The organism is Nitrosomonas eutropha (assembly GCF_003201195.1).
GTDB lineage: Bacteria > Pseudomonadota > Gammaproteobacteria > Burkholderiales > Nitrosomonadaceae > Nitrosomonas > Nitrosomonas eutropha.
Map to the genome: position 1 here is coordinate 57,672 of NZ_QICQ01000005.1, position 47,119 is coordinate 104,790.

A 47,119-nucleotide genomic window follows, 5' to 3' on the forward strand; every position below is an offset into this window, starting at 1 on the left:
GCCAAAATTAGCCGGAAACGGAGGTTTAAAGCGTGGCTGTCCCTTTTTACCTTCTATCGATTCTAATAGCGCGGTTTCTTCTCCACATATATAGGCGCCATATCCATGATGATTGTAGAGCTGAAAAACGAACCCAGAATCCAGAATATTCTCCCCGAGAAATCCTGCCGCATTGGCTTCCTCGACAGCCTCCTCCATTCGTTCGTAAACATCCCAGATTTCACCGTGCACATAGTTATATCCGGTGCGGATACCCATCGCATAGGCAGCAATCAACATACCTTCAATAAGGACATGTGGATTGTAACGCATGATATCGCGATCCTTGAAAGTGCCCGGCTCTCCTTCATCAGAGTTACAGACAAGATATTTCTCACCTGTATACTGTTTTGGCATAAAACTCCACTTCAAGCCAGTAGGAAAACCAGCACCACCGCGCCCACGTAGTGCGGATTTCTTCACTTCCTCAATCACAACTTCCGGAGGAATTTTTTGCGAAAGAATTTTTTTTAACGCAACATATCCGTCACGTTTTAAATAACTTTTTAACCGCCAATTATTTGGATCTGCAGAATCGACACCCGCCATGATGACTTGAGTAGGTTGAGTCATCTCTTTAATTCCTCAAGCAATTTGTCTATTTGATCCTCAGTCATAAAGCTGCACATACGCTTGTTATTAACCAGAAGTACTGGCGCATCTCCACAAGCTCCCATACACTCGCCTTCCTTGAGGGTAAACAATCCATCCACAGTTGTTTCATTGAACCCTATGTCAAGTTTCTTCTTAAGATAATCTACAGTCTGATTACTACCTGATAACGCACAAGGCAAATTGGTACAAACAGTCAATTTGTATTTTCCAATCGGCTTCAGGTTATACATATTGTAAAAAGTAGCAACTTCATAGACGGCAATTGCAGGCATCTCTAAATAGTTTGCAATAAAATCCATTGTTTCAGTTGCCAACCAGCCTTTTTCATCTTGAGCAATGGCCAGCGCAGACATGACAGCCGACTGCTTTTTATCCGTGGGATATTTGGCAATTTCCCGATCAATCTTTTTTAGAGCTTCCATGCTTAACATCAGCGAACTCATCTATCTATTTCACCAAACACTATATCCTGGGTACCAATAATTGCCACAAGATCAGCAATCATATGCCCTCGAGCCATCTCATCCATTGCAGCTAAATGTGCGAACCCGGGTGCACGTATTTTTAGTCGATAAGGCATATTAGCGCCATCCGAAATAATATAAATACCGAACTCACCTTTTGGATGCTCCACAGCAGCGTAGACCTCCCCTCTCGGAACATGCATACCTTCTGTAAATAATTTGAAATGATGAATCATTTCTTCCATATTTTGTTTCATGGACAGCCGTGGAGGTGGTGCAACTTTGAAGTTACTGGTAATAACAGGACCGGGATTTTTTCTCATCCAATCAATACACTGCTTAATTATGTAATTAGATTGACGCATTTCTTCAATGCGTACCAAATAACGATCATAGCAATCACCATTGACACCAACCGGTATATCAAAATCTACCTGGTCATAAACTTCATAAGGTTGCTTTTTGCGTAAGTCCCACGCCACTCCAGATCCACGCAACATCGGCCCACTAAATCCCAAAGCTTTAGCGCGATCAGGTGAAACCACGCCAATATCAACTAAGCGTTGCTTCCAGATTCTATTGTCTGTCAGCAATGTCTCGTAATCATCCACGTAACCTGGAAATCGATGAGTAAAATCCTCAATAAAATCCAACAAAGAGCCCTGCCGATTCTCATTACGCGCTGTCGTTGTCTTCTCATCGTGTATTGCTGATGATCGATACTGCGGCATACTATCCGGCAGATCCCGATAAACTCCTCCTGGCCGATAATAGGCAGCATGTAACCGAGCGCCTGATACTGCCTCATAGCAGTCCATCAAATCTTCTCTTTCTCGAAAGGTGTATAGAAAAACAGTCATTGCCCCAACATCCAGTGCATGGGCGCCTAACCATAGCAAGTGATTGAGAATACGCGTTATTTCATCAAACATAACACGAATATATTGCGCTCTTATGGGCACATCTATCTGCAATAGCTTTTCAATCGCCATTACATACGCATGCTCATTGACCATCATGGACACATAATCCAGCCGATCCATATAGGGCACAGATTGTATATAGGTCTTATTCTCCGCGAGCTTCTCCGTCGCCCTATGAAGTAATCCGATATGCGGATCAGCACGCCGAATAACCTCACCATCCAGCTCCATCACCAAGCGCAAAACCCCATGCGCTGCGGGATGTTGCGGCCCAAAATTCATAGTGTAATTACGAATATCAGCCATTTCACAAACACCCTTCCCAAAAACTTCGTGAGGATCGCTGATTAATCATAGAGCGTGTCATGTTTCTTCCTTACCGTATTGTTCTTCGCGAATGATATATGGCGTAATTTCACGAGGCTCAATAGTAATAGGCTGATATATCACTCGTTTTTGCTCTGGATCATATTGCATTTCCATATGCCCCGACAATGGAAAATCTTTACGAAATGGATTTCCTATAAAACCATAATCTGTAAGAATTCTTCTTAAATCTGGATGATTATTAAAAACAATCCCGAACAGATCAAATGCCTCTCGTTCATACCAATTAGCTGAAGGCCATATATGTATCACTGAATCAAGCATGGGAAATTCATTATCGTCTACAAATACACGTATCCGCAGTCTGTGATTATGCTTAACGGAAAGCAAGTGATACACCACGGCAAAGCGCTTGTCACCCCGCTTATATCCAGCATGCGTATTTGTCGTATATTCGCTATAATCTACGCCACATAAATCAACTAACGTATCAAACGCCAAATCAGTATGGTTTCTTAATGTTTCAGCAATACCCAGCAAATCTCGGGAATGAATTAAAATAGTTAGCTCACCTAACGCATGACTCATATCAACCTGCTGATCACTCAGTACTTGCTGTAAATTTGTTGCAAGTTTATCTACGCGACTATCTGTCATTTTTATTCTCTAACGCGCGATTGTGTTAGTACGCCAGATTTTATTCTGCAGCTGAATAATCCCATAAAGCAAAGCTTCTGCAGTAGGAGGACAACCCGGCACATAAATATCGACAGGCACTATCCGATCGCACCCTCGGACAACCGAATAGGAATAATGATAATACCCACCACCATTTGCACAGGATCCCATGGAAATTACCCAACGAGGTTCGGCCATTTGATCGTAAACCTTGCGCAAAGCTGGTGCCATTTTATTACATAGCGTACCCGCAACGATCATGACATCTGACTGACGGGGACTCGGACGAAAAACAATTCCAAACCGATCCAAGTCATAGCGAGATGCACCGGTTTGCATCATCTCAACTGCGCAACAAGCCAGCCCAAATGTCATAGGCCACATTGATCCTGTGCGTCCCCAATTAATCAAGGAATCAAGGTTTGTGGTAACAAATCCTTTGTCTAATGCACCCTCAATACCCATTATTTAATCCCATTCCAAAGCACCCTTAGCCCACTCGTAAATAAAGCCGACGACGAGCAATCCAAGAAATACTAGCATCGCAATAAAACCAAACAATCCCACTTCTTTCAGCGCTACTGCCCAAGGAAATAAGAAAGCTATTTCTAAATCAAATAAAATAAACAGGATTGCAATTAAATAGTAGCGCACATCAAATTTCATGCGCGCATCCTCAAATGCACCAAACCCACACTCATAGGTCGACAATTTTTCGGCATCCGGCTTGTTTGGCGCAAGCAACCAACCCGCCACCAAACATAATGTGCCAACTAGCAGACCCACCAAAATAAACAATAAAATAGGGAAATAATTCCCAAGCATGGTATCCAGCATCTCCAATTCCTTACTAAACCATGGAAATAAAATTGATTTTCGCTTAATTCCTATTTGTAAATATGCTCGCCTGGTGCCGACGGCGAGAATCGAACTCGCACAGCTTTCGCCACCGCCCCCTCAAGACGGCGTGTCTACCAATTCCACCACGTCGGCGAATAAACTTATTCTATTATTTCCAATGCCTCTATACTGGAAATACAAGGTTATTCCGGAATTTCACCAGCTCTTGATGTGGAGCCACTTTCGTTTTCCGCACCTGAACTTTCAACATTTCCGGTCGAATCAGCCGCCTTATCCGACTTTATCTCCAGTTTTTGCATGACACTTCCTTCGTCTTTATCACCACTTGAGTAATAAGTTAGCGTCAGGCTGGTAACAAAAAAAACTGTAGCTGCCAATGCAGTCATCCTGCTTAAAAAATTAGCAGATCCACTAGCACCAAATAAACTCCCGGAAGAACCGCCTCCAAACGCCGCCCCCATATCTGCGCCCTTCCCCTGTTGCAACAGAACCAAAACAACAACAACTACTGCTGCAATGATATGTACTGACCAAATAAGTGTTTCCACAATATACTTTATCCCCGTTCAACTTTGCGCTGCGAAACAAATCGAAATAAACTCTGCAGCAACTAACGAAGCTCCCCCAATCAACCCTCCGTCAATGTCAGGCATCGCAAATAATTCAGACGCATTATTTGCTTTCACACTTCCGCCATAAACTATCTGGATATCTGCTGCAATTTCGCTGTTATGAGCAGCTATTCGATTCCTTACAAATGCATGAACATCCTGCGCCTGCTGGGGAGTAGCAGTTTCTCCTGTACCAATTGCCCATACCGGCTCATATGCAATAACTGATTGCTTTATCGCATTAACACCTACCAGACCAATCACCGCATCAAGCTGCCTAGCTATCACTTGTTCGGTCTCATTTGCCTCACGCTGCGCCAGCGTTTCGCCGACACAGAGTATTGGTACTAGCGATTGCTCCTGGGCGGAGTGAAATTTCTCCGCAACCATCTGATTATCTTCACCGTATAGCGTCCGCCGCTCCGAGTGGCCCACAATTACATAACGACAACCAAAATCGGTCAGCATACCTGCCGATACCTCTCCGGTATAAGCACCTTGATGATGCTGGCTGATATTCTGCCCCCCCCATGCCACATGCGTACCCTTCAACACTGACTGCGCTTGCGCCAAGTAGGGATAAGGCACACATACCGCGCAGGACGCATTCTGCAATGATGGGATACCCAAAACAATTGCGGCAAGCAATTCTTGATTCTGAACCAAATTACCATACATTTTCCAGTTTCCCGCCACAAACCCCGCACGCGTCATCCCGTCCCTCAGCTTTAAATCCATAAACCCAAGGATGCTACCTGCGAAACCGGATCGCGTCAATGCCCGAGTTTCTCAACTAAATGGGGGATTATTAAGATCGGATCAGTCCTGATTTGCTGCACCTTAAGGTAAAATATATTAAACTACAAAAGTTACTTATATGTAATTTTCTCCCCCCGCTCAACTCTAAGGCCGACATGAAAAAACTTGTTCTCCTACGTCATGGAGAAAGCACCTGGAATCAGGAAAATCGCTTTACAGGATGGACCGATGTTGATTTGACACCCAAAGGGTTCAAAGAAGCTAGAAATGCCGGAAGACTACTTCGCGAAAATGGCTTTACCTTCGACATTGCGCATACATCGCTACTCAAACGAGCCATCCGCACGCTGTGGATCGCACTGGATGAAATGGATCAGATGTGGACTCCGATCGAACTTAACTGGCGGCTCAATGAACGTCATTATGGCGCATTGCAAGGCTTGAACAAAGCAGAAACAGCCAAGGAGTATGGTGATGAACAGGTACTCATATGGCGACGCAGTTATGACACTCGCCCTCCTTCCATTACAACCGATGATAAGCGCTACCCTGGTTTTGACATGCGTTATCGCGGCCTTCCCTCCGGTGATATTCCGGTTACTGAAAGTCTCAAGGATACCGTGGCAAGATTTCTTCCCTATTGGAATCAGTCAATTGCCCCACAAATTAAGGCAGAAAAAAAAGTGATTATCACCGCTCACGGGAATTCGCTACGCGCTCTGATTAAACATCTCGACAATATCTCAGATCAAGATATTTTGAACTGCAATATACCGACAGGAATTCCTCTGGTTTATGAGTTGGATAACAACCTGAAACCACTAACGAACTACTACTTGGGTAATGACAGTGTAATTGGGGAAGCAATATCAGCTGTCGCGAATCAGGATAAAGCCGGAGCTTAATGTTTGCTGGTTTCATTGCAGATTTCACATTAGCGCCACATTACTTCCCGGGGATAGGGAAGATATTATCCAGGACTGTTTGTCTTCTGCTTTTAGTAAATATATTTTCATCTCCTCTGCTGTATGCGATTCCTCAAACCAATTTGGATAATCAAAAACAGCTGCATGATCTGCGCACTCGTATCGACGTCCTGCAAAAAGACCTGACTGATAAAAAATCTTCCAAGATCAGAGCAGCTGATGCACTTCGTGATTCCGAACGATCAATAAGCGATCTGCACAACAAACTTTCCCAGCTTACGCGCCAGCAAAAAAACGCACAAGACAAGCTTGCCCGCTTACAAAAAAAATCAGCACAGCTCCGGGATAAAGCCAACGCCGGACAAACGCAGTTTGGAAAGCTAATTTATTATCAGCACCTGACAAAACATAGGGAATATTTACAATTATTATTCAAGCAACAAGATCCAGGCAAAGCTACTCGTAACTTTTACTACTATAGATACATAGCACAGGCTCGCTCCAAAAATATCGATAATTTACGTAACCAGTTGGCTGATCTGGATACACTGGCTCATGCAAGCCGCATTCAAAATCAATCTCTTGAACAAATCCGGAACGAGCAGCTCCATCAAAAGCAACAACTCGAACTGGAGAAAAATCGACGATCAGAAATCCTCGCATCACTCTCCAATGAGGTTTCTCGTCAGCAAAAAAAAATTGACGAACTGAAACAAGATGAACAGCGTCTTTCCAAGCTGATTGAGAAACTCAATAAACAGCTTGCTCGTAAAAAAAGCACTCCCACAAAATCAAACAACAAAAACAATAAATCTGCATTGCGTAATAATAAATTACCTGATGCCATTGAACAAAAGGGTTCTTTTGCTGCACTAAAAGGAAAGTTGCGACTACCCGTCCGGGGGGAGCTAACTAACCGCTTCGGCAGCCCGCGCGAAAATGGTGGTATAAAATGGCAAGGATTGTTTATTCGTTCTTCAGGAGGCAATGAAGTCAAGGCCATTGCAAGTGGGGAAGTTATATTTTCCGACTGGTTACGAGGGTTTGGAAATTTAATGATTTTGGATCATGGCAACCATTACATGAGCCTATACGGCAACAACGAAGCGATTTACAAACGGGTGGGCAATAAAGTTAAAAGTGGTGATACGATAGCAATAGTCGGCAACAGTGGTGGAAATGCTGAATCAGGCTTGTATTTCGAACTCAGATATCAAGGCAAGCCTTTTGATCCACTGGGCTGGGTAAAAATAGAATAGCTTCAAAAAGCTGATAGTAAATATTTTAATAAGTACATATAAATTCTTCCGAAAAGATAAAGGGCAGAGCAAATACACCACATGCGTAATTTTATGAATAAAATCAGTTTAGTCTTTGTCGGCATCATTGCCGGGGTCATGGTCAGTTTGAACTTCTCCGCCATTGCTGATAAGGAAATCAAGCAAGAATTGCAAACACTCCCGATTGAGGAGTTGCGCACATTTTCACAAGTCTTCGGGCGTATCAAGAGTGACTACGTTGAGCCTGTTGAAGACAAGAAACTGATCACCGAGGCGATTAATGGAATGCTGGTCGGACTGGATCCGCACTCGGCTTTCCTGGACAGTGAAGAGTACAAAGAACTGCAAATCGGGACGCAAGGGGAATTTGGCGGATTAGGCATACAGGTAACAATGGAAGATGGGCTGGTCAAAGTCATTTCCCCGATTGAAGATACACCCGCATACCGTGCGGGCATCAAAACCGGTGATCTCATCATAAAAATTGATGATACAGCTGTTAAAGGCATGACACTCAACGACGCCATTAAACGGATGCGCGGGAAACCAGATACTTCGATTGCACTCACCATTATTCGTGAAGGGGAAGCTGAACCCCTCATATTCACGCTTGTTCGAGATGTGATCAAAATTGAGAGTGTCAAATCCAAACTCATTGAACCGGGTTACGCCTATGTACGCATTACCCAGTTCCAGGAGCGTACGGGAGAAAATCTGGCTGAAGCCATTACCAAGCTTTACAGTGAAAGCAAGGTTCCCATGAAAGGCATGGTGCTGGATTTAAGAAATGACCCAGGTGGTTTACTGAATAGTGCGGTAGCAGTCTCAGCTGCTTTCCTGCCAAGTAATGCACTGGTAGTTTATACAGAGGGACGTACCAATGACGCCAAAATGCAACTTCGTGCAAACCCCGAATATTATCTCCGCAGTACTGGTCGCGATTTTCTAGCAGGTTTGCCGCAGAGTATCAAGACCATACCAATGATAACGTTGGTTAATGGTGGCTCTGCTTCCGCATCGGAAATCGTTGCAGGTGCGTTGCAGGATTATAAACGCTCCATCATCATGGGCTCCCAAACCTTTGGCAAGGGATCGGTACAAACCATCTTGCCTCTTAGCAATAACACTGCCATTAAGCTAACAACAGCGCGCTATTACACGCCTAATGGTCAGTCGATACAGGCTAAAGGTATCACGCCGGATATATTGGATGAAGATACTGATAACAACTCTCGTCTGTTAAGAGAAGTTGATCTCAACCGCCATTTAAACAATAATCAAGAAGAAAGTACCGGTAAGAAATCAACCCTCAAGAAAAAAGGTACTGAATCTTCCAAAGAATCAAAGAATAAGACAAACAAGAAACCAATAAATCATGAGCCTATGGAATTCGGATCCAGTGATGACCAGCTGTTGACCAAAGCAATTAATCACCTGAAATCCATGTCTCAAAAATCCAAACACAAAACAGCCAAGGCAACGAAAGGCTAATTCATTCCGAACAAGGTGGCGGAGCAACGTGGATGATCAACAACTGTTACGTTACAGCCGCCACATTTTGTTACCGGAAATTGATTTTTCCGGTCAAACAAAACTAATACAATCCAGTGTTTTCATTCTTGGGGCTGGTGGATTAGGCTCTCCTTCTGCTCTCTATCTTGCCGCCAGCGGGATTGGAAGACTTGTTATTTGTGACCATGATCGGGTTGATCTGACTAATCTGCAACGCCAGATCCTGCACGACACGGCTTCGGTTGGTGAGCTTAAAACTGATTCCGCTAGAAATACACTGCAGCGCATCAATCCAGAAATAGAAATTATCCCCCTGGCACGACATGCCACTGTTGATTTATTAAACAGGGAAATTAGTGGTGTCGATGTCGTAATTGATGCCAGTGATAATTTCTCGGCACGCCACATACTCAACCAAGCCTGCCTGGATCATCGTAAACCCTTGATATCAGGCGCAGCTGTCCGGTTCACCGGGCAAGTTGCCGCATTCGATCTGCGTCAGAGTGATAGCCCCTGTTACCATTGCCTATTTCCTGACTCGGGAGATAGTGATGATCCCGGATGCGCCGTAATGGGTGTATTTTCCCCACTAACAGGCATTATCGGCTGTATTCAGGCTGCCGAAGCTATCAAGGTTTTACTGGAAATCGGTGAAACACTCCATGGCCGCCTACTTCTCCTGGACGGGTTAGCCATGCGCTTGCGCTCATTCAAACTGAAAAAAGATCCACAATGTCCTGCATGTGGCTCAGCTTCAGCGAAAAAATAGCTAATATTTAATAAATAATATCAACCAGATGTTTGGAACCGTGACATGGCAAGGCGCGCATAGAGATCACTGGACTTCATCAATTCCGCATGCGTCCCCAACGCTTCCAGATGACCATGATGGATAAGAGCAATGCGATCAGCAGTAACAACTGTACTTAGACGATGTGCAATAACAAGAGTGGTCCGATCTGCACTTAATCTGGTAATCGCCTGCTGCACCCAGCTCTCACTCTGACTATCCAATGCGCTGGTTGCCTCGTCCAGTAATAAAATTGGAGCATCCACCAGAATAGCCCGCGCAATGGCCAATCGCTGTTTCTGACCACCAGACAACCCCAAGCCAGTATCGCCCAGATTGGTTTGGTAACCCTGTGGTAATGACAGAATAAAATCATGTATGAAGGCTGCCTTGGTAGCTGCTTCAATCTCGGCATTTGTAGCATTTGGATGTGCGTAACGTAAATTCTGTTCGATGCTGCCGTGAAACAATGCTGGATTCTGGGACACTAATGCAAAGCTGCGTCTGAGATCAGACAAATCCAGATCACGGATATCTATGCCTTCTAATTTGATACTACCCGACTGTATATCGTAAAAACGCAGTAGCAAGTCAAACAAAGTTGACTTACCTGCACCTGAGAGGCCAACCAGTGCCAACGTTTCACCTAACCGCACAGTCAGTGAAAAATCATTGATGACCTGTATTTCCGGCCTTGACGGATAAGCAAAACATATCTGCTGGAACACAATATTGCCTGTCACCACTGGCAACTGACAAGGATTAGCGGGTGAATAGATTTGGCAGGGCTCCTCCAGCAACTCCATGGTGCGCTCTGCGGCTCCCGCAGCACGCTGTAAATCACCCAGCACCTCCGAAACCGATCCTGCTGCCGAGCCAACGATAATACTGTAAAAAATGAATGCTGCCAGCTCCCCGCCGCTGATTTTGTCTTCAATTACATCCATACCACCGATCCAAAGCATCACACCGATTGCACCGAATACCAGAACAATCACCACTGCGATCAACCAGGCGCGCTGTAATGTCCGTTGACGAGCAATGAGAAATGCATCCTCCACATATTGATTAAAATGTATCTTATCCACTGCTTGATGGTTGTATGCCTGTACCGTCTTAATTTGCCCGAGCATTTCTCCAACATAAGCACCAACAGTCGCCACCTTGTCCTGGCTCTGGCGCGACAGTAAACGCACACGGCGACCAAATAGCAAAATAGGTATGATGACCAGCGGAATACTGAGCATAACGATTATGGTCAGTTTGACATTAGTGATAAATAGCAAGATCACACCGCCAATCAACATAATCAGGTTACGTAATGCAACGGAAATAGAAGAACCTACTACAGATTGCAACAAAGTCATATCTGCAGTCAGACGAGACTGAATTTCAAGGCTGCGATTAGTTTCAAAAAACCCCGGATGTAAATCAATCAGATGCGCGAACACTTTACGTCGTATATCTGCGATTACCCGTTCACCCAGCCAAGTCACCCAGTAGTAACGAGTAAACGTACCTATTGCAAGCAGCACTACGAGCATCAGGAAGATTAAAACATACTGAGCCAGCAATTCAGGAGATTGCGTGGCAAACCCCCGATCCACCAGTAGCCGTATGCCTTGCCCGATCGAAAGTGTAATCCCGGCAGTCAGAAATAATGCCAGCAGACTGAAACCCATCGATGATTTATAGGGCTTAAGGAAAGCAGCAGTTTTCAAAACAGCCTGCCAACGATTGCTCATCGTGAATAAATCCTGGTGGTAAATCTCAGATCGTGCAGATAAAGAAGTCAGAAATGGAAATTATGATTTTTTATGATCAAAGGTATAATTGCAGAACCCTTAATTAATTATAACAGCAAGATAAATGGAGCATCTGAAGGTAGAAAAAATCAACGTGTTGTTTGTCTGCATGGGAAATATTTGTCGATCCCCTACTGCGGATGCAGTTTTCAAGCATCATGTCAGATCTGCCGGGTTGGAACACCTCATCCATGTTGATTCTGCTGGGACACACGCTTACCACATTGGCGAACCACCGGATCGGCGTTCACAACAGGCTGCCCTAAAACGCGGCTATGGCATGCAAGGTTTGCGCGCCAGAAGAGTCACACCAGAAGATTTTTCACGCTTCCGATATATCCTGGCAATGGATCATCACAACCTGGAAGAACTGCAGCAAGATTGTCCGTCACAATATGTTGACCGGTTAGGACTGTTCTTACAATACGGCAATCAATGGAGTACTCACCAGGAAGTGCCTGACCCTTACTACGGGGGCAGTCATGGATTCGAAAGAGTGCTGGACCTGGTGGAAAATGCGAGTCAGGGGCTATTAAGGCATATTTTTGAGAAAGAACTCACCAGATAACACTTTTCCCCGGTAATTGCTATAACCTAAATTAGGATAATGCAAAAATGATTTCTCTAAAAAGGATCAAAAAACAGATTTTCGATTTTACTGTAAAAGATATTCTTAAAACACCGCCTGTAAATTGTAACCCAACCAGCAACTTAGTTATACTGAGTCAAAGTTACCACCGTGATCTCTTTATGTTTTTAATCGCAGCAAAATCGTTCGCTTATTTTGTACGGCCGAAAAGTTTTATAGTGATTGACGATGGGTTTACAAGATCAGATAAAGAAATCATATCTCATCATTTGGGTGCAGCTGAGTTCATATCGACTCATAATATTTCAACTGAGGGTTGTCCAACAGGAGGGACATGGGAAAGGTTAGTGAGCATTATAAACCGCTGCACTGATGATTATATCGTTCAACTCGATTCAGATACTGTAACCCGCGATTATCCTGATGAAGTTGCGGTTTGTGTCAGAGAAAATAGATGCTTTACGCTCTCCACTCTTCAAGGACGTACGGTGGCACCTGTACAAGAGACAGCAACTTTTGCCGACAACATTGATAGCAGCCATGTGCAAATCTTGGCGGAGCGTGCCATGAGAAAGCTCCCGAGTGCCGAGAGTTTACGCTATGTCCGGGGATGCTCTGGTTTTGCCGGATTCGGAAGAAATTCAGTAATGATTGAGGATTTGAAACAATTCTCAAAGTCGATGGAGCAACTACTTGGTGGACTGGATACATGGAAACAGTGGGGAAGTGAACAAGTTGCATCGAATTTTCTGATCGCTAACTCCGATCAAGCTCTTATGCTACCTTTCGAACACTATCCCTACTGGAAGCCTGGGATCAATATTGCTCACGCAAAACTTATCCATTTCATCGGGGATAATAGATTTTCCGGAGGCGAGTACATAAGACAAGCGAAACAAGCTATACAAAATTTAGGAAGAAAGTAAAATCAAGGCTTATGACTTACCTTTTCACACTGCCATGTCTTAGAAGTTACCCATTTTTTAGTCATTACTACCAATACCATAAGATTATAAGGCAGGTCAAAATAGCCTAGGCTTAAAAAAGCCCCCCCCACTGCATACCCAACTAGACTGACTTGCGCCATAGCTCCCAGTTGAGCAGCCCACAAAGTATGCGGTTCATTATGTGCATTTTTTCTTAACCATCCAGCATCGCGATAGGTGGTTATCCACAAAAGAAGAAAAAGAAACAGTCCTATAAAACCATGATTACCTAAAATCTCAAAATATATGCTATGCGCAGCTCGTACAATCGCTTCATATTTTCCATAAAGTAAAAAATAATCCGGATACTGATAGCTCATTCCAGCGCCAAAAAAATGATGTTTAGCTACTTCCCATGCTACTCCCCATGCATTTATCCGCCCCATAGCTGATGCATCTGTCTGATATTCTGAGATAGTATCCATCCGTCCCCACCATTCTTCCGGGAGCATTGGAATCATTACAATCGCAATGAGGAAGATAAATACCGCAACTTCTCCTTTTTTTGGGCTACGCCACCAAAACACACATCCCATGGCAACAATAGCCACTAAAGCGCCCCTAGAATACGATCCCAAAGCAGCAACAGCACACAGTAACATCACCACACTAAGCGTATGACGCCACATTTTTCGTGTAACCTGAAGTTGCAAAAAATATACCAAAGGGATAATCATGATCAAAGCTAAAGCAAACTCATTATTACCCGCAATAAAAGAATCAGGAGGACCCCATACACGGTAATTCCCTAATGTTATAAGTGTAAAGAACCCCCCCTTAGCACCTAATACTGCCAGTGATCCAATCAGAACCCAGGCAAACGCCATGATGTGCTCTTTGGTTTGGAGCACGGCCAGAGTGACAAATATCATCAGATAGATCTTTGCAGATCGATTCCAAGTCCAATACTCCTCTGAAATATCACGACTCATAAGCCAGGATATAGTCATCCACACGACAAAGAGAGCTAAAATGGTGACAGGCAAACCTATAAAAGGCGATCGTCGTTCTTTAGTAAACGCTAGGCCGAGTAACGCCACCCCTGCAGAAAATGCTGCAACAGGAGCAGAGGCAAGGAATCCCCAAGCAAAACGATGAGGATTCATGGTACTGATCCAAGTCCACAACAACACGCCAATCCATGCTCGGCGCAGTGCATACAAACCTGCAACAAGGATAATGATACCTAAGACAATATCTCGCAAAGACAAGGTGGAAATCTGCTGTTATCGGTTAGTTATAACCTTAGGGTGGGGAAGAAGAATGGTCACCAGAAAAACAAGAAAGCTAAAAATGGAAATAACTCCAAGGACACCAGACATCAAAAGTTTAGGATCTTCAAGCCATCTTGGACGATAAACTAAAGAAGCATCATCCGTATACCACATCAAAAATTTGCCAATAGATCGCGTCAAAAAATTCTTCTCCCAATTTATGGTAACTGGATAGGAATAATGTATACCATCAGCCCCTCCTCGATAGAATGCTACCTTATCCCTAGAACCACGTTTCAAAATAAGCTCATCAAGTCTTGCCTGAAGAATGCTGGAATTATCGCGCAAATCTTTAATTCCATAGTAATGCCCGTTTGATGAAGGAAAAGAAATGTTATAAACAGGATCAACGGCTATAGCACCATCAGCAGCTTGAGCTTCCACAACGGTGTGTCCAAATGGGCAACCATCACACGGGGCCAACATTACCAATGTTGCAGAAATTTTCATCTCGTCCAAGATCGCTGCTAATAATCTGGATTTATCGGAACAATCTCCTCCCTTCTGTAATATCTGGATAGGAGTCGGGCCAAGTGACGGCAAAAGAAAATAGTCATTATTTTTAGCAAAACTTCCAGTATGGTAGATAAGATCGTTCAATTGCTCGATATCATAGCCAGTGACACTATTACCATGTACGATCGTTCTAGCAAAATCTAATAATTTTTTATTGTCAGAATGCCAGTCAAAAAAAATATATGTCCCTAAAATGCTAGAAAAAAAAGCAAACAATACTGCTGTTATTTTCGCTTTATATAACATTCAAACTCCATTCAATCATTAGCTTGTGCTTTACTATTTAGAAAAAACTTAAATTCTTACTACTCATCAGCCATGGTATCAAGCACAAACACAGGTTCAAATCTAATTTTGCATCGAGCGATCCATCCTGGAGGATTACCTGCTATCCCTCGTCAAATCTATTTGCTCTAAAAAAACTTGACTGACTGCTCCCAAAATTCCTAGTTAAAATCGAACAGGATAGAATAAAATCCTCATCTAAACGGGCTATTTAACAAAAAACTGTATTAATTTTAGAACGATAATATCTGCAGAAAGATGCCAGTCTTTATTAAAATGATTCTAGTGTAAGTTGTATAAGATAGGGTATATATCAATATCTTTAAATTTATTGAAATGGCACGATTGCCATACCTTGGCTGCAACCATCTTTACAGCAAGAGCTCTCTACAATTAGAAAACAATTGATGGGTATATTTTCTATTTTTACTTGTTCACTTTTTACTACTTCCCAATGACAATTTTTGCAGGGATTCTCGCCCGTCATAAAGACAAAACCATACCTAATTCGCTAATAAGTGAGCTTCGAACGGTAATATCACGTCATCCTGATGATAAAAATGCTGTAATAGAATTTACTGATAACGGGATTTATCTCGCAAAAGTTGATATCGATGTATTGAAACAGCCAGGAAGTTTTTCTAACAAGGAGCTGACTGCGTTTGCGGCGGGTGACCCCTTATATCAAACTAACCCTAGTATGATGCCAGGGCCACGTGCGGAAAGTCTGCAAAATCTGGCATTTGATCTGGCAGCCGGAAAACTGGATGCTCTTTATGCTTGTCGCGGAACCTACTGCGCGGTCATCTACGAACATGCAAACAGTAGACTTCACTTAGTAACAGACAAGCTTGGTGTCCGGCCTGTTTACTATTGGGTATTGCCCGATTTCATCATTTTCTCGACTGCATTACGAATTCTGGAAGCTTTATCCTTCCAGAAAAAATCGTTGAATCTTCAGGGAGTGGCAGAAATTGCGTGTTTTGGCTATCCGCTATCCGATCGTTCCCCTTATGAAAATATATTTACGCTCTATGCTGGCGAAACAATCAGTTTCTCAAATGAAACAATCAACCGGCAAAAGTACTGGGAATGGGATAAGTTACCCATCGAGAAAACTAGTGATAGTGACATAGGTACTTCTGCTAAACACCTTCATACAATATTCATTGATTCGGTCAAAATACGGCTGCAGGAACAAAAAACTGTCGCAGCATTTTTAAGTGGTGGTCTCGATTCTCGCGCCATCGTTGGCGCACTGAAAAGTCTTGATGTAGAGATAGTCACCTCCAATTTTGCCCCACTTGGTAGTCAGGATCAGGTATTTGGGCAACTTGCCGCTGAAATGTTGGGAACTCATCACACCCATCTGCAGATAGGCAAACAAGATGAGCGAGATTCATACCACAAGTTATCCGTAAACAAATGGATAAATTCAACGACTTACACGGACAAGAAGCTACCTAAGCCCCGTGTTATCTGGTCTGGTGATGGAGGTAGCGTAGGCCTTGGGCATGTATATCTAAATCTAGATATTATCCAAGCCTCACGAAAGAAGGATATGGGAAGGGCAAAGAAAGAATTTTTTACCTATAATAATTGCGGGATAAGCACTAAGCTTTTGAAACCGAAGATAGCCTCAACCCTAATTAATTTCCTCAATGATGGAATCCAATCTGAGCTGGACTCAATCCATTCAGGTGATCCTGGACGGATTTTTTACTTATTTCTGATGCTCAATGATCAGCGTCGACATATGTTTAATCATTTTGAGAACATAGATTTGGGACGGGTGGAATTTGAGCTCCCATTTTTTGATTCCAACTTTATTGCAGAAATCATCAAACTCCCGATAGATCCCTTTCTACGCCATGTTTTCTATATGGAATGGTTGAGCTATTTTCCTAAAGCAGCGCTGGAAGTACCATGGCAAGCATATCCAGGTCACATGCCTTGCCCACTGCCCCAACCAGAGGACCTTACATATCAATGGAATTCAAGTACTGAAGCAACCAGACAGAACAAACTGCATGCATTGAAATATGCAAAAGAGCTTAGTCGAGATTCGGTGTTCTCACACCAGTATTTGAACCTTTTTTACCTACGCCTATGGACAATTCTGATGCGGTTCAGACAAAGTGATCGCTCATATCTGCTCCAAACCCCAAGAATTTTATATCGATACTGGTCTAAAGTTGCACCAAATAATAAGAATCAAATTTAATAGCGCCAAACAAGAAAAGAGAGATTCTTGTACTCGTCACCACCGCACTTCATCTCTTTTACCAATAGGTACCGAACTTAAAAATCTTGATGAATGTTTATCCGCAGATTTTAAATTGAATTTAACTTCATCGGATCAATGGGAAATAGCCATCATATGACGACAGTGCGCGAGCAGGTATTGACAGGGCTCAAATGGACGGCGGGTGGAAAGCTAGGAGCACAGGTCATTACATGGGCAATCACGCTTGTTGTGATGCGCTTACTGACACCAGAAGACTACGGCCTGCTGGCCATGGCATCGGTATTTGTTGCTTTCATGTTGATGTTGTCCGAGGCTGGACTCGGCCCTGCACTGATTCAGAAACAGGATCTTGACGAAACTGCTTTACGCAGTGTATTTGCCATCGTCATCATCGCAAATATTAGTCTGCTGCTATTGCTTAATCTGTTGAGCCCTTTCATCGCAGCTTTTTTTGATGAAGAAAGATTAATACTGATTTTGCATGTTTTGTCACTTCAATTTTTATTGACTATCTTCGGTACACTTCCCAGCGTTCAGCTGTATCGCCAGCTGAAATTTAGAAGTTTGTCACTGATTAGCTTTTTAACGACAATCGTTGGGAGCATACTGACACTGATATTGGCATTCGCACAATTTGGTGTATGGGCGCTCGTTCTGGGAAATCTGTTCGCCGGCATACTCAGCGTAATCGCAATGAACGTAGTAGCTCCATTGCATTTTTTCCCAAAATTTTCTGTAGCCGGTATGCGTAATCTTCTGTCTTTTGGTGGAAATGTCACTTTATCGCGTTTACTTTGGTTTTTTTATACCCAGGCAGACATTGCCATTATCGGTAAATTGTTGGGCAAGGAAACGCTCGGGGTTTATTCTATTGCGATGCAGCTTGCTTCATTACCCGTACAGCGAATTTCCGCAATCATTAATCAGGTTGCATTTCCTGTCTTTTCCAGAATTCAGGATAATCGTGAACAATTTAGTAGTTTTATACTTAAAGCAGCCCGAATGCTTAGCCTGGTAGCTTTCCCCATACTATGGGGAATTTCCAGTATTGCTGATGAAATAGTCCAGCTGTTTCTTGGAGAAAAATGGCATAACGCAATATTGCCGCTGCAACTGCTAGCACTAATGATGCCTTTACGTATGATCGCAAATTTCCTGCCTTCTGCTGTTGATGCGCTGGGCAGGCCTGATGTCACCATGAGAAATGTACTCCTGGCCTCAATCGTTATGCCGATTGCTTTTCTGATTGGCTGCAACTGGGGGCTGGAGGGCGTTGCACTAAGCTGGGTTATTGCTTATCCATTAGTATTTTTTATCAATATCCAGCGTATGCTCCGGGTAATAGAGCTACGATTGTCTGATTTTTTTTATGCCATGATGCCAGCCATGGGCACCACCATTGGAATGTATCTGGCAGTGCGGGCAACAGCTACACTGCTCGCAAACAATATTGATCAATGGACAAAGCTATTGATCCTGATTACTACAGGCGTACTGATCTATACCAGTCTGACACTACTTTTCAATAAGCGCGGCTACCGTGAGGTTGTTGATCTGATTCGCAGATGACACTTCTCATCCAAACCTGATAACACAATAGCAATTCTCGATGACGTGGGCGCAATGAACAAATATCACATTCCTATATGGAATTAAAAGCAGATAGCGTTTTACCCAGTATTACTACTGCATCTTCCACAATTTGTTGTAACCGTTGCTGCTCTTCCTGGGAAAAATTTGTTAGCACTCTCCTTTTGGCGCTTCCGGTTTTTCCTGGCACTCCCACACCCAGTCTTAGCCTTTTAACTTGATCTGTGCCTAACGCTACAAGGCACGATCTGACACCCCAATGCCCGGCATCACCGCCATCTGATTTAATATAAATCTTCCCGAATTCAATATCTGTATCATCATGAACGATAATACACTGCTCAGGCAAACAGCCTGTTTTAGCTAGGTAACGTTGTAGCTTAGGGCCAGTTTCATTCATGTAAGCAGTAGCCTTGAACAGACTAACTGGCTTACTTTCAAGTTGAATCGAACAGATCTGACCTTCATCTGTTTCTTGCCATATGGCCCCATGATTTTCTGCAAGGCTATCCAGTACAAAATACCCTATATTATGTGGCGTATTCTTGTATTCAGCACCCGGATTACCCAGACCCACAATTATAGGGATCGCCACCCCTTCCTCTTTAGAAACAACTGCTATTGATTGAATTTTAGACTCTGTTCGAATATCTGAACCCAAGTCTGCAACAGAATCAGCACGATAAAGATAAACACAGCAATCACAAAAATGCTCAAGTCCACAACGTTCTTGCCAGCACTGAATTGGCTTATAGCGATCCAGTATCAGACGCTGCAAGTGATCAGATTTATTCGATCCTTTCAGCAAAACCAGATCACCCGGCCGTAGCGTCTTCTGCAAGAATGACGAAGCTTCCTTTAATGTCAAAAACCCCTGCAGGGCCGAATCATTCTCATCCTTCCTGGCGCGTAAAGCACGATGGGCATTATCCCCAACAAAAATGACCATATCAGCATGTTGCAGTACCTGTCTGGCAAATTGTTTGTATTTATCAGAACGATCACCCGAAAAATCCGAAATTGACCCGACGACTGCGATCTTCCTGACAGCAGTTGCTTCACTCAAAAAATCCAGCACCATTGGCAATGACCAGGCAGGCGCTTTCATATCATCGCGAATAAACGTCACGCCATCACCCATAACAACCGGCTGCATGCGACCCTCCACAGGAACAGCCAGAGCCAGCCGTGGAATCGCTTGGTCAAGCCTAATTCCCGCTGCTAGGGCCACACCCAACGCACATAATACTGATGTGGCAAGATAGGTACCATGCAACCCGGTTATTACTTCATGAGTAATACCTTCATATTTGATGGTAAGTGTAAGTGGTTGTGGATAGCTGGAAGTAGCGTTAAGCAAACGAAGGGTTGCCCCCTTACTTTTTCCCACCCAGATAACCTTAGCTTTGCAGCGTTCTCCTATTACTTTTACGCGCGGATCATCCATATTGAGAACTGCAGTGCCATTCTCTGACAGAGCCTCAATCAATTTTGCTTTTTCCCGGGCGATTCCATCAACACTCTCACCCTTGAAGGCTCTAAAGTGATCTTTTTCTATATTGGTTAAAACAGCGATTTCCGGTTTAACCAGCCACAAGGGAAGATCCAGTGCACCTGGCCTATTTCCTGACATCTCGATAATACTAAAACGATGTTTTGACTCAACTTCCAATACAAAATCTGCTGTTGCCTTAACCACATTAAGGGATTTGTAACTCTGTGCAACCGGATAAAAACCGGAAAGAATCAGGTAACAAAGATCCTTGGTGGTCGTTTTACCTGCGCTACCTGTGATCCCAATAAATGAAGTATGCCTCAGCCTTAACAAATGCAGCCATGCATTAAAATAGGCGCTCGCGACTCGATATTTCCACTTTACATCCCCGTACCGTTCCTTCAAGCTCATTCTGAGTAGCACCTTTATATCGATTCATTACTAAAATCAGGAATAACTTTCTAATTCAGAATAAATCTATGCGGCTGGTAATTCCGATAATGACTCCGGCTGCAGTTGCGGTATTGTTTTGATCACCATGTCTACCGCCTGATCCAGAATTTGTGGCAGCTGTTCCAGTTCTTTCTTGTTGAATTTAGCAAGCACCTGTTCTTTCGCTTTTGCAGTATTACCCGGAGAACGGACTCCACACCTTAATCGTGGAAGTGTATATATCCTTAACGATTTTAAGCAGGAACGCAGCCCGAGATGCCCGCCATCTCCTCCATCTGGTTTGAATTTTATCGTCCCAAATTCAATATCCATATCGTCATAAATAAGCAAACAATGTTCAGGTAAGCGCCCGGTTCTTGCGAGGTAATGTTTCAGCCTTAGCCCAGTTTTATTCATATAGGCATCTGATTTAAACAGAACAACTGAAACACCATTCAATATAATCCAAGCTGTCTGCCCTTCCTCTTCATTCTGCCAGATCCCGCCATAATCCACTGCAAGTTTGTCAAGTACACTATAACCAATATTATGCAAAGTGTTCTCAAACTCCTTGCCAGGATTACCCAGCCCAACAATGACTGGCGCCATCCGCCCAGTCTCTTTCACCGGTATGGAGACGGGTATTTCTACTTTATCAACCAGATTACCGGTTTGTTCATTTGTTGAATCACCTCGATATAGCTGAGAGCAATGATTACAAAAATGCTCAAGTCCACAACGTTCTTGCCAGCACTGAATTGGCTTGTAACGATCTAGTATAAGACGCTGCAAGTGATCGGATTTATTCGATCCTTTCAGCAAAACCAGATCACCCGGCCGTAGCGTCTTCTGCAAGAACGACGAAGCTTCCTTTAATGTCAAAAACCCCTGCAGGGTGGAATCATTTTCGTCCTTCCTGGCGCGTAAAGCACGATGGGCATTATCCCCAACAAAAATGACCATATCTGCATATTCTCTCAATTCTCTAGCGCATCTTTTATAGATCATCGTGCTATCACCAGAAAAATCGGATATGGAGCCTACTACTGCAATTTTTCTCAATGCATCAGCCTCTTTCAGGAATTTAAAAGGGGCCAGGAGCGACCAATAAGGTGCTTTCATATCATCGCGAATAAATGTTACGTCATCTTCACCTGTAACAATCTGCATACGTCCTGCTGTCGGAACAGCTTCTACCAGCTTATTAATTGCTTCTTCAATTGATAAACCTGCAGCAATTGCTACCCCAAGTGCTGAAAGTATGGATAATGCAAGCTGTGTCCCATATAAGTGGGTTGGGACCTCATACAACTTACCCTGATATGTGACTGTCAATTTAAGGGGCTCGGGCCAGCGTGATGTCACTTTACACAACCTGATGGTTGATTCTGGATTTTTCCCCACCCAGATAACCCTGGCTTTGCAGCGTTCTCCTATTGCTTTTACGCGCGGATCATCCATATTGAGAATCGCAGTGCCATTCTTTGATAAAGCTTCAATCAATTTTGCTTTTTCAACAGCAATACCATCCACCCCTTGCCCCTTAAAAGCTCTGTAATGATCTTTTTCTATGTTAGTCAGTACACCAATTTTTGGTCTAAACAACCTTAAAGGAAGATCAAGAGCGCCAGGTTTGAAAGCACCTAACTCCATAATACAGAACTTATGTTTTTTCTCTGTTGCTAGCATCGTTTCTGCTACGATGATGGGTGTGTTCAATGATTGGGGGGTAGTCATGACAGAGTATGAACCGGAAAGAATCAGATTGCATAGCTCTTTGGTAGTTGTTTTACCCGCACTGCCCGTTATACCAATAAACTGTGTCTGAGTAAGACTTAACCGGTGTAGCTTTGCCTGTGTAAACGCCAGCAACAAACGTTTACGCCAGGAAAACATGGCATAAAACTCTTTCACCCTTGCTCTCAGTCGGTGAAGCATTTTGATTACCTTATTTATTTAATAGACATGTATATTTCTAGCGTGCAACAGCATTAGGATTTATTGGTCATGGCAAATTTCATCAGAAAGTTGATACAAACACTTACAGCTATCAGACTCGAAACCAAACGCTACGAACATTCAACCATACATGTAATTATTAATTGGCTGACTGCATTTCGCAAAGATTTATTTTCAGCTCGAGAAATTCGATTATACGGACTTGCCAATCCTGAAGATGGCGAAAACCGCATCCAGCAGTATGTCTCCAAGGAAATGGCAGACCATTTTTACCGTAAATATAACCTCAAATCTGCAGTACCAAATATTGAGGACAAATTTGTTTTTATCACCTTATGCATACAACATCATCTGCCTATTCCCGCAACTTATGGCATCTTCAAACAAGGCATCGTAAAAAAACTGGATGGGCAATTTTTTCAAGGATTAAGCAACTTTCGGGATTTTATTCGAGAATTAAAGCCTGGAGCCTATCTACTTAAACCCAATAATGGAATGCTTGGGCTAGGCTTGTTCAGGCTGGAGATAAAAGATCAAAGCGATCTAAAATTTCAAGACGAACCTATTACTGCAGATGATCTCTATAAAAAATTATGTTCTATCGAAACCGTACTTCCTGCATCGAGTAAGGGAGATTCCGTTGATAGGGATTTCGAGGGATTACTATTTCAACAACGTCTAGCCAACCATCCAGAAATTACAAAACTAACCAGTTTTAGAATGCTGCAAACCATTAGAGTTTGCACGTACGTAACTGATGATCATCAGGTTGAGATTCTTTTCGCATTTATGAAACTAGCAGGGAAGGAAGGTTTAGCTGACGCCTTTAATCTTGGTAGAACCGGTAATATGCTGGCAAAAATTGATCCAGCCACAGGCAGGTTTTGCAAGGTTTACGCAATGGATCAGCAGCAAGGCTATCTTGTAGAAATCACTCGCCATGCTGTCACACAAGCAAATTTGCTAAGCTTTACTGCTCCTCATTGGCAAGCATGTTTGGCGCTAGCTGAGAAACTAGCTATAGCATTTTTACCATTACGGGCAGTTGGATGGGATATTGCTATTACGAATGAAGGTCCCGTTGCTCTTGAAGGTAATAACAACTGGGTACCTGTTGTACCCTTTGATATCAGTGCTAATAAACTTAAACAGTACAAACTGAAATCTTGACTGAAGCAAACTGGGTTTATCTTGCTAAAGGTTCATGCAACTTCGTAAGTAGCTGGCAGATACTTCGCATACTCCCTTCTTGAGGCTTCAACGGATCCCAAAAAATATTTCCTTCAATTAAATAAGGGCCATCGTCGGTTACCGCAACATCCCAACCTATGGTCCTTAATGGAGCAAACACTTTTTGAGCATCCAGCACAAGCGCGACACATTGTTCCCAGAAAGGGATTTTAAATTTAACCTTTTGTCCGTTAACATCCTCAACATGATCATGCCACACCAAGCCTCTTTTTGCATGGCTATATCTGACAGTCTTCTCGATGATTCCGTGCTGATCGATTAGACACAGACGCCCTTCATTGATTCCCCACGCAAAATTATCAATCAAACTTCCTTGTTTAGGAAACTTGATTTTTCGAATCATCAGCTGAGGTTGATTGTTTTCATCCAGATAAGTAATTAAACGCAAGCTTTGTAAAACAGTATTACCTGTGAGCCCTGCAAGTGCCTGATGACTGTACAATCTTTTTTGTAAGATATATTGGTCAGGATTTTTGCCAATGGCCTTTTTAAAGGTATCAGACAGAGGCAAATTAGGATTACTCGCAAGACAATGTTTCCCATCCACAAAATCCAGAGCAAACACACCTTCACCATGACAGCTACAAGCAGGCTTTACAATAATGTCAAATGGATAAAAAGACAATCCATTCAACAAATCACTTTCAGTTCCAATTTTTTGCCCATTCTCCCAATATGATTGACCATTCGGATCAAAAACCGCGACCAATTCAGGGACAGATAAATTATTCTTGGTGCAGTAGTGATGGAATGCAATTTTATCTTCTGTCAAATACCGATGAGAAGCTGGATTGATTTTTTCTTGAAAACGCAGAAAACATTCTTTACTAATCATCCCGTTACGCTCTTCATCGCTCCAGGCTGGGTTAAGTAAATCCTCCATAAATATCTCCACTGGCGAATACTGCCCTGATGTCGCCAGCTGGAAAAAACGAATATAGCTCACCATTTTAGGATAGTGATTAATACTGGCTACCTCATTGATCTGCCTGATAGCAGAATACAGCTTTTGTAATCGCATGATGATTCTCAGTGTCAACGTATTTTTGAATACAGATGTGGTAGCGGGTCAGTTATCGCTTGGATAAATCCAAGCACGCTACCAGCTGAGATATTTTTCCAGCCTGTGCGTGGCGATAATAACTGCTTCCACAAAGAACCAGCCAAACAGTAACGCCCTTCTCCTGCTTTCGCGGAAAGCTCTGGGATAGTTCCTGTTTTTGTATAGTGAATACCCATTTCAATAAAATTCAATCCCTGCCACATTGAAGCAGAAATGGTGTACCAGGCTCGAGGATTACATTCAATTACATATAATTTTCCGTCACGCGTATCAATACGCATATCAAAATGTGCCAATCCCTCGTAGTGGAAAGTTTTAACCAGCCGTGTAGCAATTGCATACATTTCTGGGTGTTGAGTAAATTCAAGTACTCCACCATCTAACCATGACTGAACAGTGTTGCACAATATTCGGTCATTCGCAGCCAAAATACTGATATCAATATCACGCCCTGGTATATATGTTTGTGCGATTAAAGGTAATCGTGCGTAACCTGTATCTCGCTCAATATACATACGTAAAGCTTGAAGATTATCCAGACGTACTACCCCATGACTAGATTCAGCTTCTAATGGCTTGATAATGAGTGGAAAACCTACTGGATCAAGAATACTCGTATCAAGTTGATCGATAGACTCCAATAGCACTGTCGGAGGAATGGGCAATCCATATTTTGTACAAGTTTGAGCAAAAGACCATTTGTTGTGCAAGGTATCCAGCGTTACCTGATCACCACAAGGAAAACATGGTAAATCTGGATAGACCTTCTTTGTTGCTGCTAAGAACGCTGCACTTGCCATGTCAGACGGGAGTATCACATCAAAATTTTCAGCTTCAACCCTCTCTCTTAGTAATTGCTGAGTTGTTGTAGATGGCACACCATCTTGCCAAAATTGAACCTCACTATGTCCATTCGCATAGCGAGAATATTTAAGCATTCGTGCGCCACGCGGCCCTGTTGTCTGAACAAAAGCATTCATGCCTTTCAAGCAATATAATACTTTCAACCCCAGTGGACCTGATTCACAGAGCAATAATACTTTCATAATATTTAAAACCGGTTTAATCAATAAAAATGATGTTAGCCTGGGTAAAATTCTCTGATTTTAATCTAGGCTCTGGACCGGAATAATTTCTTTATGGTCGCTTTTACACCCAATCCTTCCAGTACCCAGACAACGCCACGCGATAATTCATCGCTGCCAGCATGTAATGCCACCTTAATCAGGTTACGCCAAGTACGTCGAAAATAGTAAATATCCGCACAATGTTGTGCATTAGTTGCAAAAAATGCCTTATGTGCGCCCTCGCCCTCCGTGAAATCAAATATTTTCACGTGATTCGCTGCAAATAGACATTGCAAAGCATAGTACTGAAGTAAAGTTCCGGGCGACCAGCGTTGATATTCCGGGTCGTGGCCCACGTATTCGTAGAGCGCAATCTCGTCGTGTACTGGACAATAAATATAGGCAACCGGTTTTTTCTGAAAAAAAAGAATATAGCCGCGTACGTTATCTGCCGCGGCAAGCTCCAGCATGCTTTCCTGAAATTGCTGATCGGAAGGCAAACCACAATCAAGCAATCGTTCCTGGTAAGTTTTCAGTGAAACTTCCATTGCCAGCTTATGAAATTCGTGCACCTCTTCCGGTTTGCGATATTCTTTCCAGTCGATCTCCCCTCCTGAGAATTCAGAAAATTTTTTTATTTTCCGTAAGAGCGTATTTCTGGATTTGGCAGAAAATTTCTTCAGATAATTTTCAAAGCCACCATTGAGCACAACCCAGTATCGCTGATAGCTTGAAGGAATATACCGAATCGCTTGCGGCAATATGTTTAGCCTGGGTAAAGGTGATTCTATTGGGTGAGAGCGTATCATCACCACATCAATAGAGTTCCCAAAAAACTCTGGGAGCTCTGCTAGCACAACCGGATGAGTCGGCAGCTCAGTAAAGTGCCTTTTCAGTACACAGGCACTCAGTGGCCAGGTAAGAAGTCTGATTTCCCCCAATCGCACGGTAAAATTTATTGATTGTCTGGACCATTTCTCCATCAAAAAAACCTTGAATAGATCTGCTCGGTATAACGTCTGATCGTATGATGCGGACGGGAACGCAACATCTTTGGTAACTTTATTTCAGGAATTGTCGCTGGATCAAGCTCGGAAAATAGAGCAGTTCTGAACTTATCAGTATGGTTAGATAAAAATTCACATAAATGATTAAAGCGCTTGATATTCAATCTGTCTGACAAACTCAATCTGCCAGCACCTCTGCCTTTGATCAACTCAAAACTATGCAAGACAATCACAAATGAAAACCAGCCTTGCCGCCAGGCATCTAATAGGGCTGTTTCCATTTCCTTTGCAGAACATGCTGCCAGTTGAGCATGCCGTTGATGTCCAGGATAATCCTGAAAAAAGGTGATTGGCAGTTCCCATATGCCCTCAAGCCTGAGTGGCTGCAACAGCTGCCCATCCAGATCAATCTTGCAGTCTTCACCCAAATAGCAGGGGTTATAGCTGGAATCAAATAACAGCCCATTTTGCGCTGCAGCGCGTAACGTATCCCGATTAGCACCATAACTTCCGGCTCGGAAAGCATGCAGCTTCTTTACACCTGCTGCCTGGAGACTGCGCATTCCCTTTGCAATTAAAGCCACCTGCTCGTCCAAAGTGAATTGATGCATGTATTGCTTAAAACAGGCAGGAAGAGTCGGATCATGAATTTCACTGAGCCATTCGGTATGCAGGTGTAGCTGGACTTCCTGATGATTACGCTGAATCAAATCAACCACATCAGCAAGATGATTACTGCCAGCCCGATCAGCAAACAGTGGCTCCAGAAAATAAGTAGCTTTTAAGCCGTACCGGTTAAGCTGCTCAATTTGAAAAGGCAGCCCGAATTCACCTTCGGACGTTTTACCATAAAAGCATGCTGCAATTTCTTCATCAAACGTTGTTTTATCCGGTGATAAAGCCGTCACCGGCCAACCCTCGGAATAAGGCCATAACTCGGTATCAACTGTGAGGTAGACGTTCAGCATTGAGCTATTCTGCATCCCGGCCGGGAAATCTGTATTGCATTGAATTGATATCAGGCAACCTTTTGGCCTTGTTCGGTATATGACACATTTCCCACATTGAGGGTATTGCGCAAGAAAGCCTCAAACATCAGCAATGTCCAGATAGGAGCACTATAATCCCGTCTGCCGGATTGATGCTGATCCAACATCTTTTTGATGAAGACCATATCAAAAATCCCTGTGCTCGCCAGCGTATTACCAAGCAGTGCAGCACGCACACGTTCACGCAATGGGCCGCGAAACCAGCTGGCCAACGGCACGGCAAATCCCATCTTGTTCCGATAAAGCACTTCATGCGGCAAATACGGTTCCAGCGACTTTTTCAGAATGTACTTTCCTTCCTGTTGGCGTAATTTCATAGAGGCAGGCAATCCTGAAACCCATTCGACCAGTTCATGATCCAGCAGCGGGACGCGCACCTCCAGTGAATGCGCCATACTGGCACGATCCACTTTAGTCAGGATATCGCCTACAAGATAGGTTTTCATATCCAGATACTGAATCAGCGACAAGGGATCTTGCGTCGGGCTTTTGTCCGCATAACTACGCAGTACCTCAACTGCCTGATAACCCCGCAGACTATGGTGAAAATCCCGAGTAAACAATTGCCTACGCAGTTTATTATCCAGAATGGATACGCTGTGAAAATAGCCTTCCACAGAATCGCGCGCAAGCGATTCAAACGTGGTTTTGGCACGCAAAAACTTCGGTGCCCAGTCCGCTTTGGGATAAATATTACCCAACAGACCAAACAAGGGTTTTCGCAATCCTAATGGTAATTTAGAACGCAACCGCTCTTCTATCATGTGCCAGCGATAGCGGCGATAACCGGCAAAATTCTCATCACCTCCATCGCCTGAAAGGGCTACCGTCACCTGTTTTCTAGCCAGCTCACACACACGATAAGTCGGGATGGCGGAACTATCGGCAAACGGTTCATCGTACAGCGTAGCCAACCGGTCAATGAGATCAAAATCATCCTGTTTGACCTGCTCGGTAAAATGGTGGGTCTGGTAGCGATCCGCAACCAGCCGAGCATAATCTGATTCATCAAAAGCAGGATCAGCAAAAGAAATCGAACAGGTATTAACAGGCTCCTTCATCAGGCCGCCCATCATCGCCACGACAGCACTGGAATCCACTCCGCCGGAAAGAAATGCGCCCAGCGGCACTTCGCTCATCAGGTGACTATCTACTGCATTTCGTAACCGGACAATCAGCTCTTCTGCCGCTTCTTGCTCACTCAATGCGCCATGTGATGCAAACGGTATATCCCAGTATTCACGAGGCAAGGCTGACTGCTGCCCTTGACGCAATAATAATGAATATCCGGGACTCAGCTTAAACGTGTTTTTAAAAATGGTTTTCGGCTCGGGGATATAACCGTAGGCAAAATAATCTTCTATCGCCTGATGATCCAATGTTTTGTCACAATCCGGGTGAACCAGCAATGCTTTGAGCTCCGAGGCAAACAGAAACAATCCGTTATCCAGCAAGGTATAGTAAAACGGTTTGATGCCCAGCCGATCACGTGCCATAAATAGCGTTTGCTGATTACGATCCCATACGCCAAAGGCAAACATCCCGCTAAAGCGTTCAACACAGCGTTCACCCCACTCCTCCCAGGCGTGCACGATTACCTCGGTATCGCAATGCGTACGAAATTGATGTCCCAAAGCTGTCAACTCACTGACCAGCTTCTGAAAATTATAGATTTCGCCATTGAATATGACGACCACACTGCCATCTTCATTGAATAAGGGTTGTTGGCCACTGGATATATCCATGATCGACAATCGACGATGTCCTAATCCAACACCAGGCTCAACATGCATTTCCCCCTCATCCGGCCCACGGTGTGTCAGTGTCTGATTCATACAATGAAGCAGATTACGATCAATCCCACTCCCGCCGCGCGTATCAAATACCCCCGTTATGCCGCACATATTCCTATCCAGTCAGTTGATCTTTTTGATCTTTCCAATCTTTAATCGTGAGCAGCATTATGACCCAATACCTGGTCATACACTGCAAGATAGCCATTCGTCATGGCATGCATACTGAATTGCTGCTCAATAATCTCACGTGCACGTCGCCCGTGCCTGTGCGCCATCGCATCATCCTGATAATATTTATCAATTACTTGAGCCAGAGCGGCAGGATCCCCTGAGGAGACCAGGCAACCAGTTTCTCCCTCCAAAACCAGTTCGGCATTACCACCTACCCGGGTCGCTACGACTGGCAAGCCGCTTGCCATGGCTTCCAATATGGTATTGGAAACACCTTCTGCCAGCGAAGGGAGCACAAACAGATCCATCGCCTGCATCAATTGAGGGATATCCGAACGCTCGCCCGGAAGCCAGGCAAGCTGTTCAACTCCGGCTGAGCGCAGTATGGCTTCACATTGTGGTTTCGCAATGCCATCTCCTATGATCACAAGGCGCAACGGCCTGCCTGTTACAGGTATTTTTTCACGCAATAATAAGAAAGCCTTCACTAGAGACGGGAAATCCTTAACTTCCACCATCCTGCCAACACTACCCACAACAAACGGTCCTCCATCAAAAAAACCGGAAGGAAACGCTTCAATTGGTAGGGTGGTGCTATCGGGATGGAAACGTAAATGTTCCACGCCGTTATAAATCTGGTGTACTCGTGCTGGCGACACATTTACCGTATCAATTAGCCAACGCTCCAAATCCTTGCTGACAGCAATAAAATAATGAACAAACGGGCGGATTATCTTGCGTAACAGATTGTATTTCCGATTCTTGCCATCAAGATCAAAGATATCGCGCCCATGTTCTCCGTGTATTCGCGCCTTCACACCTGCTACGGCTGCCACCACCTGAGCCTCCATCGCTGCAAGATTGCGCGTATGTACAATATCCGGATTGAGTCGCCTAAATATCCGGTAAAGTTCTCCATAGATACTAAAATCATTACCCTCGCGCTTGTTCAGCGCAATGATCTCGACATCATTCCGATTAAGCCGCTTGTGAAATTCTGAAAATCCTTTGAGGCAAATAATGGCATGGCGGTAACGGTTCTCAGGAATATGGTTGATCAGATTCACTAAACCATTTTCCAGTCCGCCCACTCCAAAATGAAAAATTACATGGGCAATCAATGGGGGGCGAAATATCTTCCTGGGCTGCACTTCGCTTAGTCGCGGTACGTGCTGTGCACAGCCAGGAGCCTCTCATTAATCACTGGCTTCATATCACCGATAAACTCTCGCAACACTGATGCTGCCTCTTCCGGATCATGCTCGTAAGCAGCAGCAACAATGATTTCTGCCCCGTCATCCCCCTTCCCCAGAATCCAGTTCATCGCTTGTATCGCCTTGCCCAGATAAGGACTGGCTGTTTCCTGGTCGATCAGCCAGTACCATCTCCATACCAGTAACCGGCTTGTCGCCGCATGCAGCAAATCCTGATTGACAGACAGTTCAGTAGCACCTAACGGTAATTTTCTCTCATTCTCGCCTACATTGCGCCACCCACTACTCAGATCAGTAACCAGGGTATTACTAGAGCTAATCAACTTACTCTCCTGCTGCTGGTTGCGATAATAAGTCACATAGAGACTGACACGCTGATTTTCATGGTGGAAATGACCGATGAATTGCTCCGGGGAACCGATATACCTCGGCGTCCAGTTGGGGGATCGAGTGGAATCAGATTCCCATTTACCAGAAGGATCTACAATGTTGATTTCAGGCATCTGCTGCGGATTAGATTCATCATTCAAATAATTCATATACATTGGCCAGATCGAGGCAATCGCCACAACCAGCCCAACCATACCCAGCGTTGCTTTAACAGAAACGGAAGGAAATCTCAGGTCAGCTGAGGAAGAATTGTCGACTGACATGCTTTCATCAAGGTGATCCTCCCGCCAGAGCGAACCAATCCAGAACAGCAGCAACATGACCAGACCAAAGAAAATCCAGCCATATATCAGATGGTCAACGCCGACTGCCAGCCGCATATCACTCAGATGACCCGTCATGACAATCAGGTAGGCTCGCAGCCCATTGGCAATAATCGGCACCACGATAGAAAAAGCGATGAATATCAGCCGTCTGCTGAGGCTATGGTAAGTCAGGTACGCATAGAGCGTTCCCAGTGTTACCGAAGCGATCAAATAACGCACACCGCTGCAAGCCTCCACCACTGACCAGTTGCCACTGGGAATACTGAAAAAACTCCCTTCACGATACACCGGAATACCGGTTGCCTGTAGTGCACTGACAGTGAAATCGGCAGTAAAATCAATCAGTGGCGGGATGAATACTTCGCCAAAGGGGACAGCAAACAGAAGATAGGCAAGCGGAAAAATAATCGTATTAAAGGCATGAAAACCGAGCATGGCCCATACGATCATCGGTATCATCGCTACCAAAGCATATTGTTCCGCCACCATAACACCGGCTGCTGAGGCGAGCAACCAGCCTATCCCCAGTCCGGCCAATACCAGCAGTGGCATATAATCAGGATGGTACTTAACTGTAGCCAGTACTGCACGCCTTTTCCAGATCATATAGATACTGAAGGGGGCAATCAGAAAACCATGCGCATAAGTTTCAGATCTGTTCCAGATCGCCACGATTGATTCGATAGTCTCGTGGTAAATACCAAGCACCAAAGCAATCACCAGCAGTGTAATCAATACTGCCTCTCTTCGCCCGTTTATGGTATTGCTGCTTAGCGCGGCATTTCGTAACTGCACCTGTGTACCCATAGTAGAACTGTCAGTTAAAATGATTTACTGTTATCGTTTAATTGATGGATGTGAACGGCATACTCTCTTTAAACCTTAGCCGGGATAGAGGGCTGCAAGAGCGCATCAATCCGTGACAAATTAGCTGACCATGTGTAGTCTTGCAAAACCCGGTTCCGGGCAGCCCGCCCCATAGTTGTTTGATCGTTAGAATCAAGAAGAAAAAGAATCTGGTCAGCAAAATCCCTGGCATCTCCTGCCACCATCAGTTCTTTCCCCGGTGTGGCGTGAATTCCCTCCATCGCCTGCATAGAAACAACCACCGGCTTTTGCATGGCCATTGCTTCCAGTACCTTGTTCTGGATACCGCGCGCAATCCGCAAAGGGGCAATTGCTACTGCGGCATGCATAAGATACGGGCGGATATCCTCAACTGCTCCAGTCACACGGATACCAAGCAGATCTGCCAGCAGCTGTACTTGTCTGGCTGGTTTGGCACCCACAATATAGAAATCAACATCCGGTAATTTTGTGTGGATAGCAGGAAATACTGAATTTGCGAACCAGCTTACCGCATCGACATTAGCCCAGTAATCCATGGCACCGGTAAAAACCAATATTCTCTTCCCAGCCGGATAAGGATTGGGATAATCGCGCGCGGGAGAGAAAAAGTCAGTATCAACACCATTATTAAAAAATGTTGTTTTATTCGCTGAATCAGGCGCAAGCTGTCTGAATAATTCAGCTTCTTTCTTTGAAACGAAGGTTGCGCTGCTGAACTCTCCTGCCACCTTCTTTTCGTAATCGAGCAAACGTTTTGATTCTCGGTGATAAATCCAGTTGAAGGGCCAGGGTTTTGATAGCGCATACTGCCGCCATTTATCCGAATCCACATCAACAAAGTCGATAATGCGACGGCGATCAGATAAATGTTCAACGTACTGCGCCATCGCAGAAGAGAAAATCACAATATTCTGTATGGACTCAGTATGTGATACAGCTTTAACCCACTGCATCAGTTTCGCATTACGATAATAAGCCAGCGTCAGTGGATCATTTCCAGATAATGCAAGCAGACTTTTTATTTTGGCTGGTAGTGGATCCAACCTGACAACACATACATCCTGACAATAATTTCGAACTTCCCTCTCGTATTGCCAATCCTCTTCATTATCGATAAATGTTCCCAGATATACACGATAGTGTTTACTCAGGTGCTGCAGGAGGTGGAAGGAACGTATTTTGTCGCCCTTGTTGGGTGGATAAGGGATTCTGTGCGTCAGATAAAGCAGTCCTTGCATCCTTCTTATCCAAGATTCTTAACAATATGAGGGCCAATCAAGTTGGCAAACGTCAAAGGTAACTTCTGCCAGGCTTTGATAAAGAGCCGATATTTCGGGTTGAGTGGGTTATGTTCAGGTACAGCCTTCGCCCGAAGAAGCTGATACTCATAAAATAACGGCTGCGGTTCCAATCCCCAGTTTTTTTTGAAACTATACGATCCGGTACCCTGCTTACTACGTCCAAAATCAAAAATCTTGTAACCTCGCTCACAGGCACGCCGCATCAACTCCCAATACATAAAATCATTCCCAGCCAAATCACGTGCTGCATCCGCCCCTCCCCCATAATACGGCAGTACCTCATCCCGGAAATAAAAACTCATGACCGCGCTAACCGTTTGATCATCTTTGGTAATGACGAGCAACTCACAGTCTTCTGCAAAAACAGTTTTTAATAATCGGAAATATTTTCGGGAAAAAACCGGGGTACCCAAGCGATGCACACTGGCCGAATAAGCATGAAAGAAACGTTCGATATCCTGATCCACATGACTCTGCAGCGCATATTTGATCCCTTTGCGCACCATTGCGCGCTGCTTGCGCGGGATAGCGAGCATGTTTTGCTCCACATCCGGATCTATCGTTTTGCGGAACGTAACATACAGCTCCTTGGTTGGCCAATCCTGATGAAAAGGAGTTACATGGCGATATTCCAGATAATCGACTTGCAGATGCGCTGCCAGCATTTGCGCCGCCTGATCCAGCTTGGCTCGTACGCCGTCTGACATAGCTGCAATACCACCATATACACAAAACGGCAAGGCACTCAGGCTGTGTCCAAATAGTAAGCTGTTGATTTCTGCTAGAGGAAGTATGCCTTGAATACATCCATCCTCTTCTATGTATAAGAACCAGGTTTTATGTCCAAAGGCCTGTTCTATGACAGGCTTCCACCCAGAACGATGGAAAAAGGTTGCATCAGGACAGACTCTAACAAACTCGTCCCATGCCTGGAACTTATCTGGCGATAAGATAGAAATATCTGGTAATTTACCAAGGAACAGATCATTGGTATTTTGCACAGTTGTACTGTCGAGATTCACATTGTCCGTTGTAAAAAAATTTGATCCATACGCCCCCATTCGAAATGCTGGGTCAAGGCATTCAATCGTTTTTCCATACGACCTAAATTAAGATAATGACGAAAATGTGTTTTAAAATTGATCCCCGTCTGCCGGGGTTGATCAGGATCAATTTCCCAGGGATGAAAATAAAAGATAGCCGGCTGGAGATCAATCATGTTCACTCTTTGCAGAAACCAGCGTGAGATTGCATAGGGGAAAAGGCGAAAATAGCCGCCCCCTCCCGCTGGGAAATTACGTCCAAACAGTCGTACAGTGGTAACCGGCAATTCAAGCAACCCTGGGGCATTCTCGGGATTAAAAGCAAAACGAGGTGCATCTGGCATCCCGTAATGGTCGTGTTTTACTGGATAAACGCTCGAACTGTATCGATATCCAGCCTCCTCAAGACATTCCAGCGCCCAGAGATTATCTCCGCGGATAGAAAAACTCGGAGCACGATAACCCCATACAGATTGGTTACCAATATCCTCCAGTAACGCTTTGCTGCGGGTAATATCATCATAAAACTGCTTGCGACTCAGCTCAGTAACACGATGATGGGCATATCCATGACTAGCTAGCTCATGACCATTCTCAACGATCCGCTTGACCATGGATGGGTAACGTTCCGCTATCCAGCCCAGTGTAAAAAAGGTCGCCTTGATTTTATGCTCGTCCAGCACCATAAGAATCCGATCAATGTTGCGTTCAACTCTGCACGGCAAATTATCCCAGGATGAGCGGGGGATATACTGGGCGAAAGCCGATACCTGGAAATAATCCTCCACATCAATAGTCAACGCATTACGAATCATAGGATTTATTCAGGAGAAACGGTTAGATCAAATTCTTTCTGTATATCAAGCATAACCTCGTTTGCCTCGGCTTTACTCAGAGCCTGCAACTCTTCCAGACATCCCATAATCAACAATCTGTCACAAAACATATTGATTTTACGTGGAATTCCAGTAGAAAAATTATGTATTATCTCGAAAATTTCATCTTGAAACACGGGATTTCCATTCCAGCCTGCTTTTTGCAATCGATGCTCGATATAGGCTCTGGTTTCAGCCTGATCCAGTGGACCCAAGTGATAAGTGGCAATCACGCGCTGACGAAGCTGCTGCATCTGATTGCCAAGCAATGTTCTTCTGAATTCTGGCTGGCCAAGTAAAAAAGTCTGCAACAAAGGCCTGTTATCTGATTGAAAATTAGACAACATCCGTAATTCTTCCAGTGTCTGTGGTTGAAGGTTTTGTGCTTCATCAACTACCAACAATACTCTTGTCCCCTCCCGTTCACACTTGCGCATGAATCGTTCAAGATCAAGTAACAATGCTGCCTTGGATAAACCTTCGTAAGGCAGGCTAAAAGCAGCAGCTACCATTCTCAAAGCATCATCTGGATCCAGTCGAGTACTAACCAGCTGTGCAGCGACAACCCGTTCTCGCTTCAACTTTTGAAAGAGGCAGCGCATCAGCGTGGTTTTACCAGCGCCCACTTCTCCTGTAATAATGATGAAACCATCTTCCTGCGACAGACCATATTCAAGATACGCTGCCGCGCGCTTGTGCCCCCGGCTGGGGAAAAAAAAGCTTGGATCAGGTTTTAACTGAAATGGCTTCTCGGTAAAACCATAATAAGTAAGATACATAAGCTTCTTATTTCTAAAAATTTATATTTACTGTCGCCGTTACTACATTAGCATTGTAGTTACCGTTGCTGCGATCAGATTCACGACGCAGGTGAGAATACCTGATTGATCCAGTGGTATTAGAAGCAAACTGCTTATTCAAGCTGGCTGATATAATTATATTGTCATCTTCCTGATTAGTTACACTATAACGACTTTTGATATAGCCGAAATTGATGTTGGCATTACTTCTGGGAGACAGCCGGTGATTCCATAATACATTCCCGCCAGTTTGAGTAGTATTTCTAGTCAACATGGCATTAGTAGCACCAATTAGATCAGCATCTTCTTCATCCGGACTAAATGATTTTCTGGAGTAATTAAAGGCCCGGAATACCAGCGAATTCTTCTTGCCGTTCAAAGCCAACGAGGCCTGTAAACGCCTAAGTAAAAATAAACGGTTAGTCAGAAAATTATTTGGGTCAGAAAATGAAGATGAAAGCCCCTGATTCAATAATGCTTCGCTGTTCTGAGTACCTGACAAGAGTTGGCTCAACATGTCAGCACTTAAAATCGAACCACCAGATAAAGATTGTTGACCAAAAGTAGTAATATCCTCAATATAGCTTAAGTTCCACACTGTACTGCGAGTGCGGTGATCAACAGAAGCTGCATAAGTATCTCCAAAAAATCTTTTCCCGCCTGATGCACTGATATCGGTCCTTTCAGTCGGCGCCCAAGAGAAACCTACAGTCCAAAAGGGGCTGGAAGGTTTTCCCCTTATCGAAACAAAGCTGTTGTGCTCATAGCCTGCTGTACCAATCAGATTAAAATGCGGCGTCACAATGTATTTAAGCGAGCCTGATGCTCGATCCATCTCTATCGTTCTTAAAGCTCCTAGCCTGGGTCCGGAATACTTTCTGCTAATCTCTGTATGGCTAAAATTCATTCCCCAGCCAAGTATTCTGAAAGCTGAACCACTATTTAGTGAAAAGATTGCTGAATCAGAAGTGCTATCAGAAAAGCTGCGTGTATTGGAGCTCACCTCACCATGGATATATCGAATTTCTCCTGCAGCAAGATTCTTGAAACGCTGACGCACATAGGGACTGATACTCCAAATACGTACATCCCTTCGATTACCCGTCAAGCTAGCGTTATCCAGTGCCTGCGATCCCAATAGGGAAACATTTTGCTGAGTAACTACAGCACGGGCATCCACAAAAAAATGATTTTTGACTATTTCTGCAGTACCATTAGTATTTAACTGATGTCGTATGAGGTATCGTTCATTCTTTGCATAGATGAGATTATTCATCGTATAGCCAAGATTTGCCTTAAAATGACGTCCCTCACCCGTAATATTTATTCCAGGATTAATCTGCGTAATAAATTCCCCCCCCCCTGGCTGCCAACTCCTCCTCCCCCAAACCCGATTCCACCGCCCAACCTCACATTATCAGTATAGGTTTCACTAACCATTAATCGTGGCTGGATATTCCATTCCGCTGCATTGACCTGAAAAACCGAGCTGCCCAATCCTACAATACAGCCACCCCACAAGCACGCTATCCAGCGCGAGAAGCTGCTGTCAGCATAACCAAGTGATTTCATCAATAATAGCCGTAGCCGTAATATCCGCCGCCGCTATGTGCTCTGGCTTTGTTGTAAATCAGATTGATCACATCGCACGCTTCAATTTGCTGTAAAGCTTCTTTCACAGTCTGCTGAGTTGTCCTTTCTGCTTCAACCACTAGCACGATCTGCCCCATTTGGCCCGCAAGCACGCGTGCTTCACTGGTCAACAACAAAGGTGGAGAGTCAAATATGACTACCCTGTCATGATAGCGCTGGGCAAGCTCAGCTAAAATAGAATGCATGCTCTGACTAGCCAATAATTCGGTAGCATGCGTATGGCGTCTCCCTGCCGGAATCAACGTGAGTTTCTTCACATTGGTTTTCATCATTACATCGGGTATCTTCCACTGAGGGTCACGGAGGAGATCCAACAAACCTGGCTCTTCCGGGCTGAAACCAAGACTTGCAGGGATTGAAGGCCGAGCAACATCTGCATCAACCAATAGCACCCTGTGATCCATTTCCATCGCGATACTCATTGCCAAATTGATTGAACAGAAACTTTTCCCCTCACCGGATAAAGAACTGGTAACCATAATCAGATTGCCATTTTTAATACCACTATCTGGATTAAATGCATTGGCAATCAAGGGGCGTTTTATCAATCGAAACTGCTCGGCTATCTCGGATCTGGAGTGATCCAAAGTGACAATGCCTTTACGGTGGAGGCTTTCCAGATCAATTTCAATTTTTTTAATTGTTTTCTTGTTAGCGCTCGCTCTATTAGCCAGATCAACCACAGGGCTATTATTAACACTCACCTCTTTTCCAATTTTCTGATCTGACATATTGTCAGAGAGAAATAATGGATCCAGGCCAGTTTTCACAGTCTGCGGTATCTTGCCCGGAATAGAATTGCTTATTTCATTTTTTGAAAGCTTATCAGCAGCTCTTTCAATAAGACTCATATCCACTCCATTATCCTTCGAACCGTACCTTGGCAAATCCACATATTTTCTTGAATAATATCGGTAACGATTTATATGCAAACAATCTAAGTAGTCTGCATAACATGCGGTTTTACGTAGTAAACTAACAGCACTACATAGCACGCAACTAGTATTATCAAAGAAATGCCAAATATATAAATTTGTCTTTTATCTTTCACCTTTTCTTTTTCTGTCCATACCATCGGCACTACCCCCAGAATTGGCAAACCTGTCAGCTCTCGCAAGGTGGTTTGGCTATGGAAAGTAGGTCGAATCTGGCTGATAACGAATGCAAGGCCAACCCCCCCAGCCAAAGCTCCAATCAGGACCAGCGTAAGAAATTTTTTCCGATCTGGTCCAGATGGCAGCTCTGGAACTGTAGGGGGATCAACAATCCTGAAAGACATCAATCCAGAAGTAGAAGTCAGTTCACCGGAGATTTCAGCAGACGCCCTGCGTTCCAGCAATTTCTCGTAATTAGCCTTGTTCACGTTATAATCCCGATTGAGTTGTTGCATTTCCACTTCTACAGCAGGAACAGTATTACTCATTGATTTCAATCGTTCGTAACGTGCTTCGTATTCACCCACTCGCGCCTTCATGGAGGCCACCAGCGCTTCAGATTCTGTCAATGCAATATTCAACTGTTGCATCATTGGGTCATAATTTTTACCAACTGGGCCCATCAGCTTGGCCTCTTCCACTTTGCGCTCTTCAAGTTGAGCAATCAACCGCTTAGTAGCAACTACATCCGGATGCTGATCAGTAAAATTCAGCATCAGGTTATCCAAATTAGTATTCAGGGATTGAATTCGTGCATCAATTTCCGGATTGACAATGCTTTGTGGTGATGCTTCACCTACCTCCAGTAACAGCATCGGCTCATCCCCCGTTATCTGTTTCTTGACCGCATCACGAGCTTGCTCAGCTTCAAGCAAGGAAAGCCTGGCTTTTTCCAGCTCTTCAGCCGCCGCAACCAGCTGGCTATAGTAATCTCCACCCTGCCCGGGTAAAAAACCAAGATTCTTTTGCTTGAAAGCAGTCAGGGCTGCCTCAGCAGCAACCAATTTTTCTTCATAAGCAGCAATTTGCTGATCAATAAAACGTAACGCAGAAGCAGAATCCTGCTTTTTTCCTTCCAGCCCGCCTTCAACAAAAATAGTCAACAGAGCTTGAACAATATCTTTGGCCAGCTTGGGATCCTTGTCGTCATACGAAATCATGAAAATATTATCGCTACCTGTCGTTTTAAGCTTGATATCATTCATTAATGAGGTCACCAGCTTTTCTTTGGCACTATCATCTGCGACCTTAATATCCAGATCTACCATACGAACAATTCTCTCGACATTTGGCCGACTAATAAGCGTCCGGCTCATTATGGTGATTTGCTGATCTGGATTGGGTGATACAGTCATCCCTGCCATTAATGGTCGCAAAATACTCTGAGTATCAACGTAAATTCGCGCAGATGCCTGATAATTATCCGGCATCTTATAAACGAAAAACCAACCCGCAACCGCAATAATCCATGCAGATCCAACTGAAACCCATCTGTATTTCCAAATCCCTTTGATGTAAACCAGTATCTGAGCAATCAAATCACTCATATCGGATCACCTCGCCATTTATCACGATTGCACGCAAATTAATCAAAAGTAACTTTCAGGAATAACCAGCACATCTCCCTGATAAACCGGTACGTTGGCAGAAATATCACCATCCCGGATCAAATCATCCAGCCTGACGCGAAATTGCTGCTGTTTACCATCAACGCTCCGAATGATCCTTGCCCTGTTTCCTGCAGCAAAATCAGTCAAACCTCCCACAGCAATCATGACATCCATCAGCGACATATCCTCCCGGTACGGCAGCGCCTGTGGCTGTGAAGCCTCACCGATTACCCTGATCTGCTCACCGAATGGCCCGACAAAATCAGTTATGACAACTGTCACTACTGGCTGCTGCAAATATTTTGCAAGCGTCTCTTCGATATCACGCGCCAATTCAGTTGAGGTCTTTCCACTTGCCGGCAAATCCTCTACCAGAGGCGTTGTAATTTTTCCATCTGGACGAACCGGAACACTCATGGATATTTCTGGATTGCGCCAAACAATAATGTTTAATGTGTCACCCGGCCCAATCAGATAATCATGCGGGACCTGCTCCCCTTGTGTACCAAGTAACGGATAAGTCGTACAACTACTGAGCAAAAACAGATAAAAAATAACCGACAGATTAGTTATCCAGGTTTTAATAGAAATATTCACACGAAACCCTCAATAAAAAGACTAGAGCGCCCTCACCCAAACTTTTTCACTATAACAATGGTGACAACATACATTATGTATCTATAATCAGAACGTCACATTAACGTTTATTTATCAAATGGATAAATATTCACCCAGACTGTAAAAGTAATTTTATCTTTTTACAGGAGTACTGAATGTGTCTACCATTTAAAAACCAAGCATAGTTAACATCATTCATTTTTATCAGAAAAAAGCGTCAGCATTCTAATGCACACAAATGAGGCCCGCAGGCAAACCACAGGAACTAGATTATATCGATTGGCCAATTATTATCTTTAACTTAATAAATTTCAGGAATTATTAAATTTAATCTTTATTAACAAGCATATAATTACCAGGCGCCACAATACTCAAACCAATCGAAACAGGGAAGATAAGTGTATTTTATACGTTTTTCCAGAGCATCTCCTAGAATTTCCCTTCGCCAGCATAATATTGGTAAGATTTTGGATTAAAAGATGAAAACTCAACTTTGAGCACGTCTCCTCCTGCCTCCTCCGCCATTTTCCGAAATTCAGTAACCTGTATTTCTGCAGGAACAATAAAAACCTGAGAAACTCCTGATTTATAGTGCACTGTAATTTTCATACTCTTCCCTGATAGCCTGTATTTGCCCAGACAAACAACTCACCCCAATATTTGCCTTTTACACATTTGCCTTTTACACATTTGCCTCTTAATATAGCTCTATGTAAATCATTACCCTGCAATGCCGACATTAAACGAACGGCCTTCCTTTCTTTTCATGTATAACCCTCTGCGGAATCTTCCCAGATTCTAGAATGTCCAGATCAATTCAAATTCAGGATTAGAAAAGCATTTATGGCTCAATACGTTTTAGTTATGAATCGCGTTGGTAAAATTGTTCCTCCCAAACGCGTTATTCTTAAAGATATTTCACTCAGTTTTTTCCCAGGCGCAAAAATTGGTCTGCTTGGCCTGAATGGCTCTGGCAAATCCACGCTATTAAAGATCATGGCCGGAATAGATAAAGACTTTGAAGGGGAATGCACCCCTATGCCAGATCTCAAAATCGGGTACCTACCACAAGAACCACAACTCGATCCCGATCTCACCGTTCGCGAAGCAATCCAGGAAGGATTAGGAGAAGTACTCAATGCACAACAACAACTGGAAGCCATTTATGCAGCCTATGCCGAACCGGACGCTGACTTCGATACACTGGCAGCCGAGCAATCGCGGCTAGAAGCAATATTAACTGCACAAAATGGAGACAATCTGACTCAACAGATGGAAATAGCTGCTGATGCACTACGCCTTCCGGAGTGGGATGTTTTGATCCAGAATCTCTCAGGAGGGGAAAAACGCCGTATTGCCCTGTGCAGATTACTTCTATCCAAGCCGGATATGCTACTTCTAGATGAGCCTACCAACCATCTGGACGCAGAATCTGTAGAATGGCTCGAACAATTCCTTGCACGTTTCTCAGGCACGGTAGTAGCCGTCACTCATGATCGATATTTTCTGGACAACGTAGCGGAATGGATACTGGAACTTGATCGTGGTCATGGCATCCCCTGGAAAGGAAACTACTCGAGCTGGCTGGAGCAAAAAGAAGCACGCCTGAAACAAGAAGATAGCGCAGAATCTGCTCGCCAGAAATCACTCAAGCAAGAATTGGAATGGGTACGGCAAAATCCTAAAGGCAGGCAGGCAAAATCTAAAGCTCGCCTAGCCCGATTTGAAGAACTCAGCTCGCAGGAATATCAGAAGCGCAACGAAACACAGGAAATTTTTATTCCTGTCGCAGATAGGCTGGGAAATGAAGTTATCGAATTTAACAATGTTTCCAAAGGATTTGGCGATCGCCTGCTGATTGACAACCTGAATTTCCGGATACCACCCGGCGCGATTGTCGGAATTATCGGTCCCAATGGTGCCGGAAAATCCACTCTGTTTCGCATGATTACTGAACAGGAACAACCGGATACAGGCGAGATTAAGATAGGTGAAACCGTAAAAATTGCCTATGTAGATCAATCACGTGATGCATTACCTAGTGATCAGACTGTATTCCAGGTCATCTCAGATGGAAATGATCTGCTTATCGTTGGCAAACACGAGATCCCGTCACGCGCCTATCTTGGCCGCTTTAACTTCAAGGGTCCTGATCAGCAAAAAATTGCAGGAACACTTTCCGGCGGAGAACGAGGCCGGTTACATCTGGCCAAAACACTGATATCCGGAGGAAATGTGTTATTGTTGGATGAGCCATCCAACGACCTTGACGTTGAAACCTTGAGAGCACTGGAAAATGCACTGCTGGAATTTGCCGGATGTGTGTTGGTAATCTCGCACGACCGATGGTTCCTGGATCGTATCGCAACACATATGCTGGCTTTTGAAGGCAATTCGCAAGTCATATTTTTCACGGGCAACTATCAGGAATACGAGGCTGATAAACGGCGACGTCTTGGTGAAGAAGGAGCAAAACCCAAACGTATCCGTTTCAAGCCTATCGAACGCTAATCGACCACTCGTTCCAACCACACCACACAAAAATTTAACTTTTTCTTTTGTGTAGTTACTGTATACTTGCCACCCTGCCTCAAGGTAGGGTTTATCTAGTTTCATCGTTCCTGACCTCTCCAGATTCCTCTGTTTCTTCTTGAAATTGTGCAGTATCCCTGGTTAGCAGCGATGTGTTTATGTATGCGCCAGTGGTACCAGCAATTATTTGTTGCGGTACGTTCCTGTTTGCGCATTGAATTTCTTTATCATCAGGAAAACCGACATGTCATTTGAAAATTTGAATCTACATCCCGCAATTGTAAAAGCCGTACTGGCAGCGGGTTATACCTCTCCCACCCCTATCCAGCAACAAGCTATTCCCGAATTAATTGCTGGCCACGATGTAATGGCAAGCGCACAGACTGGAACCGGAAAAACAGCTGCTTTCATGCTGCCGGCACTGCATCGTCTTGCCACTCCAGCAAAAATTCAGGGCCGCGGTCCACGCATACTGGTTCTGACTCCCACGCGCGAACTGGCCCTGCAAGTTTCCGAAGCTGCCAGCAAATACGGAAAATTCCTGCCGCGCGTCAATGTTGTCAGTATTCTGGGTGGGATGCCCTATCCATTGCAAAATAAACTTCTATCACAAGTTGTTGACGTACTGGTTGCCACACCAGGGCGCTTGATTGATCACATTGAGCGGGGGCGGATCGATTTCTCACGGCTGGAAATGCTGGTGCTGGACGAGGCTGACCGCATGCTGGACATGGGATTTATTCATGATGTCGAGCGTATTGCCTCCTCAACACCGACAAACAGGCAGACCTTGCTATTTTCGGCAACACTGGATACTGCAATCGAAAAAATTGCTACACGTTTACTGAAAATGCCTAAACGTATCCAGATCGCATCTCAGCACGCAAAACTTGATCATATTGAACAGCGTATGCATTACGTGGATGATCTCACTCATAAAAACCGGTTACTTGATCATTTGCTGTGTGATACAACCATCAAACAGGCAATCGTATTTACTGCAACGAAACGTGATGCTGATTCTCTGGCAGACAATCTTTCTGCTCAAGGACACAAAGCTGCCGCCATGCACGGAGATATGACCCAGCGTGAACGCACGCGTACTTTAACCGGATTGCGTCAGGGGCGGCTCAAAATACTGGTTGCTACTGATGTCGCCGCGCGCGGAATTGATATTGCTGATATTACTCACGTCATTAATTTTGACCTGCCTAAGTTTGCAGAAGACTACGTGCATCGTATTGGACGAACTGGCCGGGCAGGAGCTTCCGGCATTGCCGTCTCGTTTGCATCTGGTAAAGATGGCATTCACCTCAAAAGAATAGAGCGGTTTACCGGCAATCACTTTGAATTCCAAGTTGTACCTGGTATGGAACCTCGCACAAAACCGAGGTTCAGCCGTAATGACGATAAGTCCGGAAAGAGACCCTCTTCTGCCGCACACAAAACCAGACGTTCATGGCCAAATGACGCCAGCACACGCACAACTGCCCAAGGCTTCAGAGGAGACAAAAAAAGCGAGTTTAGCCAACCTTTTGCTCGTGATACTCGCAGACGTCCACTCAGAGACAGTAAATCTAATAACTCAGGCAGTTTTGCCCGAGCAAAATAATATTGATGTATTCCAGGTATTGATTTTTTACGGTCAGTACCTGGCCAATCCAGTGCGCCATAAAACCTTCATCATTTCTCCTATTCAGAGAAAGAACTGCTGCACAAATTATAGTACCCGGATATTCCACAGTATTTTCAATCCGAACGACCACCTGATTTCCCCCTCCAAGCAAGAATTTCGATGTGGATTATTGGTTCAGGTCCTGGATGACTAGGATGACTATATAGATAAAACTCGTTATCCACTGTTCATGGCGTGAGCTGTCATCGCGTATAACCTAACGCCGGTGTAAGCAGTGTGCGGATCGCAGGTTTGTACATCCGCTGGAGGTGGTACGGCGCAGCGCCGGAACAAAATTGACACCCTGGTTATGGCGGCACAGATCATCACTCGTGATCTAGCACGCCGGGCAAGGACCTTTGCCGGTACCACTACAATCGGGACACTTTTCCTTCCCGGAATTTAAGCAGCGCGGACAGGTAGCTCCACCGGGATTTGGATCTCCGCCTCGGCCATGACAGAAATCGCAGGCAATCGATTTGCTCCCTGCGCATCGATTGCACTTGAATTGTCCGGTTCCCTTGCAATAATTACAGTTTGGATCAGCCATGTTTTCTCTCTAGTTTGTCTACTATTTTGTAGTTGTGCTATGGATTGCCGCATAACGCCGCAAATCACCGGCAGGCAAAAGTGGCGCGGGTTTTGCGACAGCAAAAGACGTGACGCTTTTGCCTGCCGGTGATTTGCCTTGTTAGGGCTAAATCTCTCACCATGTAAAGCCGCACCCACGGGTCAAGTGAACTGACCTGGTCAAGTAAAACCGGACACTCTAGTTAAGCAACATTTTTCACTATTTCCATTTCCATCTCATATTGATTCGGGTTTTTGTAACCCGGGTATGAATGCAGTCGCTGGCTGTTATAGAACATGGAAATATACTGCAGTACATCTTGTTGTGCTTTATGGCGGGTTGGATAATGTTGCCAGTGG

Annotated in this window: 42 protein-coding genes and 1 tRNA gene (1 of these 43 running past the window's edge); 11 read left to right on the forward strand and 32 right to left on the reverse strand. The window is 44.2% G+C overall.

The window, feature by feature from the left end; genetic code table 11:
- From nuoF to tpiA, 9 genes are all read right to left on the reverse strand, one after another.
- Nucleotides 1-612, reverse strand: partial view of an NADH-quinone oxidoreductase subunit NuoF gene (gene nuoF, locus C8R14_RS03040; protein WP_011634011.1) — the 5' end (the start) only. It extends 666 nt beyond the left edge of the window; only the first 612 of its 1,278 coding nucleotides appear in the window; the start codon lies at nucleotides 610-612; its stop codon lies beyond the left edge, outside the window.
- Nucleotides 609-1,085, reverse strand: a complete 477-nt coding sequence (gene nuoE, locus C8R14_RS03045; RefSeq protein ID WP_041353718.1) for an NADH-quinone oxidoreductase subunit NuoE — start codon at nucleotides 1,083-1,085, stop codon at nucleotides 609-611. Before nuoE ends, nuoF begins: the two co-directional genes overlap by 4 nt.
- Before the next feature lie 8 nt (nucleotides 1,086-1,093).
- Nucleotides 1,094-2,347, reverse strand: a complete 1,254-nt coding sequence (locus C8R14_RS03050) for an NADH-quinone oxidoreductase subunit D (protein WP_011634009.1) — start codon at nucleotides 2,345-2,347, stop codon at nucleotides 1,094-1,096.
- 57 nt (nucleotides 2,348-2,404) lie between these two features.
- Nucleotides 2,405-3,025 (reverse strand): NADH-quinone oxidoreductase subunit C, encoded by a 621-nt coding sequence (locus tag C8R14_RS03055; protein ID WP_011634008.1) that lies wholly within the window; start codon nucleotides 3,023-3,025, stop codon nucleotides 2,405-2,407.
- A gap of 9 nt (nucleotides 3,026-3,034) precedes the next feature.
- Entirely contained in the window at nucleotides 3,035-3,511 is a 477-nt protein-coding gene (locus C8R14_RS03060) for a NuoB/complex I 20 kDa subunit family protein (protein ID WP_011634007.1), read from the reverse strand.
- Nucleotides 3,512-3,514: 3 nt separating this feature from the next.
- Nucleotides 3,515-3,871: an NADH-quinone oxidoreductase subunit A gene (locus C8R14_RS03065; RefSeq protein ID WP_011634006.1), complete on the reverse strand. Its 357-nt coding sequence runs from the start codon at nucleotides 3,869-3,871 to the stop codon at nucleotides 3,515-3,517.
- 83 nt (nucleotides 3,872-3,954) lie between these two features.
- Nucleotides 3,955-4,039, reverse strand: a tRNA-Leu gene (locus C8R14_RS03070).
- Between the two features lie 50 nt (nucleotides 4,040-4,089).
- Nucleotides 4,090-4,455: a preprotein translocase subunit SecG gene (secG, locus tag C8R14_RS03075; RefSeq protein ID WP_011634005.1), complete on the reverse strand. Its 366-nt coding sequence runs from the start codon at nucleotides 4,453-4,455 to the stop codon at nucleotides 4,090-4,092.
- A gap of 18 nt (nucleotides 4,456-4,473) precedes the next feature.
- Nucleotides 4,474-5,232 (reverse strand): triose-phosphate isomerase, encoded by a 759-nt coding sequence (gene tpiA / locus C8R14_RS03080; protein WP_011634004.1) that lies wholly within the window; start codon nucleotides 5,230-5,232, stop codon nucleotides 4,474-4,476.
- A gap of 200 nt (nucleotides 5,233-5,432) precedes the next feature.
- Here tpiA and gpmA point away from each other — a divergent pair, with 200 nt between their 5' ends.
- From gpmA to C8R14_RS03100, 4 genes are all read left to right on the forward strand, one after another.
- Nucleotides 5,433-6,182 carry a 2,3-diphosphoglycerate-dependent phosphoglycerate mutase gene (gene gpmA, locus C8R14_RS03085; protein ID WP_011634003.1) on the forward strand — a complete coding sequence of 250 codons (750 nt, stop codon included), beginning with the start codon at nucleotides 5,433-5,435 and terminating at the stop codon, nucleotides 6,180-6,182.
- Nucleotides 6,182-7,462, forward strand: a complete 1,281-nt coding sequence (locus tag C8R14_RS03090; protein ID WP_011634002.1) for a murein hydrolase activator EnvC family protein — start codon at nucleotides 6,182-6,184, stop codon at nucleotides 7,460-7,462. Before gpmA ends, C8R14_RS03090 begins: the two co-directional genes overlap by 1 nt.
- A gap of 81 nt (nucleotides 7,463-7,543) precedes the next feature.
- A complete protein-coding gene (locus C8R14_RS03095) occupies nucleotides 7,544-8,974 on the forward strand; it encodes a S41 family peptidase (RefSeq protein ID WP_011634001.1) in 1,431 nt (476 codons plus the stop codon).
- Nucleotides 8,975-9,002: 28 nt separating this feature from the next.
- The gene (locus C8R14_RS03100; RefSeq protein ID WP_011634000.1) at nucleotides 9,003-9,764 is read left to right on the forward strand and encodes a HesA/MoeB/ThiF family protein; all 762 of its coding nucleotides are present in this window, start codon (nucleotides 9,003-9,005) and stop codon (nucleotides 9,762-9,764) included.
- 20 nt (nucleotides 9,765-9,784) lie between these two features.
- On the opposite strand, the gene C8R14_RS03105 is transcribed toward C8R14_RS03100, so the two are convergent.
- On the reverse strand, nucleotides 9,785-11,530 hold the full coding sequence (locus tag C8R14_RS03105) for an ABC transporter transmembrane domain-containing protein (RefSeq protein ID WP_011633999.1): 1,746 nt from the start codon (nucleotides 11,528-11,530) through the stop codon (nucleotides 9,785-9,787).
- Between the two features lie 124 nt (nucleotides 11,531-11,654).
- Between C8R14_RS03105 and C8R14_RS03110 the strand changes: the two genes are divergently transcribed.
- Both C8R14_RS03110 and C8R14_RS03115 read left to right on the forward strand, forming a co-directional pair.
- Nucleotides 11,655-12,158 carry a low molecular weight protein-tyrosine-phosphatase gene (locus C8R14_RS03110; protein ID WP_011633998.1) on the forward strand — a complete coding sequence of 168 codons (504 nt, stop codon included), beginning with the start codon at nucleotides 11,655-11,657 and terminating at the stop codon, nucleotides 12,156-12,158.
- Between the two features lie 47 nt (nucleotides 12,159-12,205).
- The gene (locus tag C8R14_RS03115) at nucleotides 12,206-13,105 is read left to right on the forward strand and encodes a hypothetical protein (protein WP_011633997.1); all 900 of its coding nucleotides are present in this window, start codon (nucleotides 12,206-12,208) and stop codon (nucleotides 13,103-13,105) included.
- 2 nt (nucleotides 13,106-13,107) lie between these two features.
- Here the strand turns inward: C8R14_RS03115 and C8R14_RS03120 are convergent, their stop codons facing one another.
- Together C8R14_RS03120 and C8R14_RS03125 are read right to left on the reverse strand one after the other, a co-directional pair.
- Nucleotides 13,108-14,376: a putative O-glycosylation ligase, exosortase A system-associated gene (locus C8R14_RS03120; protein ID WP_011633996.1), complete on the reverse strand. Its 1,269-nt coding sequence runs from the start codon at nucleotides 14,374-14,376 to the stop codon at nucleotides 13,108-13,110.
- Between the two features lie 15 nt (nucleotides 14,377-14,391).
- On the reverse strand, nucleotides 14,392-15,201 hold the full coding sequence (locus tag C8R14_RS03125; RefSeq protein ID WP_011633995.1) for a hypothetical protein: 810 nt from the start codon (nucleotides 15,199-15,201) through the stop codon (nucleotides 14,392-14,394).
- A gap of 493 nt (nucleotides 15,202-15,694) precedes the next feature.
- Here C8R14_RS03125 and C8R14_RS03130 point away from each other — a divergent pair, with 493 nt between their 5' ends.
- Nucleotides 15,695-17,464 (forward strand): asparagine synthase-related protein, encoded by a 1,770-nt coding sequence (locus tag C8R14_RS03130; RefSeq protein WP_011633994.1) that lies wholly within the window; start codon nucleotides 15,695-15,697, stop codon nucleotides 17,462-17,464.
- Nucleotides 17,465-17,602: 138 nt separating this feature from the next.
- Nucleotides 17,603-19,057: a lipopolysaccharide biosynthesis protein gene (locus C8R14_RS03135; protein WP_041353456.1), complete on the forward strand. Its 1,455-nt coding sequence runs from the start codon at nucleotides 17,603-17,605 to the stop codon at nucleotides 19,055-19,057.
- Between the two features lie 73 nt (nucleotides 19,058-19,130).
- Here C8R14_RS03135 and pth (C8R14_RS03140) read toward each other — a convergent pair whose 3' ends face one another.
- Together pth (C8R14_RS03140) and pth (C8R14_RS03145) are read right to left on the reverse strand one after the other, a co-directional pair.
- Entirely contained in the window at nucleotides 19,131-20,984 is a 1,854-nt protein-coding gene (gene pth / locus C8R14_RS03140) for an aminoacyl-tRNA hydrolase (RefSeq protein ID WP_011633992.1), read from the reverse strand.
- Nucleotides 20,985-21,050: 66 nt separating this feature from the next.
- Nucleotides 21,051-22,943, reverse strand: a complete 1,893-nt coding sequence (gene pth / locus C8R14_RS03145; protein ID WP_011633991.1) for an aminoacyl-tRNA hydrolase — start codon at nucleotides 22,941-22,943, stop codon at nucleotides 21,051-21,053.
- A gap of 69 nt (nucleotides 22,944-23,012) precedes the next feature.
- Here pth (C8R14_RS03145) and C8R14_RS03150 point away from each other — a divergent pair, with 69 nt between their 5' ends.
- Nucleotides 23,013-24,134, forward strand: a complete 1,122-nt coding sequence (locus tag C8R14_RS03150) for a sugar-transfer associated ATP-grasp domain-containing protein (protein WP_011633990.1) — start codon at nucleotides 23,013-23,015, stop codon at nucleotides 24,132-24,134.
- Between the two features lie 16 nt (nucleotides 24,135-24,150).
- On the opposite strand, the gene C8R14_RS03155 is transcribed toward C8R14_RS03150, so the two are convergent.
- From C8R14_RS03155 to C8R14_RS03230, 17 genes are all read right to left on the reverse strand, one after another.
- On the reverse strand, nucleotides 24,151-25,236 hold the full coding sequence (locus tag C8R14_RS03155; protein WP_242500209.1) for a sugar-transfer associated ATP-grasp domain-containing protein: 1,086 nt from the start codon (nucleotides 25,234-25,236) through the stop codon (nucleotides 24,151-24,153).
- Between the two features lie 14 nt (nucleotides 25,237-25,250).
- Nucleotides 25,251-26,348, reverse strand: coding sequence for an ATP-grasp domain-containing protein (locus C8R14_RS03160; protein WP_242500208.1), 1,098 nt, complete (start codon nucleotides 26,346-26,348; stop codon nucleotides 25,251-25,253).
- Nucleotides 26,349-26,389: 41 nt separating this feature from the next.
- Nucleotides 26,390-27,328, reverse strand: a complete 939-nt coding sequence (locus C8R14_RS03165; RefSeq protein WP_011633987.1) for a GNAT family N-acetyltransferase — start codon at nucleotides 27,326-27,328, stop codon at nucleotides 26,390-26,392.
- Nucleotides 27,328-28,320, reverse strand: coding sequence for a polysaccharide deacetylase family protein (locus tag C8R14_RS03170; RefSeq protein ID WP_041353455.1), 993 nt, complete (start codon nucleotides 28,318-28,320; stop codon nucleotides 27,328-27,330). Before C8R14_RS03170 ends, C8R14_RS03165 begins: the two co-directional genes overlap by 1 nt.
- A 50-nt stretch (nucleotides 28,321-28,370) precedes the next feature.
- Nucleotides 28,371-30,305 (reverse strand): XrtA/PEP-CTERM system amidotransferase, encoded by a 1,935-nt coding sequence (locus C8R14_RS03175; RefSeq protein ID WP_011633985.1) that lies wholly within the window; start codon nucleotides 30,303-30,305, stop codon nucleotides 28,371-28,373.
- Between the two features lie 41 nt (nucleotides 30,306-30,346).
- Complete coding sequence (locus tag C8R14_RS03180) at nucleotides 30,347-31,519, reverse strand: TIGR03088 family PEP-CTERM/XrtA system glycosyltransferase (protein WP_011633984.1); 1,173 nt, start codon at nucleotides 31,517-31,519, stop codon at nucleotides 30,347-30,349.
- A gap of 5 nt (nucleotides 31,520-31,524) precedes the next feature.
- Complete coding sequence (gene xrtA / locus C8R14_RS03185) at nucleotides 31,525-33,105, reverse strand: exosortase A (protein ID WP_049753092.1); 1,581 nt, start codon at nucleotides 33,103-33,105, stop codon at nucleotides 31,525-31,527.
- A gap of 68 nt (nucleotides 33,106-33,173) precedes the next feature.
- A complete protein-coding gene (locus tag C8R14_RS03190) occupies nucleotides 33,174-34,385 on the reverse strand; it encodes a TIGR03087 family PEP-CTERM/XrtA system glycosyltransferase (protein ID WP_011633982.1) in 1,212 nt (403 codons plus the stop codon).
- A 5-nt stretch (nucleotides 34,386-34,390) separates the two neighbouring features.
- Nucleotides 34,391-35,470 (reverse strand): FemAB family XrtA/PEP-CTERM system-associated protein, encoded by a 1,080-nt coding sequence (locus tag C8R14_RS03195; RefSeq protein WP_011633981.1) that lies wholly within the window; start codon nucleotides 35,468-35,470, stop codon nucleotides 34,391-34,393.
- Nucleotides 35,467-36,306, reverse strand: coding sequence for an XrtA system polysaccharide deacetylase (locus tag C8R14_RS03200; RefSeq protein ID WP_011633980.1), 840 nt, complete (start codon nucleotides 36,304-36,306; stop codon nucleotides 35,467-35,469). The genes C8R14_RS03195 and C8R14_RS03200 overlap by 4 nt, the downstream gene beginning before the upstream one ends.
- A 5-nt stretch (nucleotides 36,307-36,311) precedes the next feature.
- The gene (locus C8R14_RS03205) at nucleotides 36,312-37,145 is read right to left on the reverse strand and encodes an XrtA/PEP-CTERM system-associated ATPase (protein WP_011633979.1); all 834 of its coding nucleotides are present in this window, start codon (nucleotides 37,143-37,145) and stop codon (nucleotides 36,312-36,314) included.
- A gap of 13 nt (nucleotides 37,146-37,158) precedes the next feature.
- Nucleotides 37,159-38,514, reverse strand: coding sequence for a TIGR03016 family PEP-CTERM system-associated outer membrane protein (locus tag C8R14_RS03210; RefSeq protein ID WP_309147354.1), 1,356 nt, complete (start codon nucleotides 38,512-38,514; stop codon nucleotides 37,159-37,161).
- Nucleotides 38,490-38,738, reverse strand: a complete 249-nt coding sequence (locus C8R14_RS13985) for a hypothetical protein (RefSeq protein ID WP_258332332.1) — start codon at nucleotides 38,736-38,738, stop codon at nucleotides 38,490-38,492. The genes C8R14_RS03210 and C8R14_RS13985 overlap by 25 nt, the downstream gene beginning before the upstream one ends.
- A complete protein-coding gene (locus tag C8R14_RS03215; RefSeq protein ID WP_011633977.1) occupies nucleotides 38,738-39,670 on the reverse strand; it encodes an XrtA-associated tyrosine autokinase in 933 nt (310 codons plus the stop codon). Before C8R14_RS03215 ends, C8R14_RS13985 begins: the two co-directional genes overlap by 1 nt.
- 86 nt (nucleotides 39,671-39,756) lie before the next feature.
- Nucleotides 39,757-41,301, reverse strand: coding sequence for an XrtA system polysaccharide chain length determinant (locus C8R14_RS03220; RefSeq protein WP_011633976.1), 1,545 nt, complete (start codon nucleotides 41,299-41,301; stop codon nucleotides 39,757-39,759).
- A 42-nt stretch (nucleotides 41,302-41,343) separates the two neighbouring features.
- On the reverse strand, nucleotides 41,344-41,961 hold the full coding sequence (locus C8R14_RS03225; RefSeq protein ID WP_011633975.1) for an XrtA/PEP-CTERM system exopolysaccharide export protein: 618 nt from the start codon (nucleotides 41,959-41,961) through the stop codon (nucleotides 41,344-41,346).
- 450 nt (nucleotides 41,962-42,411) lie between these two features.
- A complete protein-coding gene (locus tag C8R14_RS03230; RefSeq protein ID WP_041353454.1) occupies nucleotides 42,412-42,591 on the reverse strand; it encodes a hypothetical protein in 180 nt (59 codons plus the stop codon).
- A 234-nt stretch (nucleotides 42,592-42,825) separates the two neighbouring features.
- Between C8R14_RS03230 and ettA the strand changes: the two genes are divergently transcribed.
- Together ettA and C8R14_RS03240 are read left to right on the forward strand one after the other, a co-directional pair.
- Nucleotides 42,826-44,493, forward strand: coding sequence for an energy-dependent translational throttle protein EttA (ettA, locus tag C8R14_RS03235; RefSeq protein WP_011633974.1), 1,668 nt, complete (start codon nucleotides 42,826-42,828; stop codon nucleotides 44,491-44,493).
- A 265-nt stretch (nucleotides 44,494-44,758) separates the two neighbouring features.
- On the forward strand, nucleotides 44,759-46,126 hold the full coding sequence (locus C8R14_RS03240; RefSeq protein WP_011633973.1) for a DEAD/DEAH box helicase: 1,368 nt from the start codon (nucleotides 44,759-44,761) through the stop codon (nucleotides 46,124-46,126).
- An 836-nt stretch (nucleotides 46,127-46,962) separates the two neighbouring features.
- Here C8R14_RS03240 and C8R14_RS03255 read toward each other — a convergent pair.
- Nucleotides 46,963-47,119 (reverse strand): IS3 family transposase (locus C8R14_RS03255; RefSeq protein ID WP_143000391.1); only part of this gene is annotated, 157 nt, incomplete at its 5' end.

Coding starts and splice junctions, on each gene's coding strand:
- nuoE (WP_041353718.1), bottom strand. CDS start 1,085: ATGTTAAGCATGGAAGCTCTAAAAAAGATTGATCGGGAAATTGCCAAA.
- C8R14_RS03050 (WP_011634009.1), bottom strand. CDS start 2,347: ATGGCTGATATTCGTAATTACACTATGAATTTTGGGCCGCAACATCCC.
- C8R14_RS03055 (WP_011634008.1), bottom strand. CDS start 3,025: ATGACAGATAGTCGCGTAGATAAACTTGCAACAAATTTACAGCAAGTA.
- C8R14_RS03060 (WP_011634007.1), bottom strand. CDS start 3,511: ATGGGTATTGAGGGTGCATTAGACAAAGGATTTGTTACCACAAACCTT.
- C8R14_RS03065 (WP_011634006.1), bottom strand. CDS start 3,871: ATGCTTGGGAATTATTTCCCTATTTTATTGTTTATTTTGGTGGGTCTG.
- tpiA (WP_011634004.1), bottom strand. CDS start 5,232: ATGACGCGTGCGGGGTTTGTGGCGGGAAACTGGAAAATGTATGGTAAT.
- gpmA (WP_011634003.1), top strand. CDS start 5,433: ATGAAAAAACTTGTTCTCCTACGTCATGGAGAAAGCACCTGGAATCAG.
- C8R14_RS03090 (WP_011634002.1), top strand. CDS start 6,182: ATGTTTGCTGGTTTCATTGCAGATTTCACATTAGCGCCACATTACTTC.
- C8R14_RS03095 (WP_011634001.1), top strand. CDS start 7,544: ATGCGTAATTTTATGAATAAAATCAGTTTAGTCTTTGTCGGCATCATT.
- C8R14_RS03105 (WP_011633999.1), bottom strand. CDS start 11,530: ATGAGCAATCGTTGGCAGGCTGTTTTGAAAACTGCTGCTTTCCTTAAG.
- C8R14_RS03110 (WP_011633998.1), top strand. CDS start 11,655: ATGGAGCATCTGAAGGTAGAAAAAATCAACGTGTTGTTTGTCTGCATG.
- C8R14_RS03115 (WP_011633997.1), top strand. CDS start 12,206: ATGATTTCTCTAAAAAGGATCAAAAAACAGATTTTCGATTTTACTGTA.
- C8R14_RS03125 (WP_011633995.1), bottom strand. CDS start 15,201: ATGTTATATAAAGCGAAAATAACAGCAGTATTGTTTGCTTTTTTTTCT.
- C8R14_RS03130 (WP_011633994.1), top strand. CDS start 15,695: ATGACAATTTTTGCAGGGATTCTCGCCCGTCATAAAGACAAAACCATA.
- C8R14_RS03135 (WP_041353456.1), top strand. CDS start 17,603: ATGGGAAATAGCCATCATATGACGACAGTGCGCGAGCAGGTATTGACA.
- pth (WP_011633992.1), bottom strand. CDS start 20,984: ATGAGCTTGAAGGAACGGTACGGGGATGTAAAGTGGAAATATCGAGTC.
- pth (WP_011633991.1), bottom strand. CDS start 22,943: ATGCTTCACCGACTGAGAGCAAGGGTGAAAGAGTTTTATGCCATGTTT.
- C8R14_RS03150 (WP_011633990.1), top strand. CDS start 23,013: ATGGCAAATTTCATCAGAAAGTTGATACAAACACTTACAGCTATCAGA.
- C8R14_RS03155 (WP_242500209.1), bottom strand. CDS start 25,236: ATGCGATTACAAAAGCTGTATTCTGCTATCAGGCAGATCAATGAGGTA.
- C8R14_RS03165 (WP_011633987.1), bottom strand. CDS start 27,328: ATGGAGAAATGGTCCAGACAATCAATAAATTTTACCGTGCGATTGGGG.
- C8R14_RS03170 (WP_041353455.1), bottom strand. CDS start 28,320: ATGCTGAACGTCTACCTCACAGTTGATACCGAGTTATGGCCTTATTCC.
- C8R14_RS03175 (WP_011633985.1), bottom strand. CDS start 30,305: ATGTGCGGCATAACGGGGGTATTTGATACGCGCGGCGGGAGTGGGATT.
- xrtA (WP_049753092.1), bottom strand. CDS start 33,105: ATGGGTACACAGGTGCAGTTACGAAATGCCGCGCTAAGCAGCAATACC.
- C8R14_RS03190 (WP_011633982.1), bottom strand. CDS start 34,385: ATGCAAGGACTGCTTTATCTGACGCACAGAATCCCTTATCCACCCAAC.
- C8R14_RS03200 (WP_011633980.1), bottom strand. CDS start 36,306: ATGATTCGTAATGCGTTGACTATTGATGTGGAGGATTATTTCCAGGTA.
- C8R14_RS03205 (WP_011633979.1), bottom strand. CDS start 37,145: ATGTATCTTACTTATTATGGTTTTACCGAGAAGCCATTTCAGTTAAAA.
- C8R14_RS13985 (WP_258332332.1), bottom strand. CDS start 38,738: ATGAAATCACTTGGTTATGCTGACAGCAGCTTCTCGCGCTGGATAGCG.
- C8R14_RS03215 (WP_011633977.1), bottom strand. CDS start 39,670: ATGAGTCTTATTGAAAGAGCTGCTGATAAGCTTTCAAAAAATGAAATA.
- C8R14_RS03220 (WP_011633976.1), bottom strand. CDS start 41,301: ATGAGTGATTTGATTGCTCAGATACTGGTTTACATCAAAGGGATTTGG.
- C8R14_RS03230 (WP_041353454.1), bottom strand. CDS start 42,591: ATGAAAATTACAGTGCACTATAAATCAGGAGTTTCTCAGGTTTTTATT.
- ettA (WP_011633974.1), top strand. CDS start 42,826: ATGGCTCAATACGTTTTAGTTATGAATCGCGTTGGTAAAATTGTTCCT.
- C8R14_RS03240 (WP_011633973.1), top strand. CDS start 44,759: ATGTCATTTGAAAATTTGAATCTACATCCCGCAATTGTAAAAGCCGTA.